Here is a 54287-nt window from a genome sequence, read left to right as displayed (position 1 = left end):
CGCCCAGGCCGACGTCGGCGTCGCCATGAACACCGGCACGTCGGCCGCCAAGGAGGCCGGCAACATGGTCGACCTCGACTCCAACCCCACCAAGCTGATCGAGATCGTCGAGATCGGCAAGCAACTCCTCATCACCCGCGGCGCCTTGACGACCTTCTCGATCGCCAACGACGTCGCCAAGTACTTCGCGATCATCCCCGCGATGTTCGCCGGGGTCTACCCCAGCCTCAAGCACCTCAACATCATGGGCCTGCACAGCCCGCAGTCCGCGATCACCTCGGCGATCGTCTTCAACGCGCTGATCATCGTCGCCCTCATCCCGCTCGCTCTGCGCGGCGTGCGCTACAAGCCGTCCAGCGCCTCCGCGCTGCTGCGCCGCAACCTCGGCGTGTACGGGGTGGGCGGGCTCGTCCTGCCCTTCCTCGGCATCAAACTCCTCGACCTCGTCGTGCAGTTCTTCTACTGAAAGGTTCCTCCACCAGGCGGTACCCGGTAGGAAAGGAGTGCCCCATGCGGACCCCGCCGCTCGCCTTCATCCGCCTCCATCTGACCGCGCTGCGCCTGGTGCTGGTCCTCACCGCGGTCTGCGGCCTGGCCTACCCGCTGCTGATCACCGGGTTCTCCCAACTCGTGCTCTCCGGGCAGGCCAACGGCTCGCAGGTTCGGCAGGACGGCCAGGTCGTCGGGTCGAGCCTGCTCGGGCAGGCCTTCGACCTGCCGAAGAAGAACCCGGCCGACCAGAAGGAACAGCCGGTGCCGGATCCGAAGTGGTTCCAGCCCCGCCCGTCGGCGGCCGGCGCCGGTTACGACCCGACCGCCTCCGGCGCCTCCGACCTCGGGCCGAACGACCTGGGGCTGACGAAGGCGATCCAGGACCGGCGCGCCGCCGTGGCGGCCTTCGACGGCGTCGACCCGGCCCGGGTGCCGCCGGACGCCGTCACCGCGAGCGGCTCGGGCCTCGACCCGCACATCTCCCCGGCCTACGCTTATGAGCAGGTCGACCGGGTCGCGAAGGCGCGCGGACTCGACCCTGCGGCCGTCCGCCGGCTGGTCGAGCTACACCGGCAGGGGCGTGCCCTGGGCTTCCTCGGCGGGCCGCGGGTCAACGTGGTCACCCTCAACCTCGCGCTCGCGCGGCTCGGCTGAGCGGCGGATCGGATCGGCCGAGCGTGAAGGGAGACCGTCCGGTGGCGCAGCACGACGCGCCGCAGGCGTCGACGGGACAGCAGCCCGGCCGCGGGCGCTTCAAGGTGTACCTCGGTGCCGCGCCGGGCGTGGGCAAGACCTTCCGCATGCTGGAGGAGGGTGCGCGGCGCAGGGCCCGCGGCACGGACGTGGTGGTGGGCCTGGTGGAGTGCCATGGCCGGCAGCGCACCGAGGGCATGCTCGCCGGCCTGGAGGTGGTCCCGCGCACCCGCCGAACCTACCGGGGCGCCGAGCTGACCGAGCTCGACCTCGACGCGGTGCTCGCCCGCGCGCCCCAGGTGGTGCTGATCGACGAGCTGGCCCACACCAACGTGCCCGGCGGCCGCCATCCCAAGCGCTGGCAGGACGTCGAGGAGCTGCTCGACGCGGGCATCGAGGTCATCACCACCGTGAACATCCAGCACCTGGAGTCGCTGAACGACGTGGTGCGGAAGATCACCGGCGTGGTGCAGCACGAGACCGTGCCCGACGAGGCGGTCCGGCGGGCCGACCAGATCGAGCTGGTGGACATGCCGCCCGAGGGGCTGCAGCGCCGGATGGTGCACGGCAACGTCTACGCGCCCGAGAAGGTGGACGCGGCGCTCTCCCACTACTTCCGCATCGGGAACCTCACCGCCCTGCGCCAGCTCGCGCTGCTCTGGCTGGCCGGGCGGGTCGACGAGCGGCTGCATGCCTACCGGGAGGAGCACGGGATCCACGAGGTGTGGGAGACGAGGGAGCGGGTCGTGGTCGCCCTGACCGGCGGGCCCGAGGGCGAGACGCTGATCCGCCGGCCGCCCGCATCGCCGCCCGCACCGGGGGAGGGGACCTCCTCGCCGTGCACGTGGTGCGCGAGGACGGCCTCTCCGATGAGGGATCCCAACTTCTCCGCCGCCAGCAGGAGTTGGTGGAGAGCCTAGGCGGGACCCTGCACCGGGTGGTCGGCGAGGACGTACCCCGGGCGCTGCTGGGCTTCGCCCGGGAGCACGACGCCACCCAGCTCGTCCTCGGTACCAGCCGCCGCGGTCGGCTCAGCCGCTTCCTCGCCGGTCCGGGCATCGGCGAGACCACCGTCGGCCTGTCCGGGGACATCGACGTCCACATGGTCACCCACGAGGCCGCCGCGCGCGGCCGCCACCACGGCGCGCAAGGATCGCGTTAACGGGACGGCCGGGCGCTTGCGTACGGCGCGCGGGCTGCTACACCGGAAGGCAGGAGGTGTGTCATGCCCCGATCCTCCCGGTTCGTCGGTCGCTTGCGGCGCCTGATGGCGGGGCCGTACTCGATGGTGGCGGCCGTCGTGATCCCGCTCGCGGTGAGCTTGGTACTGCTGCCGGCGCGCGGTCACCTGGCCAACACCAACGTCGCTCTGCTGCTGGTCGTCGTAGTGGTCGCGGTGGCCGCCGTGGGGCACCGGCTGGCCGGTGCCGTCGCGGCGCTGAGTGCCGCCGCGTGGTTCGACTTCTTCTTCACCCGCCCCTACGAGCGGTTCAGCATCAGCGACTCGTCCGACCTCACGACGGCGGTCCTGCTGCTCGCGGTCGGCCTCGCCGTGTCCCAACTCGCGTCCCGTGCACGGCGGTTCGAGGTCATCGCGGTCACCGATACCGGATACCTCGCGCGGATCCACCACGCTGCCGTGCTGGCCCGCTCGAAGCCCGCGCCGGCCGTGGTGGACCACGTCCGGGCCGAACTGGTCGACCTCCTCGTCCTGCGGGCGTGCCGGTTCGAGGACGGCTCCCTGCTCGGCCACCCGCCGCGCCTGGAGCACGACGGCTCGATCGTCGTCGGCCGCAAGCCGTGGCCGACCGAGGACCTGGGCATGCCCGCCGAGGACGTGGAGCTGAGGGTGTTCGCGCACGGCAGGTACGTCGGCCGCTTCATTCTCACACCCGTCCCCGGCAGCATCCCCGACCGCCAGGCCCTCCTCGTCGCCGTCACCCTCGCCGACCAGGCCGGGGCGGCCCTGGAGACCGCCACGGGCCACGTGACGGCGGCGTGAGCCGGCGCCCGGCCTGGTCAAGGGCCGGGCGCGCCACCAGGGGCTGCCGGCGTCCTTCGTCCCGGAGGCGCAGCCTCCCGGTGCGCCCGGTGCGGCGCCACCGGCCGGTCCGTGGGCGGCCGTTGTTCAGCGGGACTTCTTCCGCCTCGTCCAGCCCAGTGCGTAGGAGATCACCGAGGCCGTGAAGGCCGCCCCGCCGAGGATGCTCGCGTCATTGCGGGTGGAGTCCCACTCCGTGATGAGCGTGATCAGCGCCGCGAGAGCCAGGAGCCCGATGACGATGACGAGGCCAACTCGCGTCACCGGGCCCGTGCTTGACTCCTTCATCGAATTCGGCAGGGGTTCACCTACTTATCCGAAGGGGTTGCAGACGAAGCCGCCTGCTCCGATGGTGCCGAGCCAGTAGATGATGGTCCACCCGTCCCGGTGCTGGCAGACCTGGATCCCGCCGGCGATGACGCCGAGTGCGGCGGCGACGGCTCCGGCGTACGGGCCGCCGCCCAGCGCGGCCACCAGGCCGGCCACTCCGGCGCCGACCCAGAAGCCGCCCTCGACCTTGTTCGTGAGCCAGGAGTCCAGGCCCACCTCGATGCCGTACCAGTGTGTCTTGATGTAGCCGTCGTGGCCGCGCCAGGTGCTGTGCGGCACCGGGTGGCCGGTCGACTGCCCGACCTGGTCCAGGAGGGCGTCGGTCGGAACCGCCACGCCGTCGGGCGACATCTCGAGCTTCCCGCTCTTGATGTTGCCGTTGACCTGCGCCAGGTAGGACCGGAGCTGTTCGAGCTGCGCCTGCGGCACCTGCTTCAGGACCGAGGCCGGGGCGTCGAGCGAGTACCCGGACGCCGAGAAGGTCACGTAGCCGTTCAGTACGTGCAACGGGCTGGACGACGGGGCGAGTTCCCCGCCGGCCAGGCGGGCGCCGGCCGTGTGCGGCGCCGAGGGTCCGGCCTGGACCGGCTGCGGCTTCGCGGTGCCGGTCGCGGCCGACGCCGAGGGCGAGGCCGTCAGCAGGAGGCTGGTGGCCGCGAGCATCGCCACGCCGCCCAGAGAGGCACGCCTCATAACGTTCTTCACTATTCCCCCATGTTCATGTGACACCGATCCGTGATCGGCGCGGATCAATGCTCACACCAGTCACAGCAGTTGGGGTAGTCAGGGACTCGTCAATGTTTCGGTCGCCGTTGCGGAAGCCCGCTCGCGCCCCGTTGTCCGTCGCCTCAGGCAGCGTCTCGGCGAAGTGGCGGGCGGCGAGGCCGGCGGCCTCGCCGACGGTGGAGTCCCGGTCGTAGAAGTCGAACTGGTCGCCCGAGGTCCAGGCGAGGGTCTTCGGCCCGCCGAGGTCGGCGTGGAACTTCTCCGTGCCCTGCGGGGTAGCCGCGTCGCGGCTGGTGACTATCAGGGTGGGCGCGGTGATCCGGGACGCCGCCGGATGGGGGTCGAAGGTGAGCCACTGCGGCCAGGACATCACCGCGAACCGGTTGTCCCAGGCCGGAACGGCGCCGCGGGTGGCGTCCAGGTGGTAGTCGAAGGGCCCGAACATGGCGGCCCGCGGGTCCATGGTGCTCACGGCCGGTACGTAGTCGACCGGTTGACCCAGCTCGTACCGGTCCCGCGGGGCGAGCCCGAGGTCCGTCTTCTGCCGGACGCCCTCCGCACCGCCGTAGACGTCGCGGACCAGCGCGGCGTCGTGGAGCCACGGCGCGACCAGTGCCAGAAGTTGGCGATGTCCCGGGTGGTCGGCTCGGTGGCCCGTCAGGGTTCCATCATGACGTTGTCGGCCGCTCAGGGTCGGTTTCCGGCTCGAACCCCTGGTCCGCGGTGCGGGCTTCGTCCAGGTCGCGGCCGGGGATCTGCCCTGGATCTGCTACATCCAGGGTGTGAAGCCGACCGGGGCAGCCGTGAGTCCGTGATCGCGTCCATATGCGTTCCGTCAAAGCAAGCACACTGAGGGTTCGCGGCGCACCCATGGTGGGCTAGCGTTCGATCAGCGGGCATGTTTCGTACGGGTTAACTGGGTGCCCGCTCCTCGCCGTTGACAGGGGGCTCATCGTGACCACCTCAGGTCTCTGCGCACCAGCCGCCATCCCCGCTCAGCCGCCCACCGCACCCACCGCCGCCGAGGCGGCCGAGCTGGTGCGCCAACTCGCCGCCGAGGGACACCTCTCGGCCGAATCCGCCGAGCAGCGGGTCCGCGAGATGGCCGCGGAACTGGCCGCGACGGGTACCTACCGGCAGAGCTCGCAGGAGCTCCTGCTCGGCACTCGGATCGCCTGGCGCAACAATCCCCAGTGCATCGGCAAGTTCTACTGGAAAGGGCTTGAGGTCCGGGACTGCCGCGAGGTGGCGGCGGACGGCGGTGACGAGAGCGGGCTCTTCGAGGCGCTCGTGGAGCACCTGCGGCTGGCCTGGAACGGCGGGAAGGTACGGCTGCTGCTGAGCGTCTTCCCGCAAAGCCTGCCCGACCGGCCGGGCCCCCGGGTATGGAACCCCCAGCTCATCCGCTACGCCGGTTACCGGCAGCACGACGGGTCGGTGCTGGGCGATCCCGACAGCGTCGCCCTCACCGAGGCCGTGCAACGGCTCGGTTGGCGCGGTCAGGGCACCGAGTACGACGTCCTGCCGCTGGTCATCCAGTGGCCGGGCCGCGAACCCCGGTTCTTCGACCTGCCCTCGGACGCCGTACCCGAGGTGCGGATCAGCCACCCCGACCACCCGTGGTTCGAGCAACTGGGCCTGCGCTGGCACGCGTTCCCCACGATCTCCGACCAGAACCTCGAACTGGGCGGACTGCGCTACCCGTTGGCGCCGTTCAGTGCCTGGTACACCTGCACCGAGATCGGCGCCCGCAACCTTTCCGACACCAATCGCTACAACAAGCTGCCCGAGGTCGCCCGCGGGATGGGCCTGGACACCGGCCGCGACCGCACCCTGTGGCGCGACCGCGCGCTGCTCGAACTCACCGCGGCCGTACTGCACTCCTACGACCAGGCCGGAGTGTCCATCATCGACCACCACTTCGCCACCAAGCAGTTCGTGCGGCACGAGGAGCGCGAGCAGAAGAACGGCCGCAGCTGCCCGGCCGACTGGTCCGCCATCGTCCCGGCCACCAGCGGGTCGACCACGCCGGTCTGGCAGCGCCGCTACGAACCCACCCGGGAGCGCCCCAACTTCTTCCCGCAGCAGGCGCCCTGGCCACCCAGCGGCACCGAGGACTGAGCGAATGCCGCTCAGCTCGTTCGCCTCGTACGTGGTACCGGCCGCAGCGGTGCTCAACGTGTGCGGCAGCGGCGTCTACGCGCTGCGCACGCTGCGTGGCTCGGTCCGGCCCAACCCCGTCACCTGGCTGCTCTGGACACTCGCGCCCGGTGTGGCGTTCGCGGCCCAAGTCGCCCACCACGCCGGGCTGTCCGCAATCACCACGCTCAGTGTGGGGCTCGGTCCGCTGCTGGTCTGTCTCTGCGCCCTCAGCCGCCCGGAGTTGCGCTCCACCCGCCCACCGCCCGCTGAACTCTGCTGCGCGGGGCTCTGCGTGGGCGCGCTGGTCGGGTGGTGGCTCACCGCGGATCCGGACACCGCGCTCGCGCTGAGCATCCTGGCCGACGGGTGCGCCGCCCTCCCGACTGTGGTGAAGTGCTACCGGTACCCGGAGACCGAGGAGCGCACGGCCTACACCCTGATGGCAGTCAGCGCGGCGGTGACCCTGCTCACCCTGTCCGCCTGGACGTTCGCCGCAGCCGGCTTCTCGTGCTACCTGGTGGCGCTCTATGCCACGCTGCTGGTCCTGCTGCGTGGCCGCTCGGCCCGGCCCGGCCTTGATGCGCTCCAGCCCTGAGACGGCCTCCGAGCGTCAGCGCGCCGCCAGCAACCGCGCCGGGCCCTCCACCCTCGCCAGCCGCCAGGAGCGTGGGCGGGCCCGGCCCTGCGGATCGGCGTCCTGGATCCGTAGCCCGTCCCCGTCCCCGTTCAACTCCGGTGCCAGCTGCCCCCCGACGCGATTCGGCAGGGTGGAGCGGACGATCTCCCACCGGCCGGCGCGCACCCGGCCGATCGACACCTCGCAGTCCAGCAGCGCGGCCGCCTCGGCACGAGTCCCGCACCCGCTGACCTGCTCGGCGAGCGACAGCGGAAGCAACGGCGACAACGGAAGCAACGGCGACAACGGAAGCGACAGCGACTGCGCGGGCAGCGGCACGGACCGGTCCCGCGCGTAGGCGAACCACGAGCCCGCCCGGACCAGCACCCCCGCGCACCCCTGCGCCGGGTCCTCGAGCAGCGCGGCCGCCGGGGCCTCGGACGGCCGCTCAACGGCTACCCAGTGCTCCAGGTAGTCCTCGTGCAGGCCCTCCTCGACCAGCACCTCACCCTCCCAGCGCAGGGTGCCGGCGTCGGCCAGCGGCGCCGGCGGGTGCAGATCGATCCGGCGCACCCAGCCGAACGCGTCGCCCTGCTGAGCGAAGGTGCCGGCAAATCCCTTCTGCTCGCACAGGGCCAGCAGTTGCGGCCGGTCCAGGGTCGACAGAGCCGCCCTGCCGACCAGCTCGACCAGCCCGGGTGGCTGACGCAGGTCCCCGAAGAGCGAGGGCCCCTGGATCCAGCTGACAGCTGTGGCCCGGTCCGTGGAGCCGTCCACCTCGCGGACGAGCGTGCGCCGCCAGACGCCGTGCAGATCCTCGACCATCGGGCGGTCCTGGGCCATCAGCATCTCCTCGTCTCTGCGGCGCGGGGGCTGCCGACCGGCTGCGCGGTGACTACTACGCACTTGCCAAGAGCCTGGGCGGAGGTCTCGCCAAAACCTCGGTCACGCTCTTCCGGGCATCCTGCTACCGGGGCGTGTTCTTGATGGGTGCTCTGCCGGATGTGTTCGTGGAGGGCACCTCGGTGGAGGACTGGCAGGCGGTGTTCGACCTGGTCCGGTCGAGTGGTAGTCAGAGCAGGGTGCCGGGATCGACGGGCCCTGCCGTGATGTGCAGGCTGCGGATTCGCGGTGCCGCCTCGTCGCTCTGGTCGAGGTGGAAGATGTGCGTGAACGGGGCCCGCACGACGTTGTCGGGATCGGTCTTCTTGGCGATGGTCGCCTCGCCCCGAAGGATCAGCACGTCCCTGACGGTCCAGGTCTCGATCACCTCGTGCGTGGTGGTGAGCGGGGCGTCGATCTTCACGAAGAAGTCCTTGATGGCCTCGACTCCGTGTACGCGGGCCGTACCGAAGACCATCTCGGTGTCCTGGTCGAGGTTCGTGGCGAACGCGGTCGCGAATTCGAGGGTGTCGATCTCGTGCATGAAGGCGTGGACCCATCCGGGGGCTTCGCCGCGGTCGGTGGTGGTGGCGGTCATGCTGGTCAGATCCTTTCCAGCACGGGGAGTTCGGCGAGGAAGGCGTCGATCTCGGCGTTGACGGCCTGCGGGTTCTCGCGGGCGGCGAGGTGGCCGGTGTGCGGCAGCACTGTGAAGGTGGCGGTGGGGATCGCGTCGGCCATCCGGCGCACGGCGTGCACGGGGAACTGACTGTCCTCCTCGCCGGCGATCACGAGGACCGGGACGTGCTTGATCGTGGCGAGCAGGCGGTGTTCGTCGCGGCGGCCGATCAGGATGCTGCGCAGCGCCCAGGCGACCGACTTGGGGTCGTTGGTGAGTACGAACTTCAGGAACTCGACGAACTCCGGGCGTTCGGCCTCGGCGGTCGGCCCGGCGAAGGCGCCGCGGGCCGCTTTCAGGGCCAGTTGCGGCATCTTCGAGTTCAGGGACAGGTACCCGGCCAGCGCGGTGGCCCAGATGCTCTCGAAGGTCGTGGGGAGCGAGGCGGTGCAGTTGATGCCGACCGTCCCTGCCGAGCGGTCCGGGTGGTAGGCGGGGAAGACGCCGGCCAGCATGCCGCCCCAGCTGTTGCCGATGAGCACCGCCTTGTCGATGCACAGCGCGTCCTGGATCTCGACGAGCACGTCGGCGCACTGCTTGAGGTCGATGATCCGCCGCAGGGCGTCGGACTTGCCGTGTCCGGGGCTGTCGATGAGCAGCACGCGGTGGGTGGGGGCGAAGTGCTCGTACTGGTGGCGCCACATGGTGCCGTCCATCATCAGGCTCGGCCAGAAGATCAGGGGCGGGCTGTCCGCCTTGCCGCCGTCGCGCACGTTGATCAAGCCGAGGGAGGTGGGGATGAGCCGTTCGGTGACGCCGTCGAGCCAGGTCGTGGTCATGGCGATTCCTCTCTGACGGGGATCGTTCTCCACTCTCGTGCTAGGAGCATATTGCAACTAGTTCTCTTCTGCAACCAGTGGGACCAGGTTCGAGGCCAGGATCGGCCGGTGGCAGACGCTGCACGCCAGGTAGGGCTCGGTCTCCTCGCCGCAGACGGTGTGCAACAGCGGCCGACGCGGGCCGGTGCCGGCGGTCTGCGGATCCGGTCCGTGCTCCTCGGCCCAGCGGGTGATCGCCACGATCGCCGGCACGACCAGCTCGCGAGCGGCGTCCGAGAGCTCGTACTCGAACCACTGCTTGTCCTCGCGGTACGCCCGCCGCGTGAGCAGGCCCAGCTCGGTGAGGGCGTTCAGACGCGCGGTCAGGATGTTCGTCGAGATGCCGAGCGCGCGCTTCAGTTCGCCGAACCGCGCGGTGCCGAAGAAGACCTCGCGCAGGATCTGATAGTTCCAGCGCTCCGAGATCGTCGCCAGAAACGTCTGGCCGTGCTGGAACACGACGGGGTGCGAGTCGTTCGCCACGGGGCCACCTAGATTGCAGTTCGACACTAGTTTCATCATGCTACTGAACTTGATTGAGTGATGTCGGTGCCGTTCGCCTGACAGTTGGGTGCCGGCACCGATAGCCCTGGAGTGTGAGGTACGCGCAGGGCGGCGGGCTGACCGACGCCGAGAGGGCCACGCGGGAGCGGTTACGGCGCCGGGCTGTCGAGCGTTCGAGGGTGGTCGGAAGAACGGTGTCCACGCTCCGCGAAAACTGGTTCTGGATCACTTTCCGTGCGAGAGCCACGGAGTGTCACCGGAACCGCGATCATGACCGGGCGAGCCGTGTCTGCTCTGCTGCAATCGCCCACCACGCCTACTGGCAGGCGTCCTTGGCAATCGAGCGATGATCGATCGCGGCGACGGACCCGCGAGGGCGGTTTGCCGTCGAGGGGCTGAGTAGTGCCCCACGCGCTGGGCCGGGAATTGACGGTTCGTCACTCACTACTACTGGTTTCTCTGGTAGGTCTGACCAAAACGGTCAAAACCTGACAGGGTGCGCATGCCTCACGCCTTCGAATTTGCGTTAGAGCGCACTCCAACCCCTAGGTTCCGAACCATGCGATACGTCAAACTCGGAACGACCGGTCTGGAAGTCTCCGCCATCACTCTCGGCTGCATGAGCTTCGGCGAGCCGGACCGGGGCGGCGAGCCCTGGTCGCTGGGCGCGGACGCCAGCCGGGACATCATCAAGCAGGCCCTCGAGGGCGGCATCAACTTCCTCGACACGGCCAATGGGTACAGCGCCGGAAGCAGCGAGGAGATCGTCGGTCAGGCGGTCAAGGACTTCACCCGGCGCGAGGAGGTCGTTCTCGCCACGAAGGTCTGGATGCGGATGCACCCCGGACCGAACGGCGCGGGGCTGTCCCGCAAGGCGATCTTCGCCGAGCTCGACGCCTCCCTGAAGCGGTTGGGGACCGACTACATCGACCTGTACCAGATCCACCGCTGGGACTACGACACCCCGATCGAGGAGACCCTCGAGGCGCTGCACGACGCGGTCAAGTCCGGGAAGGTCCGCTACATCGGAGCCTCTTCCATGTACGCCTGGCAGTTCGCCAAGGCCCTCTACCTGGCTGACCTGAACGGCTGGACCCGGTTCGTGTCGATGCAGGACCACTACAACCTCATCCACCGAGAAGCGGAGCGGGAGATGTTCCCGCTCTGCGCAGACCAGGGCATCGGCGTGATCCCGTGGAGTCCGCTGGCGCGGGGCAGGCTGACGCGGGTCCGGGACACCGCCACGGCGCGTGCCGAGACCGACGAGGGCGGCAAGATCCTCTACCGCGACGGGGACCAGGCAGTGGCCGAGCGTGTCCACGAGATCGCGGGCAGGCGGGGTCTGTCCCCGGCCCAGGTCGCCCTGGCCTGGGTCATGCGCAACCCGGTGGTGACCTCGCCCATCGTCGGGGTCACCAAGCCGGCCCAACTGGCCGACGCGGTCGCCGCGGTGGACGTCGAACTCGACGATGACGAGGCCGCCTACCTGGAGGAGCCCTACCAGCCGCACGAGGCCGCCTACCTGGAGGAGTCCTTCTACAAGTCGCGCCCTGCGGCGGGCTCCCGGTAGTCCGGGCTACCGCCGGGCCTTCGACGAGTCCTTGGCCTCGGCCTTCTCGGGCCCGGCGGTGCCTGCGGGCGGTCGCGCGCACCTGCATGATCTGCCCGCTGCGCGGCCGCGCAGCGCACCAGGGCGCCCCGCTCACCGGGCCTGGGGGCCGGGCGGGCGGGGCGCCCTGGGTGGCCGACCCTAGCCGACCGGGCAGGCAGCAGTGCCACTGTCCGCCATTGCGCTCGCCCGCCAGCTACAGCGCTCGGTGAGGGCCCCGGACCCGTCCGAGTTCGAGTCGGTGCTGGAGGTGCGCGGCGAGGTGCTGCACGATCGCTACCGGGTGCCGTCGCTGGAGAGCTCCAGTGTTTCGACGCGCTGGCGGCCCTGTTGCTGACGATCCGGGACGGTACGGGACAGATCCCGCACAGCTACTTCGAGTGGACCGGGGGCAGCCCGGTCGGCCGCTTCCTGCGGTTCTTCCTGTTCGGCCAGGGCGAGGTCGCCCCGGTCACCCGGGAGGTGCTGCGCGAGGCGGAGCCGGACGGCTCCCGGCGCCCGCGGGTCCACGTCGGGTAGGGCCTGACTTCGGAAAAGGGCGGAGCATGGACGTGGAAGCGGAGGAGGTGGCCAGGCGGCGGTGACCGGGAAGCTGCGGGTGTTCCTGGGGGCGGCGCCGGGGGTGGGGAAGACGTACGCCATGCTCCGGGAGGGCCGGCGGCTGCGCGGCGAGGGGCTGGACGTGGTGGTCGGCCTGGTGGAGACGTACGGGCGGCGGGCTACGGAGGAGCAGCTGGGGGACCTGCCGGCGCTGCCCCGGCAGGCGGTGTCGTACCGGGGCATGGAGCTGACCGAGCTGGACGTGGACGCCCTGCTGGCGCGCCGCCCGTCGCTTGCGCTGGTGGACGAGCTCGCCCACACGAATGTGCCCGGCGGGCGGAACGAGAAGCGCTGGCAGGACGTGCGGGAGCTGCTGGAGGCCGGGATCGACGTGGCGACGACGCTCAACATCCAGCACCTGGAGAGCCTCAACGACGTCGTCGAGCAGATCACGGGTGTTGCGCAGCGCGAGACGATCCCCGACGAGGTGGTCCGGGCCGCCGACCGGGTGGAGCTGGTCGACCTGAGCCCGCAGGCGCTGCGCGCGCGCATGGCGCAGGGCGAGATCTACCCGCCGGACCGGATCGACGTGGCGCTGGACCACTACTTCCGGGCCGGCAACCTGGGCGCCCTGCGGGAGCTGGCACTGCTCTGGCTCGCGGACCGGGTGGAGGAGGAGCTGGCCGACTACCGGGCCCGGCACGGTATCCGGGCGCCCTGGGAGACCAAGGAACGGATCATGGTCGCGCTGAACGGTGCCCCCCAGGGCGAGCACCTGATCCGCCGGGGCGCCCGCACCGCGACCCGGGTGCACGGGGACCTGATCGGCGTGCACGTCCGGCTGGACGACGGCACGGCCGAGCGGGAGCCGCCAGGCCTGGCCGCCCAGCGGGCGCTGCTGCGGGAGCTGCACGGCACCTTCGTCGAGGTGAGCGGCGGCGATGTGGCCCGGACGCTGGTGGACTTCGCCCGGACGGAGAGCGCCACCCAGATCCTGCTCGGACCGACGAGTCGCAGCCGGCTGCGCGAGCTGCTCTCCGGCTCGGTGATCAACCAGGTGATCCGGCTGGCAGGCCCGATCGACGTACGTGTGCTGCCGCCGCCCGAGCCGGGACTGCTGGCGGTGCCGCCCGCGCCCCGGCGCCGTCGCCCGGCGCTGGTCCCGGCCGGGCGGCGCCGGTCGGCGTGGCTGCTCGGGCCGGTCGGGGCGATCGCGCTGGCCTGGGCACTGTCGCCGCTGCGCGACTCGCTCGGTCTGTCCGGCGCGTTGCTGTGCCTGCTGCTGGTGGTGGCGGGGACGGCCCGGACGGGTGGCCTGCTCCCGGCGGCGGGCAGTACGGCGGCCGGGGCGCTGGCGGCGGATTTCTTCTTCACCACGCCGTGGCACAGCCTGACGGTGGAGCGGGGCGCGGACGTCGCGGCGCTGGTGGTGTTCCTGGCGGTGGCCGGGGTGATCTCCCATCTGATCGACGGTCTGGCGCGGCGTTCGCAGCAGGCGGGCCGCGCGCGGGCGGAGGCGGCGGTGCTGGCCCGGCTGGCGGGGGAGACGGTGGAGTCCGGGCCGCGGGTCCTGCCCGAACTGGTGGCGGAACTGCGGCAGGTGTTCGGTCTGGACGGTGCCGCGGTGTTGGTGCGGACGGGCGGGCTCTGGCAGCCGGCGGCCTCGGCCGGGGCGACGGTGCCGCAGCGGCCCGACGAGGCGTCCTTCTCCGTCGACCTCGGCGAGGACGCGGTGCTGGTCCTGCGCGGCACCCCGCTCACGGAGGAGGACACCCGGCTGCTCGGCCCGTACGTCACGCAGTTGAGGCTGGCCCGGGAGTGGGAGCGGCTGGCCGCGCAGGCGTCGGCGGCGGACGTGCTCGCGCACACCGACGCGCTGCACACCGCGCTGCTGGAGGCGGTCGAGCAGGATCTGCGCGCGCCGCTGGCGGCGGTACGTCGGGAAGCCGAGCGGCTTCCGGACCCGGCCGAGGAGCGGATCGGTGCGGAGGTGGAGCGGATGGAGCGGCTGGTCGCCAACCTGCTGGACCTGAGCCGGCTGCGGGCCGGGGTGATGCCGGTGGTGCTGCGGCCGACTGCGGTGGGCGAGGTGGTCCGGGCGGCTGCGGACGGGGTGGCCGGGGTCCGGATCGACCTGGGATCGGGTCTGCCACGGGTGCTCGTCGATCCCGGGCTGCTGGAGCGGGTGCTGGTGGATGTCCTGACCTATGGGAGGACAGGATCGGGGCCGGTGGTGATCGACGCCGGCCCGGTGGCCGGGCGGGTGGACGTCCGGGTCACCGTGCGCGGTGACGAGGCCGTTGCCCGGGAGGTGCCGGGACTCGCGGTGGCGCGCGGCTTCGTGGAGGCGATGAACGGCGAACTGGTCGTCGAGGAGGCGCCGGGTGGCGGCACCGCCTTCGTGATCAGCCTGGCTCGCGCGGTGGGCTGATGTCGTGCCGTCGAGCAGGGGGCCCGGCGGTCCGGGGCGTCAGGATCGCGTTGCGATGTCGGGCGATGGCGTCAGGATTCCGTCAAGGCGGAGCGGAGCGGCTGCGGGCGAAAGGTTGGCTGGCATCGAACGAACTCGCGGTGAAGGGGTAGGTCCGACTGTGCGCATGTACTCCGCCCGCCCCGGCAGCCGCCGCTACCGTCCCGTCCTGGACCGCCTGCCGGTCTCGGTGTCCGGCACCGTGGCCCTGGTCGCCGGCGGCGTGCTCGCGCTCGGCCTCGGCCGGCTGGGCGAGCTCCATGCCGGCTGGTTCCCGTACCTCGCGTACATCGGCCTGGCCGCGCTGGCCGGAGGCTTCTCCCGGCCCCTGGCCGCGCCGGTGGTCGGGATGTCCGCCTGGCTGTGCTGCAACGCCTTCGTCGAGCACCGCCATGCCGAACTCGGCTGGTCCGGACCGGGGGTCGAGAGCGGACATTACGCCTTGTTCACCGCTGCCGCCCTGCTGCTTTCACTGCCTGCCGGGCTGCCGCGCAGGGCGATCCGGGTCGAGCGCCTTCCGCTCGGCAACCGACCCGAGCGCCACTTCGGCTGACGCTGCCTCCGCTCCGCCGCCCCCGCTGTCGCTCCGAAGGCGGCGGGCCGCAGTGGTGCCATCCCGGGCCTCGAAGGATTCCTGACGCCTTGTCGGGCGCCACGGTCAGCGGGGAAGGGGTGTGTCGAGCACGTTGCGGATGCGCGTGGCGACGTGCAGATTGAGGCGGGTCTCGACGTTGCCGAGGTCGTGTCCGGTGATCTCGCGGATGCGCTGGAGGCGGTAGCGGACGGTGCTGCGGTGAATGAGGAGCGCCTCGGAGGTCGCGTCGTAGCTGCCGCCGCTCTCCAGATAGTGCGAGAGCGTCGTCACCAGCTCGGTGTGGTGGCGGGCGTCGTAGTGCAGCAGCCGACCCAGCCATTCGTGGACGAAGCGGTCGGCTTCCCGTTCGCCGTCGCCGGTGCCCATCATGCGGCACAGGCCCAGCTCCTCGAAACCGGTACTGCCGTACGGATCCCGGGACCGGCGGCGGACGGTGAGGGCGCGGACGGCCTCGTTGTAGGAGTGCGGCAGATCGGTGAAGACGTCGCAGTGGCCGCCGACCCCGATCGCGCCGGTCGCGGTGCCGAGTTCGTCCGAGACGGCCCGGTGCAGCTCGCGTCCCGGATCGCGCCGGTCCTCACGGGCGATCAGGACAACGGTGGTCTCGCCGCGAGAGCCGCCGAGCACCTCCCACCGCAGCCGCCCGGCCGCGCGCGCCACCGCGTCGCCGAGCGCGGCCCTCTCGGCCGTCCCGGCCCATTCCAGTACGGCGACCCTGTGCCGGCGACGCAGGTCGTGGCCTAGGGACGCCGCCTGGGCGAAGACGTCGTCGGTCGCTTCACCTGAGATCAGCCGGTCGACCAGGTCGCGCCTCAGGTGGGGTTCCAGCTCAGCCAACCTGCGCTCGTGGGAGAGCTGGGGAGCCAGCACCAGAGCGGCCTGCTCGAGCGTCGAGGTGTCCGCTTGCCCCGCCCGCCGGTCCGGATCGACCAGCGCGACCGCGCCGAGCAGGTCCCCGGCCATCTCGATGGGGGCGACCAGCCGGTTCCGGTCCCGTACGGCGCCGGGCCGGCGCCGCGCGCGGTCCATCAGGGCGTCCCGGCGCCGGCTCTCCGGCCCCGCGCCCGGTCCGCCGGGGGGCTTTCTCGGGGGTTGGCACCAGCCGGGACCCGCCCAGGCCCGCGGGTTGCCGAAGCGGTCCTCGGTGAGGGCAGCGAATCCCGTGTGGTCGCACAGGACCTGCAGGACTCCTGCCTCGCCCCTGCCGGAGACGGCGGCGCGGGAAAGCGCGTCGTGGACGGCGATCTGCGAGGCCAGGGCGGAGATGATTGCGCCGAGGCCGGCGGTGGGTGCGCTGCCCCCCGTCACCGGCACGTCCCCTCCGATCCCCGGCACGTTCTCCGGCCCGGCGTGGTCTGACCCTCCCCGGCGCCCGGTGAAGCGCACGAGGGCGATCCCGGTCTGCTGCGCGAGCAGATCGGTCAGGGCGGTCTCCTCGACGGAGGGAGTGGTCATGGACCGGACGACGAGATAGCCGAGGCAGTGGTCCCGGTACCGCAGCGCGATGGCCCTTACCCACGGCCCGCCCGGCTCGTGCAGGTGCCGGCTGCGGCCGTCCAGAGCGTCGATCCGCCGGTCGAGCCGGTCAGCGGCCGCCTTCTCGGCGACGGCTGCTTCCGCTGGGGCTTCGCCGGTGGGGTCCGTTGCCGGCTCCCGCGCCGCCGCGCTCCCCGGCAGGCCCACGGCGGAGGCAGCCGCTCGGCGTGGCGGGCAGCGCCGCGCCAGGCCGTGGTGCACGGCATACGCGGCTTCGGCGGTGAAAGGGCCGGTGGCGACGATCGCCGCCATGGCACCCCACAGCACCTCGCGCTCGTCGTCGCCGTCGAGCATGACCGTCACCAGCCGTAGCAGTGCGTGTCGCGCGGCCCCCGGCTCGGGGAGAATATGCGCGGGTCCGGCGGTCGCAGGGGGAACAGCGTTCATCGCAGCGCCCTTCGCGGCTCGACAGCGGCTTCCCGTCCTCCACGCTACGCCGCTCGGCGCGGGGTCCCACCTGCCGGCTGTGCCGCCTTCCTGTCCTGGCGGACCGGTACGGCGGCGCGGTTTGGCCCTGGCGGGACGAGGAAGCGCGCGGCGGGCCGCGCGAGGCTGCGAGAGGTGCGGTCCCGGCAGCCCGCCGGTACGGTCCCGCGTCGCGACGGAGGAGCTTCCCATGGCGAAGGCAGTAGGCATCGACCTCGGTACCACCAACTCCGTCATCGCGGCCTGGGAGGGCGGTGAGCCCTCCGTCGTCCCGAACGCCGAGGGGAACAGGACCACCCCGTCGGTCGTCGCCTTCTCCGAGAGTGGTGACCGGCTGGTCGGGCAGCTCGCGCGCCGGCAGTCGATCCTCAACCCCAAGGGCACCATCACCTCGGCCAAGCGGTTCATCGGCCGTCGCTACGACGAGGTCTCCGACGAGGCCAAGGCGGTCTCCTTCGATGTGGTCGAGGGACCGGGCGGGGTGGCCCGCTTCGAGGTGAACGGCAAGCAGTACGCGCCGGAGGAGATCAGTGCGCAGGTGCTGCGGAAGTTGGCCGACGACGCCGGAAAGGCGCTCGGCGAGCGGGTCACGGAGGCGGTCATCACCGTACCCGCGTACTTCAACGACGCGCAGCGCCAGGCCACCAAGGACGCCGGGAAGATCGCCGGCCTCGACGTCCTGCGGATCATCAACGAGCCGACCGCCGCCGCGCTGGCCTACGGGCTGGACAAGAAGGGCCACGAGACCGTCATGGTCTTCGACCTCGGCGGCGGCACCTTCGACATCAGCATCCTGGACATCGGCGACGGCGTGGTCGAGGTCCGCGCCACCGCGGGCGACTCGCACCTGGGCGGCGACGACTTCGACCGCCGGGTGGTGGACCATCTGGCCGACGGATTCCAGAAGACCGAGGGCATCGACCTGCGCAAGGACCCGCAGGCGCTGCAGCGCCTGTTCGAGGCGGCCGAGAAGGCGAAGACCGAACTGAGCTCGGTCACCCAGACCCAGGTGAGCCTGCCCTTCGTCACGGCGGACGCCTCCGGGCCCAAGCACCTCACCGAGACGCTTCGCCGCTCCACCTTCGAGCAGATCACCGCCGACCTGGTGGAGCGCTGCCTCGACCCGGTCAAGCGGGCGATGAGCGACGCCAGGATCACCGACAACGACATCGACGAGGTCATCCTCGTCGGCGGCTCGACCCGTATCCCCGCCGTGCAGGCGCTGGTACGGCGGCTGACCGGCGGCAAGGACCCGAACATGAGCGTCAACCCGGACGAGGTCGTGGCGCTGGGCGCTGCCACCCAGGCCGGCGTGCTCAAGGGCGAGGTCAAGGATGTCCTGCTGCTGGACGTCACCCCGCTGTCGCTGGGCGTGGAGACCGCGGGCGGCGTCATGACCAAGATCATCGAGCGGAACGCGACCATCCCGGCCCGCCGCTCGGAGATCTTCTCCACCGCCGAGGACAACCAGCCGGCCGTGGACATCGTGGTGCTCCAGGGCGAACGCGAGATCGCCGCCGACAACCGGGTGCTCGGCCGGTTCCGGCTGGAGAACCTCAGGCCCGCCCGCCGCGGCGAGACCCAGATCGAGGTCACCTTCGACATCGACGCCAACGGCATCCTCAAGGTCAGCGCCAAGGACAAGGACACCGGAGCCGAGCAGGGCATCACCATCAGTGAAGGCTCCAACCTCGACCCGTCCGAGGTCGAGCGGATGATCCAGGAAGCCGAGGCCAACCGCAGCTCCGACCTGGCCATGCGCGAGGCCATCGACGCCCGCAACGAGCTGGACGCCGCCGCCTACCAGGTCGAGCGCCGGCTGCACGAGCTGGAGGACGCCGTACCGGAGCACGAGCGGGCCCGCGCCCGGATGCTCATCGAGGAGGCGCGGGCCGCTGACAAGCAGGACGCGCCGCTGGACCGGGTCCGGGGCCTCCTGTCCGAGCTCCAGCAGATCCACGCGGCGCTGGCCTCCCACGCCGCCGGAGTCGGACAGCCGGGCGGCGAGCCCGGCGCGGGGCCCGGCGGCGGACCTCAGGGCGACGACGACGTCATCGACGCCGACTTCGACAAGAGCTGAGGCGCCGACATGTCGGATCAGGAACAGGGCCGCCGCTCCGTGGCCCGCGATCCCGAGGGCCGGCCCCCGCCCGAGTCCGCGCAGCCGGCCGCGGCCGAACCCCAGGCCCACGACGCCGGGGAAGGGGCACGGATGCCCGATGAGGCGCGACAGGAGCCGCCCGAGGAGCAGGGCGCCCGGATCGCGGAGCTGGAGGACAACTGGCGGCGTGCCCTCGCCGACCTCGACAACCTCCGCAAGCGGTACGCCCGCGAACTCCCCCGAGAGCTGGAGGCCGAGCGGGCCAGGGTGGCCTCCGCATGGCTCCCCGTCGTCGACAACCTCGACCTGGCCCTGGAGCACGCGGACTCGGACTCCGGGGCGATCGTCAGCGGTGTGAAGGCGGTGCGCGACCAGGCCGTCGAGGTGCTGCGAAGCCTCGGTTACCCCCGCTACGAGGAGACCGGCGTCCCCTTCCACCCCGAGCAGCACGAGGTGGTGTCCGTGGTGGATGAGCCGGGCACCGCTCCGGGCACCGTCGTGCGGGTGCTGCGGGCCGGCTACGGCGAAGCCGGCCGCCAGCTGCGACCGGCCGCGGTAGTGGTCAGCCGCACGCAGGAGTGAGGCCGCCATGGCAGCCGACTACTACGAGGTGCTGGGCGTCCCCCGCACCGCCGACGCCGCCGAGATCCAGCAGGCGTTCCGTACCCTGGCCCGCCGTTACCACCCGGACGTGAACCGCGATCCGGCGGCCGAGGAGCGCTTCAAGCAGATCAACGAGGCGTACAGCGTGCTGTCCGACCCCGACACCCGGTCCCGCTACGACCGCTTCGGCCCGGACTTCCGGCAGATTCCGGGGGACTACGACGAGCGGGTCGCGGCCGGCCACGGTTTCGGCGGCGGAGCCGGCGCGTACCGCGGCAGTCCCTTCGGAGGCACCCGAGGCGCCGACCGGGCAGGCGCCCGGACCTGGACGCAGACCGACTTCGACACCTCCGGCGTGGACTTCGAGGACCTCTTCGGAGGCATGTTCGGCGGCCGGGCCGGCCGCGCCGGGCGGGGCAGCCCGATCCCCGGCGCGGACCAGGAGGCCGAACTCACGCTCAGCCTGGAGGAGGCGTACCGCGGAGGGAAGCGGAGGATCACCCTGGGCGGCCCCGGCGGGGAGCGCGGCTACGAGGTCAGCATCCCGGCCGGGGTGGTCGACGGGCAGCGCATCCGGCTCGCGGGCGAGGGCGGCCGAGGCCGGGGCCCGGGCTCCTCCGGGGACCTCTACCTCCTGGTCCGCATCGCCCCCCATCCCCGCTACCGGCTCGACGGGCGCGACATCCACGTCGATCTGCCCGTCAGCGCCTGGGAGGCCGCCCTCGGCGCGACGGTGCCGGTCTCCGGTCCGGGCGGGACGGTCAAGGTGCACGTGCCGCCGGGTACCTCCACCGGCCGCCGGTTGCGGCTGCGCGGCGAGGGGATGCCGCATCCCAAGGGTTCCCCCGGTGACCTCTACGCCGAGATCAAGGTGATGGTGCCGCCTTCGCCCGGCCCGCGCGAACGAGAGCTGTTCGAGGAACTGGCCGCCGTCTCCTCCTTCGACCCGAGGAAGCAGACATGAGAGCCGACCACCGTCATCCCGCCGACGGCGCCGGACAGGCCGGCACCGGGGCCGCCTACCCCCTGGTGCGGGTCTACCGGACCAGCCCCTACCAGCTCACCATGGCCGACGTGGCCCTCCACAGCGGACTGCCCCCCGACCTGGTACGCCGCTTCGTGGCCCTCGGGCTGGTGGACACCGAGCGTGACGCCCGGGGCCGGCTGTGGTTCCGGGCCGACGCGCCGTCGGCCATCGCCCGCGTTCAGCGGCTGCGGGCCGGACTGTGCCTCAACTACGCGGCCGTTGGCGTCGTCATGGACCTGCTCGACCGTATCGATCGCCTGGAGACCGCGCTGCGGCGCAGCGAACGAGCCGCCAAGGAGCCCACGACATGGACATGAACCGCCTCACCCAGAAGTCCCAGGAAGCGCTCCAGGCAGCGCAGAGCGTCGCTGTACGGATGGGCCAGACCGAGGTCGACGGGGAGCACCTGCTGCTGGCCCTGCTCGATCAGCAGGACGGCCTGACCACCCGTCTGCTGGCCGATGCCGGCGCCGACCCGGCCGCCCTTCGGGACGGCGTCGAGTCCGATCTCGCCAAGCGCCCGCGCACGACCGGTCCGGGCGCCGCCCCGGGCCGGGTGATGGTGACCCAGCGGCTGGCCCGACTACTCGACACCGCGGAGCAGGAGGCCAAGCGGCTCAAGGACGAGTACGTCTCCACCGAGCACCTGGTGCTGGCCCTTCTGGACGAGGGTCCGACCACCGCGGCCGGCCGGCGGCTCGGCGAACAAGGCGTCAGTAAGGACTCCTTCCTCGCGGCCCTGACCAGGGTGCGCGGGAACCAGCGGGTCACCTCCGCCAATCCTGAGGAAGCATACGAGGCCCTGGAGAAGTACGGGCGCGACCTCGTCGTCGAGGCCCGCGTCGGCCGCCTCGACCCGGTGATCGGCCGGGACGCCGAGATCCGCCGGGTGATCCAGATCCTCAGCCGGAAGACCAAGAACAACCCCGTGCTGATCGGTGAGCCCGGCGTCGGCAAGACCGCCATCGTCGAGGGCCTTGCGCAGCGGATCGTGCGTGGTGACGTGCCCGAAGGGCTGCGGGACAAGACGGTGTTCTCGCTCGACATGAGTTCGCTGGTGGCCGGAGCCAAATACCGCGGTGAGTTCGAGGAGAGGCTGAAGGCCGTACTGGCCGAGGTCAAGGGCGCCGAGGGCCGGATCCTGGTCTTCGTGGACGAGTTGCACACCGTCGTCGGGGCCGGCGCCGCCGAGGGTGCCATGGACGCGGGCAACATGCTCAAGCCGATGCTGGCCCGCGGCGAGCTGCACATGATCGGCGCCACCACGCTGGACGAGTACCGCAAGCACATCGAGTCCGACGCCGCCCTGGAGCGCCGCTTCCAGACCGTGCTGGTGGAGGAGCCGACCGTCGAGGACGCGATCTCCATCCTGCGCGGCATCCGCGAGCGGCTGGAGATCTTCCACGGCGTCAAGATCCAGGACAACGCTCTGGTCGCCGCGGCCACCCTCAGCCACCGGTACATCAGCGACCGCTTCCTCCCGGACAAGGCCATCGACCTGGTCGACGAGGCCTGCGCACGGCTGCGCACCGAGATCGACTCGATGCCCGCGGAGCTCGACGAACTCTCCCGCCGGGCCACCCGGTTGGAGATCGAGGAGGCCGCTCTGGACCAGGAGACCGACCCCGCCAGCCGGGCCCGGCTGGAGCACCTGCGCCGTGAACTGGCGGACCTGCGCAGCGAGGTGGACGCCAAACACGCCCAGTGGGAGGCCGAGCGCCAGGCCATCCGCAAGGTCCAGGAACTGCGCAAGGAGCTGGAAGCCGCCCGGCAGGAGGCCGAGCAGGCCGAGCGCGCCTACGATCTCAACCGGGCCGCCCAGCTCCGCTACGGAACCGTCGCCGAACTGGAGCGCCGCCTGGGCGCCGAGGAGGAACAACTCGCCAGCAAACAGGGCGAGAGCCGGCTGCTGCGCGAGGTGGTCACCGCCGACGAGATCGCCGAGATCGTCTCCGCGTGGACCGGCATCCCCGTCACCCGTCTCCAGGAGGGCGAGCGCCAGAAGCTGCTCAGGCTGGACGAGATCCTGCGCGAGCGGGTGGTCGGGCAGGACGAGGCCGTCCAGCTCGTCGCCGACGCGGTGATCCGGGCCCGCTCCGGAGTGCGCGACCCGCGCCGGCCGATCGGCTCCTTCATCTTCCTCGGCCCCACCGGCGTGGGCAAGACCGAGCTGGCCAAGACCCTGGCCGCCGCGCTGTTCGACAGCGAGACCAACCTGATCCGCCTCGACATGAGCGAGTACCAGGAGCGGCACACCGTCAGCCGGCTGGTCGGCGCGCCCCCCGGATATGTCGGCTACGACGAGGGCGGCCAGCTCACCGAGGCAGTGCGCCGCAAGCCGTACGCGGTCGTCCTGTTCGACGAGATCGAGAAGGCGCACGCCGACGTCTTCAACACGCTGCTCCAGGTACTGGACGACGGCCGGATCACCGACTCCCAGGGCCGTACCGTCGACTTCCGCAACACCGTCGTCATCATGACCTCCAACCTGGGCTCCCAGTACCTCCTCCAGGAGGCCACCCAGGCCGGCGAGATCAAGCCCGAAGCGCGGGCGCTGGTGATGGCCGAGCTCAACGGCCACTTCCGTCCCGAGTTCCTCAACCGCGTCGACGACATCGTCCTCTTCCACCCGCTCGGCATCGCACAGATCGAGCGCATCGTCGACCTGCTCCTCGAAGAGCTCCGCGACCGCCTCTCCGAGCAGCGCATCACCCTCGTCCTCACCGAGCCGGCCCGCCGACTGATTGCGGGCGAGGGCTACGACCCGGTCTACGGGGCCAGGCCGCTGCGCCGCTTCATCTCGCACGAGGTCGAGACCAGGATCGGCCGCGCGCTGCTCAGTGGTGAGGCACGCGAAGGCGTGACCATCCTGGTCGACGCCGAGGGCGACGAACTGACCGTCACCCTCCAGGACGAACCGCAGGAGCCGTGATGAGTACTCCTCCAGAAGGCCGCGCCGGCCGCAGCGGCGGCACCGGCGCCGCCGAGCCCTCGGTGTGGACGGTCGCCTGCGTCAACTGCGGCCGGACCAACCGCGTACCCGCCGCGGCGGCGGGCAGCCCACGCTGCGGCAACTGCCGGGCCCCGCTGCCGTGGATCGCCGAAGCGGACGATGCCGACTTCGGGGAGGTCGCCGGGCAGGCGGACCTGCCCGTGCTCGTCGACCTCTGGGCCACCTGGTGCGGCCCCTGCCGCATGGTGAGCCCCGCCCTCGAACAGGTCGCCAAGGACCTGGCCGGCCGGATCAAGCTCGTGAAGGTCGACATCGACACGTCGCCCTACCTGGCGCGGCGCTTCGAAGTCCAAGCCGTACCCACCCTGCTGATCCTCGACCACGGCCGGCCCGTCGCCCGCCAGACCGGCGCCGCACCCGCGAACGCGCTGCGCCAATGGGTGGACGAGTCACTGTCGGCGTCCCACGGACCAGCCGATCCCTCCTCGGGGAGGCCGCGATGACCACTCTGCCCGACCCGCACCTGTCCATGGTCCGGCCCGTCACGCCCAGAACACCGCAGGGCTGCGAGGACTGCCTGCGACTGGGGGCTCCGTGGGTGCATCTGCGCCTGTGCCTGACGTGTGGCCACGTCGGCTGCTGCGACTCCTCGCCGATGCGGCACGCCCGTGCTCACGCGGCGAGCGACGGGCACCCGGTTGTGCGGTCGTTCGAGCCCGGTGAGGACTGGCGGTGGTGTTTCGCGCACGAGGCGATGGTCTGAGCCCGGCGGGCTCACCCGGCCGCGCTTCTTGCGGCGTTGTTGCCTCTGCGTGTGTCTCCGCCGCTGTTTCCACCGCTGTTTCCACGGCTGCTTCCGCCGAGAGGAGTGAACCGTGACCGCCGCCCATGCCTCGGACGTCGCCGACGTCCATGGCGCCTATCCGCGGCTGACGGACGACCAGATCGCGATCCTGAGAACCTGCGGACAGGTACGGTCGGTCCGCGAGGGGGAACAGCTCTTCCGGGCGGGCGAACCCAGCGAGGAGTTCTTTGTCGTCCTCAGGGGCACGGTGGCCGTGGTCGAAGGCCACGGCGACCAGGAGCGCGTCGTCCAGTTGCACCCTCCGCGCAGCTTCCTCGGCGAACTCGGCCTACTGGAAGGCCAGAGCGCCTTCCTCAGTGCGGTGGTGCGCACACCCGGCGAGGTGCTGGCAGTCGGTTCGGCCGCTCTGCGCGACCTGCTCAGCGGTGAGCCCGCGCTCGGCGACGTGATACTGCGGGCCTACCTGCTGCGCCGTACGATGCTGGCCGGCGCGGGCACGGGCTTCCGTATCATCGGCTCCGCCTTCTCTCCCGACACCCGGCGGCTGCTGGAGTTCGCCGCCCGCAACCGCCTCCCGCACCGCTGGGCCGATCTGGAGAAGGACACCGAGGCCGAGGCACTGCTGACGCGTCTTGGTGTCGCTCCGCAGGAAACCCCGGTCGTCGTCTGGCACGACTACCGGGTACTGCGCAATCCTTCCAACGTCGAACTCGCCCAGGTGATCGGGCTGCGGACCGAGACCGCCGCAAAGTCCGTCTGCGACCTGATGGTGGTCGGCGCGGGACCCGGGGGCTTGGCCGCCGCGGTGTACGGAGCCTCCGAGGGGCTCTCCACGGTCGTCCTGGAGGCAGTGGCGACCGGAGGCCAGGCCGGTACATCCTCCCGGATCGAGAACTACCTCGGCTTCCCCGCCGGGATCTCCGGCATGGAGCTCGCCGAACGCGCCGTCGTGCAGGCCAACCGGTTCGGCGCCCGGATCTCCGTCCCCGCCGAGGCCATCGGCCTGGAACAGCGCGACGGGACCAACGTGGTGCGCCTCACCGACGGCAGCACGGTCGCCGCCAAGAACGTGGTGGTGGCCACCGGCGCCCGCTACCGGCGGCTGACCGCCCCCGGCGTCGAACGTTTCGAGGGGCTCGGCGTCCACTACGCCGCCACCCTCTGGGAGGCACGGAGCTGCCGTCTCGACCCGGTGGCCGTCGTCGGCGGCGGCAACTCCGCCGGTCAGGCAGCCCTGTTCATGGCGCGTGAGTCGCCCGGCGTCCATCTGCTGGTCCGAGGCGGGGACCTCGACCACAGCATGTCCCGCTACCTGATCGACCGGATCGAGCGGCACCCCCGGATCCATGTCCAGCTGCATACCGAGGTCCGGGAGGTCACCGGCGAGGACCGGGTCGAATCCGTCGTCGTCGAGGACAACCGCACCCGCGAGCAGCAGGTACTGGCAGCCCGTGCCCTGTTCGTCTTCATCGGCGCGCGCCCCGGAACGTCCTGGCTCGCCGACGCCGTCACCCTGGACCCGCGCGGCTTCGTTCCGACCGGGCAGGACGTGGTCCATCTGACAGCGGACCTCTGGAAGCCGCTCGCCCGCGACCCGCTCGCACTGGAGACCGGTCTGCCGGGAGTCTTCGCCGTCGGCGACGTCCGCAGCGGCTCGGTCAAGCGGGTGGCCTCCGCGGTCGGCGAGGGGGCCATGGCCGTCCGCCTGGCGCACGAGCACCTCGGGGAGGTGGGACCACCCTCTGTCCGATGACCTCAGCCCACCGACCTCAGCCCACCGACCCCAGCCCATTCACCGCCGCGAAAGGTGAAATGCCATGCCCGTCATGGGAGTTCCCAAGTTCGAACGCTTCTTCCGCGCAGCCGCCGGCCTCGACGTCAACAAGAACGACCTCAAGCGCTACAACGACTTCGTGGACGCCAAGCTCTACGACCTCTTCCTCATCGGCACGGCCGCCGCCAAGGCCAACGGCCGGGACATCATCAAGCCACCGGACCTCCCGGTCACCAAAGGTCTGCAAGAGAGCATCCACGCCTTCAAGAAGCTGGAGGAGGGCATCGAACTGCGCCCGCTGCTCGACCAGCTCGCCGCCCGCCCCACCCTCGGCATGGACGCGGCCGAGGACACCCAGCAGATGCTGCCCGACCTGGCCGGCGGCCTCAGCGTCGCCCTCGCCCGCGCCCTCAAAACCATTGCCCGCGACACCCGCCGACCCTCCACGGCTCAGTGGGACGAGGCGTTCGAACTCTTCGATCTGCTGATCTGATCGCGGGCATCCAACCACCCGTCGGCCGGTGCCACCCAGGAGACGTGGTCACCCCGCCCGATGTCGACCCGGCGGGCGCCCAGGCCCGGCCAGCGGGCCACGTCGTTTGGGGAGGCCGAGTTCGGCGGTGCGTTTGCGGAGCTGACCGAGGACCCACTGGGGTCGCAGGGGCGAGCCGTCCGGTCGGGTGAAGACGAGGCCTTCGAACCGGCCGTCGGGGCGCGTGGCCCTCTGGAGTGCGGCCCGCGGTTGCGTCCGCCACCTGGCTCCAGTCGCGGTCGGTGATGACGGCGACCGGCGGGAGGAAGCTGCCCCGGTGCGCGGGATCGCCCCAGGACCGAACCCATGGGGCGGGACAGGGACTGCGGCCGCCTCAGCGCGCCGCGAAGCGGGCCATTCGCGCCACGCCGGTTTCCTCGTGGTCCTGTCGGCGGGGGTCACGTCAGCAGCGCGCGGCGGACGGCGGTCGGGGCCTGGCCGCGCCAGCGGTGGACGGCGCGGCGCAGCGCGCGGACGTCGCTGTACCCGACCTTGGCGGCGATCGACTGCAGGCTGAGGTCGGTGTCCTGGAACAGTCGCATGGCGCGCTGCTCCCTGACCGACTACGCGGAGGTAGGCCCGCGCACCCGCCTCCAGGAAGAAGGCGTCCCCGGTGCCCCACAGCACCAGCGCGGGCGGCTGGTGCTGCCGCAGCCACCGCTGCCAGTCGGGGTACAGGTCGACGTCGGAGTGGTAGTCGAGGGCGAGCGCGACCTGCGCCTCCTTGCGCCCCGGCAGGTCGAGGAAGTGCTGGTCGAGGGTCCAGCCGTCGGGGGCGACCAGTGCGGGATCCGTGGTGCCGCCCTCGTACTGGCCTGGTCGAAGAGGGCGAGCAGGCCGTGGGCGAGGAAGAGCGCGGGCGGGGTGATGCCGGTGTTGATCAGCAGGATCACGATGGACACGAGGTCGTCCTCGTCGAGCGGTTCCTCGCCCTCGCGGGTGCCGTGGACGAGGGCGGAGATCAGGTCCTCGGTGGGTTCGGCGCGGCGGCGGCCGATCAGCCCCTTGACGTAGTCGACGATGCCGACCAGGCCGTCCACCACCCCGCTGCCGTCGCCGTAGGCGAGGTCGCGGATCCAGTCGCAGACCCGGGTCCGGTCCTCGGCCTCCACCCCGACCAGCTCGCAGATCACGCGGGTGCTGAGCGGGTAGGCGAACGCGGCCAGCCGGTCGCGGTCGGCGAGTTCGGCGAGCAGCTCGGCGGCGGTGCGTTCGACGAACTCGCGCAGGGCGGCGATCCGCCGGGCGGTGAAGGCGCGGGTGAGCGGGGCCCGGCGGCGGGCGTGCTCCTCGCCGTCGAACAGGGCGAAGTGGCCGGAGAGGTACTTGGCGTATTCGGCGGGGAAGGCGTCGAAGGCGGCGGCGAGCAGTTCGTCCTGCGGGTCGCTCTCGGCCCGGACGGTGGCGATGCTCGTGCGGTCCCGGATCAGGCGCGGTTCGGTGAGCGCGGCCTTGACGTCGGCGTAGCGGGTGACCAGCCGGACCGGGGTCTCCAGTCCGGGCAGCACGACCTGGGGCAGCTCGGCCTGCTCGCGGAAGGCGGCGTAGGCGCCGACCGGGTCCTGGACCTGCTCGGGGGTCAGGTGCAGGGGGGTGGTGGTCATGACGGGCCTCTTTCCGGTGGGTGGGGGCTTCCTTCTCAGGGCGGCCTCGGTGGCTCCCCTCGGTGGTCATGAGTGTGCGGGGGCACGCTCTCAGCACGGTTTCAGAGCGGTTTCAGGGCCGGCGGGCCACCTGGCCGGCCGGCTGGCCAGGTGTGAATTGAACGCGTTCAATTAGTCGGCTAGGCTCGAAGCGGAAAGTGAGGGGGAACTTATGAAGATCGTCATCCCCGGCGGCTCCGGCGCGCTCGGCAGCCTGCTCGACCGCAGCCTGAGGGCAGCCGGCCACCAGGTCGTGGTGCTCAGCCGACGGCCCGCCGGGCCCCGCCAGGTCGGCTGGGACGGCCGCGGCCAGGGGGCCTGGACAGCGGAGATCGACGGCAGCGACGTCGTCGTCAACCTCGCCGGGCGCAGCGTCAACTGCCGCTACACCGCGGAGAACCAGCGGGCCATGATGGACTCCCGGGTGCACTCCGCCCGGGCGGTCGGCCAGGCGATCGCCGCCGCCCGCAGACCGCCCGCCGTCTGGCTGCAGATGAGCACCGCCACCGTCTACGCCCACCGGCACGACGCGCCCAACGACGAACTGGACGGCCGGATCGGCGGCGACGAGCCCGACGCCCCGGCCGCCTGGCGGTACAGCGTCGACATCGCCCGGGCCTGGGAGCGCGCCCAGACGGACGCCGACACCCCGCACACCCGCCGCCTGGCGCTGCGCACCGCCGTCGTCCTCGGCCCCGAACGCGGCGGCGCCCTCGACTCGCTGTCCTGGCTGGCCCGGCTCGGTGTCGGCGGGCCGATCGCGGGCGGCGCGCAGTACGTGTCCTGGATCCACGAGCGGGACTTCGCCCGCGCCGTCGAGTTCCTGATCGAGCACGACGAGCTGAGCGGCCCGGTCAACCTCGCGGCCCCTAACCCGCTGCCGCAACGGGAGTTCATGCGTGACCTGCGGGCGTGCTGGGGCATGCCGCTGGCCCTGCCCGCGACCCGCTGGATGGCCGAGCTGGGGGCGTTCGCGCTCCGCTCGGAGAGCGAGCTGCTGCTGAAGAGCCGCCGGGTCGTGCCCGGCCGGCTGCGGGCGGCGGGCTTCGCCTTCGAGCACCCGGACTGGCCTGCGGCGGCGCGTGACCTGGTGCGCAGGCTGCGCGGGCGGTAGCGCCCGTACGGGCCTGGCGCTCGCCCCGGCCCGGCGCGTGGCCGGGCCGAGGGGTCGTCACGGGGCTGTCACAGCTGGGCGCCGGAGCTTGCCTGGGCCGGAGCCGGGACGGGAGGGTGGGGGCGGTCTCGGGGGAGGGGGTTCGGGGATGCGCACGGTGCGGTTGGCGTCGCTGCAGCTGCGGAGCGATCGGGCCGGCGTCGGCTTCGTGACGGCGGCCGGTACCGGGTTCGCCCTGGCCGGCACCGAGGCCGTCGACCCTCTGGGAGCCTTCCTGGTCGCGCTCACGGTGGCCGCCGCGGCGCTGTTCGCGACGCCGTACACCTTCTGGCTGCGGGCGGACGAGCAGGGCGTCACCCTGGTCCGGTACCTGCTGCCGCGCCGCTTCGCCTGGTCCGAACTCCACGGCCTGGCGATGGAGTTCGGAGAGGAGGTGGAGAGCGGCCGCCACCACCTCACCCTGCGGCTGTGGCTGGCTGATCCGCCGGGGCGAGTCTGCGGGCCGCTCCTGGGCAAGGTCACGGTCACCGACGAGGACACGCCGGCGGGGGTCCCGCCTCGGTCCATGGCGGAGCTGTTCGCGCTCTTCGGGGAGCGCGGACTGCCCGTCGAGGAGGCGGAGTTCGCCGACGAGGTGCTCCGGGTGCGCGGCCTCCCGCCGCTGCGACCGCTGCCGGGGTGGGTCGCGCCCGCCGAGGGCGCGCCCGCACCCGAGCGGGCCTACGCGGACGCGCCGGGCATCGAGGAGGAGGCGCGCCGGGTCGAGGCGCTGCGGACGGGTGCCGAGCGGCGGGCCCGGCTGCGGCGCGAGTACCTGCTGCGCCACGCCGCGCTGAGCGACCGGGTGTTCCTGCGGGACGGCGACGGCCTGGCGCTGGCGATCGCCCTGCGGGCGGCGGGGCAGCTGGTCGAGCACGACCGGATCACGGTGGAGGGCGACCAGCGCCACTACGTGCGCCGGCAGTACCTGAACTGGCGCACCCTCAACCCGTAGCGGGCGCCGGGGCCGGCAGGTGTGCCGAAGGGCGATCGCCGTCACAGCGGCACGCAAGCTGCCACCGGGATCGCATCGGCGGCGCGGCAGCCGGGAAGGTACGAGCGTCCCCTGCCTCCGCCTGCCACCACTGCCAGCGCAACGCGGAGACCTCCGAGCGCCGCGACGACCGGGGCCCACGCCCTCCCCAGGCCGACCCCCTCGGCCTGGCAGATGACCCGGCCCGGCTTCAACGGCGTCGACGACACCCCCGACGAACCCTTCGCCGCTCCCGGCCGCCGCCCGACCTTCGTCGCCGCCGACCACTTCATCCCGCTGCGGTCCTGACCGAGCCCTGTCGCCGCAGGTCAGGATGGTCTGGCAGCTCAGTGGGCAGCAGGAGTGACATCCACGGGAGGCAGTAGCAGCAGGTGGTCCAGCACCCGGCCGAACACCAGCCGCCCGGCCGACGCCAGCAGCGGGTCGAACAGCCGGGGCAGGCCGGTGATCCGCAGCTCCTCGGCCCAGACCACCGCACTGCCCGCGCCGACCGGGCGGACCGTCAGTTCGGCGCCGCCGCGCACCACCCGGCCGCGCTTGGCCAGTCGGCACCGGGTGGGGGCCGCCAGCTCGATCAGCTCCATCGGGTCGTCGAAGCGCAGCGGCCCGAGGGCCGTGCGGGCCAGGATGACGTCCCCCTGTTGCCGCCCGGTGCCCCGCACCACGGTCACCCGGGTGAACGGCACCCGGTCGCCGTGCCGGGGCCAGGCGGTGAGCCGGGCCCAGCAGTCGGCGGGCGGCAGCGGGGTGCGGCGGGTCAGGACGAAACGGGCCATGCCGCGCAGCCTAACCGCGGGGCCGCGATGCCCCCAGCAGCGGTGCCAGCGCGGCGGGGACTGCGCGGCGGGGACGGCGTCGGCCCGCGCGCACCACCAGGGGCGGCCGGCCGGGTTCCTTCGGTGCGGATCGAGCACGGCCCGGGCAAGACCGGCGCCGCGGTGCGGTGGCGCGACGGTGCGGCGGCGCGGTGGCCCGGTGGAGTCCCACCGCCGCACCGTCGTCGACGACACGTCACCTCGGCCGGAGGGCGCCCGCGCAGCGGCCCTACCGGAGCGAGCCGATGCCGTCCGGTGTCGGCCGGCCGTGCCGGTCGGCCAGGGAGGCCGGCGCCGGCAGGTGCTCCCGGTGGTCCGGCGGGTAGAACTGCCGGGCCCAGTGCCGCATGGCGCCGATCGGTCCGTCGCCGGCGGCGAGCCGTGGCCGGGAGAGGTACTTCTTGGTGGACCAGATCGGGAAGTCGTCCGAGGTGAACTCGGTGGTGCGGCTGAAGATCGGACCGGCCAGCAGCCTGGTCGCGGTTCGGCTGACCGCCCGGGCGACCACCGGCGGCAGACCGGCCGGCTCCGCGAGGGCGAAGCGGCCGGCCTGACGCAGCTGCATCCGGGCGGGGGAGACCTGGGTGGCCATCACCAGCGAGCAGATCTGCAGGCCGAGCGAGCGGGTGTGGATGTCGGTGTGCAGCGCCGCGAGGCCGTAGCCGTCCACCTCGACCTCCACCTCGCGCATCCCGACCAGCGGGAACTTCTCCCGCACCAGCATCGAGATGTGGAAGTGCGGCCCGTCGAACTCGACCGGGGACGCCAACTCGCCCTGTGGCCAGCCGTGCAGGGTGATGAAGTGGCCGAGGTCGAAGGAGTTCTCCATGACGTCCTGGGCGTAGCCGGGCATCTCGACGGAGGCGTGGCGCAGCGGCTGGTCCGCCAGCACGTGCCAGGCGGGGATCTCCCAGTCCGGCTCCCGGCCGTCGTGGTGGCGCCAGACGAAGACCGCCTCGTTCACCTCGCGCACCGGCAGGTGGGAGAGCCCGGCCTTCGGCGGCGGGGTGTTCCAGCCGGTTCGCACGCAGTGGCCGTCGGGGTCGAAGGCGAACCGGTGGAAGGGGCAGACCAGGTCGCGGCCCTGGACTTCGGCGAGCCCGAGGTGGGCGCCCAGATGCGGACAGTACGGGCGAACGGCGCGCAGCCGGCCGTCCGGCAGCCGGTACAGCACCACGTCCTCCCCGGCCAGTTGGCGGGTGAGCACCGTGCCGGGCCTGAGCTCGGCGGAGAACGCGAGCGCGGCCCAGCCGTCGGGGTACGGCAGGGCGGGCGGTAGCGCGACGTCGGCCGGAGTCGGGCGGGAGCTGACGGGATGGACGTGCTGGTGGGACACGCGGTTGAGCCCTCCTGTTGGTCTGGCCGGCGCCGCCCCTCCCAGGCGCTTGGCGTCCGAACAGAGTGGATTTCAGATGCTAGTCATGGATTGGGGCCTTTCGCGTGGTCAACGGCTCTGCGGCGGTAAAGGTCTGATGATCAGCTGGGCACCCGCGATCGGGTCAAAGCTTGGTAAAGTCCGGTTCGGACCCTAGATGTGCCATTGCACATGTCACATCATGCTCCCCATGAGAAAAGCCATCGCCCTCCTCGCGGCCGCCGCAGCCGTGGCCACCCTCGGCGGGATCGTCGGCCCGGCCTCCGCCACCGAGCCCGACGGCCCCGATCTGGCCGACACCGGCCAGGGCAAGCTCGCCTGGAGTTCCTGCAACGACGCCAAGACCCCGGCGCTCCAGTGCGCGATGCTCGACGTGCCGGTGGACTACGCCGACCCGCACGGCCGCAAGATCAAGATCAAGCTCAACCGGCTGCCCGCCACCGCCCCCAAGGACAAGCAGCAGGGCCCGATCCTGCTCAACCCCGGCGGCCCCGGCGACTCCGGGCTCTGGATGCCCGCCTACATCTCCGGAAGCATCCCGGCGGACGTCGCCTCCACCTACGACTGGATCGGCTTCGACCCGCGCGGCACCAACGGCAGCGACCCCCATGTCATCTGCGACGCCCACTACTTCGATGCCGAACGCCCCGACTACCAGCTGAGCCAGGGCACTTCGAAGGCCTGGCTGAAGAAGGCGGCCGGCTACGCGGCCGACTGCGCGGCCGACTGGTCCTGGCTGCTGCCGCACATGACCACCGTCGACAACGCCCGCGACCTGGACAGCATCCGCCGGGCCCTCGGCGTGCCGAAGATCAACTACTACGGCGGCTCCTGGGGCACCTCGCTCGGCTCCACCTACGGCCAGCTCTTCCCCTCGCACGTGCGCCGGATGGTGCTGGACAGCATCGTCGGCCCGAGCATCAGCTGGTACGACCACAACGTGCTGCAGGACCAGGAACACCAGCGCCGCTTCGACGCCTTCACCGCCTGGGCCGCCAAGGCGGACTCCGTCTACCACCTCGGCACCGACCCGCAGGCCGTGGCGAAGGCCTACCAGCAGGTCGAGGACGCGCTGCGCAAGGACCCGGTCGACGCCGCCCCGGCACCCGGGAAGATCGGCCCCGCCGAGTTCGAGGACACCTTCTACGGCGGCGGCTACAACTTCCTGCGCTGGCCCCGGATGGCCACCGTGCTCTCCGGCTACCTCACCCAGCACGACACCCGGCCGCTGAACATCGCCTACAACAAGTACGCGGCCCCCGGCGCCGACGACGGCGCCTTCCCCGCCTACAACGCCGCCCAGTGCACCGAGAACGCCTGGCCGCGCGACTGGGAGTACTGGAAGAAGGACCAGGCCAAGGTCAACGCCGGCGCACCCTTCTACGCCTACAACAACATGTGGTACAACGCCGCCTGCATGTTCTGGCCCTACCAGGGCAACCCGGCGGGCCGGCTGAAGATCACCGGCAAGAACCTGCCTCCGGTCCTGCTCTTCCAGTCCACCGAGGACGCCGCCACCCCCTACCAGGGCGGCCTCGCCATGCACGACGCCCTGCCGAGCTCCAAGCTCGTCGTCCAGAACGGCGGCAGCTTCCACGAGATCCTCTTCCACGGCAACGCCTGCCTGGACGACACCTTCACCGCCTACCTGCGCGACGGCAGCCTGCCCCAGGGCAAGGGACGCATCGCCAAGACCTGCGCCCCCGAGGACGACCCGGCACCGGCGTACATCACCCCGCCGCCCGCCGCCAAGGCGCTCACGGCCGGATCGGCCGCCCAGGCCGCCGAGGCCGCCCCGCTCGCGCCCACCGACCCCGAGGCCGTCCGGGGGGTGCTCCGCTAGCACGTGCCCCGGCGTCGCCCCGCAGGCGGCGGTTCGAAGACGGACCCTAGGAACCCGGTGACCGGGTGACGGCACTGAGCGGCGCAGCCAGCGACTCCAGGCTGCGCCGCTCCGCCCGTACGCCGATCACCGCCTCCACCAGGCCGGCGGCCGTCATCAGCGCCGCGCCGATGCAGAAGGCGAGCGTGGTGTCGGAGACCTCGCCGCTGCTCACCAGGCCGTTGAAGAGCAGCGGGCCGCTGATGCCGCCGACCGCCGTGCCGACGGCGTAGAAGAAGGCGATGGACAGGGCCCTGGTCTCCAGCGGGAAGATCTCGCTGACCGTCAGGTAGGCCGCGCTGGCCCCGGCCGAGGCGAGGAACAGCACGGCCGTCCAGCAGCCCGTCATGGAGGCGGCGGAGAGCGAGCCGCGCTCGAAGAGGGCGGCGGTGGCGAACAGCAGGACGCCGGAACCGATGTACGTGCCGGCGATCATCGGCTTGCGGCCCAGCGAGTCGAAGAGGTGGCCGAGGAGCAGCGGGCCGAGGAAGTTGCCGACGGCGATCACCGCGAAGTAGTACCCGGTGTTGCCCTCCGGTACGGCGAAGTAGGTGGTCAGGATGGTCGCGTAACCGAAGGTCACCGCGTTGTAGAGGAAGGCCTGGCCGATGAAGAGCGCCAGGCCGAGCGCGGTGCGGCGCGGGTAGCGGGCGATCACCGTGCGCAGGATCGCGCCGAAGCCGAGCGGCTCGCGCTCGCGGATCAGGATCGGCTCCCCGGTGACCGGCGGCAGCGGCCGTCCGGTCTCCCGTTCGATCGCCTCCTCCGCCTCGGCCACCACCTGTTCGGCCTCCTCCGCCCGGCCGTGGGTGAACAGCCAGCGCGGGCTCTCCGGGACGTGCCGGCGCACCAGCAGGATCACCAGCCCCAGCACCACGCCGATGCCGAAGGCGAGCCGCCAGCCGAGGTCGGTGGCGAACAGCGAGGTGTTGAGCAGGGCGATCGAGGCGAAGGCGCCGACCGCGGCACCGATCCAGAAGCTGCCGTTGATGATCAGGTCGACCCGGCCGCGCACCCGGGCCGGGATCAGCTCGTCGATCGCCGAGTTGATCGCCGCGTACTCACCGCCGATCCCGAAGCCGGTGAAGAAGCGGCAGAGGAAGAAGAACCAGGCCGTCCAGGACAGCGAGGTGACGGCGGTGGCGGCCAGGTACACGGCGAGGGTGACCATGAACAGTTTCTTGCGGCCGAGCCGGTCGGTCAGCCAGCCGAAGAACAGTGCTCCGGTGCAGGCGCCCGCCACGTAGACGGCGGCGGCGACGGTGGTCACCTGGCTGGTGGTGATCGAGATGCCGCTGCCGTCCTGGGCGAGGCGACCCGCCATGTTGCCGACGATCGTCACCTCCAGGCCGTCCAGGATCCAGACGGTGCCCAGGCCGATCACGATCCGCCAGTGCCAGTGGGACCACGGCAGCCGGTCCAGCCGGGCGGGTACATCGGTGGCGATCACCCCCGGTGGCGCCTGCGGGCGGTGGGACGGGGTCGACTTCGACGGGTCGGTCATGACGGGCCTCCTTCGCCGGGTGGCGTCCCGGTCGTCACGCTCGGTGAACGGTGGCGATTCCTCCGTCATGATGCCCCGGCGGCGGCCGGGGCGCCGCCCGGGCGGGGTCAATGGGAGTGGCAGAGCACGCCGACGGCGACCACGAACGGGAAGGCCGTCAGGACGGCGGCGAGGCCGGTGCGGACCGGCCCGCCGCGCTTCCAGCCCGCGAGCAGCAGCACTGCGCCGGCCGGCAGGAAGGCGACCAGGAACGGCAGGACCAGCAGGAGGAACGGTATCGAGACCACGATCTCCAGGCCGAGCAGGATCCCGCCGACGGTCTGGCAGGTCCGGCGGAACGCGCGCGGGTCGCGGTAGGACAGCGGCAGCACGGTCAGCGCGAGCAGCAGGAGCCAGATCGCGACGATCTCCCCGTTGACGTCGCGGCCCGCTACCGCCCAGGGCGGCAGCCAGCTGGCCCCGGCCAGCGCGACGAGCTGCCACGGGCGGTCGGCGCGGAGCGAACACGGACGGTCGTTCATGAGGTCCCCCGGAGATGACGGTGAACGTGGGTGGAATCGCGGGGCTGCGATCAGCGTGGCGCGTTCAGCGTGGGGCGGTGAGGGCGGTGCGACCGGCGTGGTGCGGTGGGGGCGGTGCGATCGGCGTGGTGCGGTGGGGGCGGTGCGATCGGCGTGGTGCGGTGGGGGCGGTGCGATCGGCGTGGTGCGGTCAGGGCGGCGGGAAGAGCGTCGCGAACGCGGTCGCGGCGGGGATGACGAGCAGGAGCGCGGCGAGGGTCGCCCGGGTCAGGCCGCCGCGCTTCCAGCCCGCGAGCAGCAGGAGGCCGCCGGCCGGGAACAGGATGACGGAGAACGGCGGCGGGAGCGGGAGGTACGGGGCGGCAAGTGTGACCTGGGTGCTGAGCACCACCCCGCCCACGGCCAGGCAGGTGTGGCGGAAGGTCAGCGGGTCCGCGATCCCGAGGGGCAGCGCGGTGAGTGCCAGGGACAGGCCCCAGAGAGTGAGGATCCACCAGGCCGCGGTCGTGCCCATCAGTGTCCAGGGCTGCAGCCAGGTGACCGACGCGAACAGGGCGATCGGCCAGGGCCGATCGGTTCGGAAGGCGAAGAGGCGTCCTGTCATCCGGTCCCCCCGGGAGCTTTGAACGAGTTCAAACTGAACATGTTCAAAGCTACCCGCGGTGGCGGGCCGTCGGCAAGTCCGGTGCGCCCCGGGCCGCCCGACGGCGCCGGGCGGGCGCATGCGCGAGCATCGCTCGGGTGTGTGTGCGGCGGCTATGGTTCGTCGGCTCGGGGCCGTTGAATCGATGGCACGACGGCTGAACCGCCGGGCCGGCCGCTGAGCCGCTGGGGCCGGCGCGCCCTTCCGGTGCCCATCTGCCGCGTGTGGGTGGGCACTTCGCAGGTCCCGGCCGGCCGATGGTCCGGTCGGCGCCGAACCAGCCGCTCCCGGAGGCCCGTTGAGCCGCCCGGTGCGCCCGGGTGTGCGCCGGTGCGCCGGTCTGGTGCCTGCGCTCAATTCACTTGGTGAGACACCGAGTTGGCGCTTTCCGGTGGCGTGGTGGAGCATGGGCGGAGCCCGGACTGTTGCGGCGCGCTTGCGCCTGGCCGGGGCAGCACGCGTACGGCGAGAGGAGGCGGTTCCCGTGGGTTCGGTGGCACGTCCGTTTCTGGTCCGGGGGAGGGCGGTTCCGCTGGCCAGGTACCTGGCGGAGGAGGACATCGAGGGCCTGGTGGCATGCTCGTGCATCGGCAACGAGGTCACCATCGACCTCTCCGACACCCGGATCCTGGTGAGCCTGGCCGATGTCGGCGGCAGGGTGGGGCTCACCTTCCACATGGTCCAGGACGGCCCGGCCAAGGCCCGTTCCTGGACGCGCCGACTGCCGAGCGACACGGAGCCGAGGGAGCTCGCGGCGCGCATCGCCCGGGACGTCCGGACCTTGGAGCGCGAACTGGCCCCGCTGCGGCGGCGCCCTCCGGAGGTGCCGCACCAGCGCCGACCGCTCACCTGACACTAGGGTGTGGGCGTGAACCATGATCACGCCCACCAGGACTCCCTATTCGCCGACGGACGGAACGTGCTCTGGGAGCTGGAGGGGTACGGAGCGGACGACCGCCAGCACTCCTCCCGACTGCTCGGTCGGGAGGAGTACCTGCGGGTCCGCCACCTGTTCGCGGCCGAACTCGGCGACGACGACTGGATGATGGCGGGCTCGTACCCCGTCCCGCCGCAGCTGTGGGGGCCGTTGCAGGAGCTGCTCGGGCCGCTGGGCTTCGAGGACGGCCAGGACTACTTCCTCGGCGCCCGCCAGAACCTGGCCTTCGGGGAGTACGGGAACGGGAACTAGCGGTACGGCGGCGGATCTGTCCCCGCGGTCGTCTGTGGGCGGGCAGTCGGGGGTGCGGGGGGTCATCGGGTTTCGAGGATGTCCCTCAGGACGTCGAGGTTCTTCGCGACCGCGTGTTTGACCCGGGGGCCGGCGAGCGCGGCGACGGCCTTGAGGGCTCCGGAGGCGGTGAGGTGGACGGTGTTGACCAGTCGGGTGGTGTGCTGGTCGAGCGGGGTCAGCCGGTAGGTGGTGGTGCCGGTGAGCGGGCCGAAGTCGCCTTCCGCGGTCAGCAGGCTCGGGGGGTCGTACTCGGAGATGCGGAAGTGTTCCTCGGCCGGGCGGGGGAGCGTGCGGGTCTGGCGGTAGGTCGATCCGACGCCGATCGGTCCCGGGGAGGTCCGCTCGATGGTGTCGAGCGCGTAGTTCCAGCGGGGGAGGTTCTCGGGCCGCGCGAGGTAGGCGAAGACCTCGTCGGCGGGCGCGTGGATGGTCAGGGTGTTCTCGAACTGCATGGTCGTTCCTTCGCCGGGCGCGCGGTCGACGGCTCCCGTGCGGTCGTGGCGTCAGTCGAGGCCGAGGCGCTTGTTGAGGGCCTTGCCCGAGGGCAGGGGGTCGATGAAGTTGTGCAGGAAGGCGAGCATGGCGTCGGTGTCCAGGCCCTCGCAGGCGGCATCCATCGAGGCGTAGAGGAACGCTTCGATGCCGGCTACCTCGGTGGCCAGGCGTTCGCCCTCGGGGGTGAGGCTGAGGTGGAGGTAGCGGCGGTCCTCGGCGTCGGTGCGGCGCTCGACCAGCCCGGCCGCGACGACGCGGTCGACCAGCCGGCTGGGGTTGGTGCCGCTCTCGCACACCAGGAGCTGTCCGAGCCCGCTCAGGCTCAAGGTGCCGTGCTGCTGGAGCAGGCGCAGCACCTCGGCCTGCGAGGGGGTGATGCCGTGGGGTTTGAGGGCCTGGATCAGCAGCCGGTTGCCTTCGCGCTGGGCCGCCAGGATCGCGAACCGCAGGTGTTCGGCCTTACGCACCCGTGACCGTCCGGGATCCGGGCAGGGCGGTGGCGAGGAAGTCCTCGACCGCGGCGGCGTAGGTGGCGGGGTGGGAGAAGCGGAACATGTGGCCGGTGCGCGGCAGCACGACCTCCCGGGCGTCGGGGATGCCCGTGAGCATGATCGTGGAGGCGTTCTCGCCGATCAGCACGTCGTGCGAGGGGGACAGGATCAGGGTCGGGACCTGGACCCGGCCGAGCGCGTCGACGTAGTCGGCGGTGAGACTGGCCTGCACGCGCGCGCCGAAGGAGGCGGCCGGGGTGTTGGCGAGGAACAGGTCGCGGCTGCGCGCTTCGCTCCAGGGCACCTGTCCCTCGCCGTCGAACGGGGAGGCGAGGCGGTGGGCGTGGGCTCGCAGTGTCAGCTGGGTGTAGAGCGGGCCGCGGGCCTTGCCGATCACCCGCATCAGGGCCTTCCACGGCTTGGAGTCGACCGGGTTGGCCGCGAAGCCGCCGGACAGGACCAGGGCGCGCAGGCCCTTCGGGCGGCGGGTGGCGAGCGCGAGCGCGATGTTGGCGCCGAACGAGTCGCCGACCAGCACGTAGTCGTCGAGGTCGGCGACCGCGTCCTGGACGTGGTCGGCGTAGCGCTCGATGTCGTCGACACCCTCGGGCAGGCGCAGCGTGCGCTGGGGAGCCTGGCCGTAGGGGGCGAGCTGCTCGGCGCTCCACGGAGCGCCGGAGAAGCAGGGGATGAAGACCAGGGTCGGAATCTTCTCTGAAGTGTTCATATCGGACACATTACACGGCACATGTGTCGTGACACAAGTTATCCGGGTCACACGGGGGGATCCGCCTCGCGCGCCCGTCGGCCCCCGACGCGGTGTCGCGAATCGAACGGGGGCGGGGCAGGACTCCCGGGGCGAGGACCCGGAGTGCCGGGCGGCAGGCGGCGGGCGGCGGGTTCACGCCTCCGCGATGTCCTCTTCGGTGGTGTGCGGGTCGCCCGGCGGGCGCGTGCCGGGGGCCGCGTGCCGGGGGCCGGGGCGCGGGTGAAGGCGTAGTGGCCGAGGAAGCGATGTGGTCGAACGGGGTGGGTGGGAGGCGGACGCGTTCCGACACTCCCCGGGGCCCAACCTCCCCGGCGGGCGGCTCCGGCGCCCCGGGCTCGACGGCGGTCCGCTGCCGGGTCCGGGGCGGCGCCCTGACCGTCCGGTGCCGGCGGTTCGGGTGCCGGCCGCCTCGGGCGTCCTGGCCGGGGTCTCGTGAGGCCGCGCCCAGCCCCGATCGGCCGGGCCGGGGTTCGCTAGCGGGTCACCAGCCAGGACAGGCTGCCGGTCAGTTCGCTCCGCAGAGCAGGGTCCGCCACCGCCGGGGTCGGGTCGGTGGCGACGGCGCTGAGCAGGTGCGGCCGGGAGCGCGGGCCGGTGAGGTGGAGAGCGCCGAGGTCGAGGGCGGTGCGTCCGCGCAGGCGGGGCTGCTCGCGTCCGTCCAGGTACCAGCGCAGTTCGGTGCCGGGCACCGGCAGGTCGACGATGAGCTGCTCGGCGGCCGTGAGCCAACTGCCGGTGGGGGTGGGGCTGGTGAGCGGGGTGGCGTGGCGGTAGAAACCGGCGATCATGGCCTCCCGCCCGGGCAGGTTGAACTCGCGTCCGAGCGAGCGCATGATCGAGTTCTCGGTCGGCCGGTACAGCCCTGTCGGGTAGTAGCCGCCACCCTCGTAGCCGCCGACCGTCCCGCCGTCGGGCGAGGCCTGGCCGAGCCAGCGGGCCCACTTGGTGCCCTGGTCGCGCATCCGGTCGGCGGTCAGCGTGCTGAGGTTGGCCTCGGGCGGTTCGGCGCCCTGGTACGTGCCCTGGCCGTCGTAGGCGTACTCGTCGGCCAGCTTGCCCAGCGAGTGCCCGGTCTCGTGCACGGCGATCTGGCCGGACTTCGCGTTGCCGCCCGCGACGGTGGCGATGCCCTCGTAGCCGAGCGGGGACTTGATGTCGTTGTAGCCCGCGCCGCCGTACTTGGTGCTGTTGGCCACCACGATCACCAGGTCCGCCTGGGGGGCCTTGGCGGCGTAGCGGTCGACGGCCTTCTCGTCCAGGCAGAGCAGCCGTTCCACGCCGTCGCACCAGAAGTAGGAGCCGAGCGCGGTGTGCCGGACGGTGGCCCGGTCCGGGTCGCCGGTGACGCCGGACTCGGGTGAGACGGCGGACACCGCCCAGACGTTGAACAGCCGTTGGTAGTCGGCGTACGGCTCGACGGCGGTGATCTCGCGCCACTTCTCGGCGGCGTCGGTGCGGAACTTGCCCTGCTCCTGGGCGGAGTAGCCGTCGCCGATGACCACCACGTCGAGCTTGGTGGCCGGGTCGCCGTTGCGGACCAGGGCGGTGACCTCACCGTCGCCGTCGGCGCCCGGTGCGGTGAGGCCGGCGGGCGGGGCGGCCAGGTAGGGGGAGGCGGCGGGGGCGGTGGCGCGGGAGATGGAGCCGTCCTCGGCGAAGGCCTCCACCTGGTGCCGGGGTCCGCCCGCCGCCGGGGCGCTCGAGCCGTCCGTGGCCGGGGCGCTCCAGGCGGGGGCGGCGCCGAGGAGGGCCGCGGCGAGGGCGGCGGTCAGCAGGGCGGATGCGGTTCTGGTCCTGGCGTGGGTGGTCCTGACGCGCAGGTTCCTGAGGCGTGTGTTCCTGACGTGCATGGAGGTCCTCCCGGTGGGTGGCGGGTGTGGGGAGGTTCCTTCCCTTGTTCGGGACCTGACAATCGCTCACCGGCCGGTTACCGCCCCTGGAGCGCCTCCGCCAGGGCCAGGGCCTGCTCCTCGGTGATGCCGAGCGCGAGCGGCACCTGCCGGGGGCTGTAGTCCGACGTGCAGAGCGGGATCGGGCTCTCCGGAGTGAGGACCCACCGAGGCTCGTGCCGTGCCGGATCGCCCAGCAGCCGGGCGGCGAACTCCCCGGCGGTGTCCGGGCGGAGCCCGACCGCCACCAGTGCCTCGGCCACCGTGAGCCGGGCCTCCGCCAGGGGCGTGTCCGCGTCGCCGAGCGCCGGGAGGAGGAGCAACAGCCGCTGCGCCCGGTCCCGGAGGCCCTCGGCGCCCGGATCGCCCTCGCTCCGCGCGAGGTTGACCAGCTCCGGCCAGGAGAGTCCCGGGGCGGAGCCGTGCGGGCCGAACTGCCCGAGGAAGCCGAACCGGCCCCAGTCGGGGTGTTCGACGAAGAAGTCGATGAGGCTCTCGTCCTCGAAGCTCTGGTACGTCACGCAGGCGGTGTGCCCGTGCCGGAACGGCGCCCGGAACAGCAGCGGGGGCGCCTCTGCGTCGAACAGCCGCGCCATCATGGCGTCGTAGGCCTCCTGCGGCACGCCGTAGGCCTCCGGCTCGTCCACGTCGTGGCTCAGGATGAGGAGGAGGTGGGCGAACCAGAAGGCGGGGTCGGCGGCCAGCTCCTCGCTCGGGACCGGCTCGGCCTCCTCGTACTCGTCGTACGTTTCGTCGTTCCCGGTGGCAGCGGTGACATCGGTGACATCGGTGACATCGCTGTCTTCGGTGACATCGGCGATTTCGGTGTCCTCGGTGCCGTGGGGTTCGGACGGGTACGGTGCGGCGGTCATGCGGGGAGCGTAGTGCGGGGGTCGGACAGGGCCGGCGGGCGGGGGTGCGCGGTTCGGGTGGCCCGGTCTGGTGGCGCGGTCCGGTGGCGCGGTGCGGCCGGGCTCAGAACTCCTTGAAGGCGCTGTGGCTGATGGCCGCCGCGATCAGCCAGCAGGCGACGGCGATGGGCAGGGTGACCAGCAGCGGCCACTGGAGACTGATCAGCAGTAGGGAGCCGAACGCGGTGAGGAGCGTCGCGCCGGCGGAGTACCCCAGGGAGATGAAGAGCATGAACTCCAGGTCCCCGAACAGGCCGCCGATGATCATGATCATCCCGACCCCGATCAGTCCGCTGAACTCGAAGATCGTCAGGTACGGGGTGTTCTCGGGCCGGGACCGGTGCCCCTGGAAGCTGAGCTCGAACACCTTGCCGTGGAGGATCCTCAACTCCACGGTGGTGCCGGCGTCGACGTCCTCGTAGAAGGCCTTGCCGACGGCGTAGCGGCCGGTGGGCGCCGTCTCGCGGGACACCGTCAGCATGTAGTCGGTCGAGTCGGAGCCGGCCTCCTCCTCCTTCTTCGTCACCCGGCCGCTCTCCAGCGTCACGCAGTCCGCGCCCGGCTTCGCGTCCGCGGCGCAGGTCGGGGTGGCGCGGTACGCACGGGTCTGCTCGAAGGTGTCGGTGAACCGGACGAAGCCGAGGATTGTGAGGGCGAGGCCGAGCACGGCGAGTGCGGCGGGGAGGGCGGCCCGGAGCAGCCCGCCGAGGCCGGGGCGCGGCTTCGGGCTCGGTGGCCGGGGCCGGGGCCGGGACGTCGACTTCGGCTGCGCGTCCTGGAGGGGGACGGAGTCCTCAGGCATCGTCACCGTCCGGCGTCGTCAGTGCCGTCAGTGCCGTCACTGCCGTCGGTGTCGTCCGTGCCATCCGCGCGTTCATCGGCATCTCCCCACCGGCCGTACCGTTGCTGCTCGCTCCGCCCGTACCCAGTCGTCCGCAGATCGTTCCTGTCCGTTGGGTGCAGACCGGATCATGCCAGGGAACGGCGGAGCGCGCGAGGAATTGCCGCTGGCCGGAGCGGACTTGTCAGGCGGCGATAGATTGACGGGCATGACGACGACACCTGACGCGATGAGCCCGGTCTCCCGTACCGCCCTGGGCGTCGCACGGGTACGGGCCCACGAGAGCGCCCGGCCCGACCCGCTGTTCACCGACCCGTACGCGGCCGGGTTCGTCGAGGCCGCCGGGATGCCCACCGGAGCCCCCGACCGGCGGCCGGCCAGCGGGCTCGCCGCGGGGCTCGTCGTGCACATCAGGCTGCGGACCCGCTTCTACGACGACCGGCTGCCGGCCGCCGGCGCCGACCAGGTGGTGCTGCTGGCCGCCGGGCTGGACACCCGGGCCTACCGACTGGACTGGGCCGCCGGCACCCGGCTGTTTGAACTGGACCTGCCGCCGGTGCTGGAGTTCAAGCAGCGGGTGCTCGACTCCGCCGACGCGGTGCCGACGTGTGAGCGCGACGCCCTGCCCGGCGACCTGCTGGACCCGGGCTGGCCGCGCCGGCTGGTCGAGGCCGGCTTCGACCCGCAACGCCCCACCGTCTGGCTGGCCGAGGGGTTGGTGGTCTACCTGAGCGCAGAGCAGGCGGCCGGGCTGCTCACGGCCGTCGGCTCGCTGTCCGCCCCCGGCAGCCGGCTGCTGATGGAGCGGGGCCGGGACGTCTCCCGGACCCCGCGCGATCCCGCGCTGGCCCATGTCATCGAGCTGTGGCAGGGCGGGCTGGGCCCCGACACCGACCAGTGGCTCAACGCCCATGGCTGGGATGCCCGGACGACCTCCCTTGCCGAGGTCGGGAACGGCTACGGACGCCCGCTGCCGGAGGGCGCCGGCCTGGAAAGCGGCTTCATCGAGGCGGTGCGCACGGCTACCGGCTGAGCCGGGGGCTCACCAGCGGGCGTGACGGACGCTCAGCCGTCCCAGCCCGACGCCCCCGGAGATCCGGATGACCGGCCCGCCGGGTCGCGCGGGCCGGCGGGGCCGGTAGCGCGGTGCCTTCCGGCCGGTCCGCAGACCCCCGAGGTCGACCACCGCGTCCCGGGGGACGATGATCGCGGCGCCGCCGGTGCCGAGGTACAGCTCGATGTCGACCACCGGATGGGCGATGACCGCCCGGGAGAGGTCCAGGCGTACCCGGCCGAGCGCGGAGGCGACGGTGAGGGTCCGGGGGACCTCCCAGACGCCGCGCCGGTGGATCCGCCCGCCGGGGGCGGCGCCGGTGATGGTGGCCGTGGCGGGCGGGGGCGGCTCGGGGAGCCCGGTGAGCGACCCGGTGAGTTCGTCGTGGGTGGCGGCGGTGAGCGCCCGGTGCAGGCGGTCGTCCAACTCCTCGTGTGGGAACTGCCCTTGGCCGTACGCCTCCCGCAGTCGTCGTACGGCGGTGTCGCGGTCCTCGGCGGCGATGGGCGGGGGTTCGTCGGTCCCAGCCGCCATCACTCCACCCCTCGACTGAGTACGTTGTACGCGGTCATGGCGGCCAAGCTAGATTACTGGGTACCGTGTACGCAAGCAGAAGGACCGACGGTGACCGAAGCCGAGTACGTGAACATCTGGATGCGGCCCGAGCGCCCCGCCCGCGGGCCCAAACCCGCCTACAGTCGCGCCCGGATCACCGAGGCCGCCGTCCGGATCGCCGACACCGAAGGCCTGGAAGCCGCCACGATGCGGCGGATCGCCGCCGAGATCGGCGCCGGTGCGATGTCGCTCTACCGGTACGTCCCCGGCCGCGACGAGCTGATCCAGCTGATGGCCGACCGGCTGATGGGCGAGATCGACGTCGAGGGCATGCCCTCCGGTGACTGGCGCGCCGACCTCACCCGCTACGCCCACGGACTGCGCGCCATGTGGCTGCGGCACCCGTGGATCGCCACCGTGCACCGCGCGGTGCCCGGCTTCGGACCCAACCAACTGCGGCTGATCGAAGGGGTGATGGGAGTCCTCGACGCCCACCTCCCGATCGACGAGAACCTCGGCCTGATCGCCCTCCTCAACGGCTACGTCGAGAGCGACGCACGCGACGAGGTCAGCTGGACCGAGGAGGTCCGCCGCAGCGGTCTGAGCGAGGCCGAGTGGCTGGCCCGCAGCTACCCGTACGTCCAACAACTGCTGGAGAGCGGGCAGTACCCGATCTTCGGCAGGATCGCGATGGAGGCGCGCCAGCCGCGGCTGAGCCGCGACGAGCAGTTCGGCCACGGGCTGGAGCGGGTCCTCGGCTGCGTGGCCGCCGCCCTCGCGCCGGGCGAGCGCCGCAGCCCCGGTGGCGGCGCGTAGGGCGAAGGTGACCAGCCGGGGCACGCGCGTCATGCCGGCGAGTATGGCCCGGGCGTGCCGGGCCGACTGTGACCGGCGGTTGCGGCGCGGGCCTCGCGTCGGCCTGCGCCCCGACGGTGGGACGAGAAGGCGCGGGGCCTCACAACCGCCGGACGCGCAGCACGGCCGTCAGCATCGGCAGGGTAAAGCCGTCGTCCGCGGTCTCGGGCCGGCTCGCGAGGAACGCCCGGATCCGGCCCAGCGCGGCGGCCCGCTCCTCGTCCGGCATCACCAGCATCCCAGCGCGGGTGGCGAGGGTCGCGACCAGGGAGTTCGCGGTGCGCGGCTGCCCGTGCGGGAACACCTCCTGCTCCGGTGAACCGAACCGGGTCTCCCCGCCGTCCCTCGGGAGGTGCGCGACGGCCGTCTCGACGCGCCAACTGCCCGGGGTGTCACGCGGCCCGACCGCCGCCGGCCCGCTCACCCGCGCCAGCCCGGCGACCCACCCCACCCGGTCGTCCAGGACGTTCCACAACCCCGCCAGGACCCCGCCGGGCGTCAGCACCCGGGCGATCTCGGGCCCCGCGACCGCCATGTCGAACCAGTGCATGGCATTGCCGGCCAGCACGGCGTCGACGGACCCGTCCGGCAGCGGAATCGCCTCGGCACTGCCCGACAGCGCCCGGACCTCCGGCAACGCCCGGCGCAGCTCGCCCAGCATCGCCGGGTCCGGCTCCACGGCGACGACATCGACCCCCAGCGCGAGCAGTGTGGCCGTCAACTTGCCCGTCCCGGCGCCGAGATCGAGCACCCGGGGACGGCGTGAGGCGCCGACGCCGGGCGCGGCGTCCAGCGCCCACTGCACGGCGGAGTGCGCGTAGTCCGGGCGGTGCTCGGCGTAGGCGGCCGCCGCCGCGCCGAAGGAGGATGAGTGGAGGTGCCGCTGGTCTTGATCCATTCGGTCACGCTACCGGCGCCCGCGGCGGGTCGGGCGGCGTTTGCCTCACTTCCCCGACTTCCGTGGCCGGCCTGCGGCTGCGGGGATGAGGAGGGTGGGCGGGCCAGGCTCCGGGGTCGCTCTCGGCGACCCCCGGCTCGGTGACCGCCGGACTCGACCGGTTCGCCGAACTGCTCACTGTGCCCGGACTGCAGGGTGGCTTGTTTCCCAGCTCGCCCGCGTCGGGCGCCTGTTGCCCGTCGCCGGGCCGCGTGGTGTCGTGACCCGGGCCCCGGGGGTGCCTTCCAGGCGGCTGAGCCCTGCTTCCCGGAGCCGTGGACGGAGGGGCCTCTGGATGAACGCTGCTTCAACGTTCATGGTTGAACCTGGCTGGTGCGCACGGTCGTTCGTAGCATGACGGGTAACCGACAACGGAAGGGTTCCCATGAACGGCAGGATCGTGACCTGGCTCGGCGCCCCCGCAGTGGCCGTGGGGCTGCTGCCCGGCGCAGCTCCGGCGCAAGCCGACACCGGTGTGCGGATCGACGGCGCGACCGTCGCCGGCGGCACCTCCAGGACGGTGAACGTCACCCTCGCGTACTCCTGCGACGCCGGCGGCTTCGTCAGGTCCGCGACCGTGATCGCCGAGGACCGGCGCTCGGGTGCCCTCGGCACCGCCCGGTTCGCGCCGAGTTGCACGGGCGCGACGGTGACGGCGGTCGTCCCGGTCACGACGCTGAACCAGAACGGCTATGCCGCGGGCGACCCGGCGGCCGTGCACGCCTCGCTGCTCGACGGGGACGACACCGAGGTGCTCGGGACCATCGCCCAACTCACCCTCGGCAACGGCTAGGAGGCCAGGGCCGGTCCTGCCGGTGGGCAACAGGCGCTGGGGCTGCCGACAGGACCATCGGCAGGCGATCGACGGGATTCCGTCAGCGAGCGCAGTGCCGGTGTCCAGGCGTCCAGGCGTTTAGGCATCCGGGCCTTCAGGACTCCGGGATTCCGGAGGACTCCAGGACGATGTGGGACCTCGTGGTCGCGGCCGGACCAGGATGACAGGGGGCAGGTCGACCCGCGGCGGGACAGGTCGACTGCGGCCGCGGTCTGCCACGCAGCGTGACCGATGAGCCGATGGTCGTCACGAGGCCCGGTGCAGGTCAGAGCCTCGGGTCAGAGCCTCGGTGCGGGCCGGAGTCCCGCTGTGGGGCGTGCGGATGCGTGGACGGGGTAACCGACATGCATGGCAGTCTTCCGTAAAGCGGGCCGCTTCAAGTGGCCGGGCCGTTCGGATCCCAAGGGTTCGGGGGCTGATCCGGCGCGACCCGACACCGTCCTTGCCGATGATCCCGCCGCCCGGGCCGGTCCCGGTCCGGGGACGGAGGCGGGCCTGGCCGAGGGCCTGAGCGAGCTGGTCGAGGGGGCCGAGCGGCCGGTCGGGGCCTGGCACGTCGCCGAGTACCACGTCGAGCGTGGCCGGGGCCGGGCGCTGGTGGCGGGCGTGGCTCGGCGGCTGGGCGGCGGTGGCCGGGTGGCGGCCAGGGGAGCGGTGCTCGGGGGTAAGGCGCTCACCGAGCAGTTGATGCGGACGGCGCCGCGGATCCCCGTCCGCGATCTGGCTACCCTCCGTGCCCAGCACCCGGACGCGGCTGACCCCGAGCACCTGGCCGATCTGCTGGTCGCCGGGGCCACCCGGGCCGCCGCCGCGCTCGGCGCGGGCGTCGGTGCGGCGGCCATGCTGCCGGTGCCGCCCGCGATGGCGGTGGAGATCGCGGCCGAGACGCTCGCGGTGGCGGCCGTGGAGGTGAAGCTGATCGCCGAACTGCACGAGGTCTACGGCGTCCCGGCGCAGGGCAGTGCGACCCAGCGGGCCGGGGCCTACCTGGGAGCCTGGGCGAACCGCCGGGGAATCGACGCCATGCTGCTGACCCGCCCGGCCGGCTTCGCGGCGCTCGCGCTGGGCGCGGAGGTACGCCAGCAGGTTCGCCGCCGGCTCGCCCGCAGCTGGATGCGCCGGTTGCCGTCCGTGACCCCGCTGCTCCTGGGCGCGGGCGTCGGCGCGACGGTCAACCGGCGGGACACCCGGCGGCTGGCCGGGCAGGTCCGCGACGACCTGTGCTCGCGCCGGCCGACGAACGGCGGCTACTGGGCTGCGGCCGGGCCGGTGATCGAGGGCGAGGTCGCTCCGTAGTCGCCTTCGAGCGGACGGCGTCGCGGCCGCCCGCCGGGGCGGTACGCCGCCTCCGGCGCGGCGGCCGGGTGGGTGCGTGGGCGCGGCGCAGTCAGCCGGAGGGCGTGATCGGCGAGCACATGCCGAGCCACTGCTCGGCGCCCCAGGCCGCGAACCGTTCCACCTCGGTGAACCCCAGCTTTGCCGCGAGCCGCATCGAACTGACGTTGGCGGTCTGGGTGGTGAGCACGACCGGTTCGCCCGGAAGGGCGCCGGCGAGCCAGCCGAGTGCCGCCGTGCACGCCTCGGCGGCGTACCCGAATCCCCAGGCCTGCGGCAGGAACAGATAGCCGAGATCGACCTTCCCCGCAACAGCCGGGCGGCGGTGCCCCGTCGCCCTCCTGAGCAGCACCTGACCGATCATCGACCCGTCGCGATCAACCACGAAGCTCCCGGGCCACCGCTCGGGCACTCTCGGCATCTCGCGCTCCAACTCGTGGCGGGGTCGGGAGCCGCCGAGGAAGGTGTGCACCTCCGGCGAGGCGTACAGCCCGACGAACGCCGCGCGGTCCCGGGCCTCGGGCTCACGGAGCACGAGCCTCTCGGTCTTGATCGGCTCCGGTGGCCAGGCGACGGGTCCGAGATCGTCCATCCGCGCACGGTAACAGGTGGTCAGGTCGCGCGAACGGGGAACGTCCGGCCTCACCGTGGAGCCAAATCGTGAGCAGCACCCGGGAAGGGGCACCACCGTGCTGCCGCGCCGGATGGTGGTTGGTGTTTCGGAGTTGATTGGTTGTGTGAGTGCGGGTGGGTTCCGGGGCCCTGCAGTCCCCGACCCCGTCCCCGTCCTCACCCGAGCGCAAGGAGTACGCACATGACGGTTACCGCCCGGCGGGGAAGCACCGTGATGTTCACCGGTGACTCGGTGACCGACTGCCGGCGCCTGCCGAGCGAGGACGGCCTGGGGTCCGGCCACCCGGTTGCTCGTCGCGGGCCGGTGGGGCCTGTGCCATCCGTGGCGCTCGGTGGCCTGGCTGAACACTGTTCGGGCGGGTCGCAGGGTGAGCCCGGTCACGCCGTGCTCGCGCGGGCCTGGTTGTGCCTGGTCGGTTGAGCGGGCCGGGGCTGTCGGGTTCGGGGGTGGGTGTTCAGTCCTCGCCGATCTGGAGCAGGACGGTGAAGTGCCGGGGGCCGGACAGGTTGGTCAGCCGGCGGGCCTCGCCGCCCGGCAGGCCGGCCACCCGCCGGGCGATGCGGCGGGTGGCGGCGAGGTCGCGCAGCGGGTGTCCGGGGCGGACGAGGTCGTCGGGCAGGAGGGCCATCAGTTCCACGGCCCGCCCGGTGTCGACGAGCACTAGGGCGGCCGGCACGCCCGCGACCGCGCCGGGACCGTCTGCGCCCCTGGCCCGGGCGGGCGTGCCGTCGTCCTGTGCGGGCAGCGCGAGCGCGTGGACCTCTTCGGCCACCTCGCGGCACGACCGGCCGGCCCGGAGCGGGCGTAGACGCCGTGCCCGCGGGCCGGAGAGCCCGTCAGGCGGCGCAGTTCCCGGACGGTGTCCACGGCGGCGTCCTGCCACGCCGTTCCCCGGGCTGGTGTGCCGTGTTCTGCCGCCGGGTGGTGACCGCGGGGGATCACTGGGGCACTGCACTGCACTGCACTGCACTGCACTGTGGGGTGTGTGTTAGCTGAGGGTGGTGAGGGCGGTTTCGTAGTTCGGTTCGTTGGTGATGTCGGTGACGAGTTCGGTGTGGAGGACGGTGTCGTTTTCGTCGAGGACGATGACGGCGCGGGCGGTGAGGCCGGCGAGGGGGCCGTTGTTGATGGAGACGCCGTAGGTGTGGTGGAAGTCGCGTCCGCGGAGGGTGGAGAGGGTTTTGACGTTGTCGAGGCCTTCGGCACCGCAGAATCGTGCCTGGGCGAAGGGCAGGTCTGCGGAGATGCACAGGACGACGGTGTTTTCGAGTGCGCTGGCTTTGGTGTTGAAGGTGCGCACTGATGTCGCGCAGGTCGGGGTGTCGATGCTGGGGAAGATGTTGAGGATCTTGCGTTGTCCGGCGAAGTCGTTGAGGGAGGTGTCGGTGAGGTCTTCGCCGACGAGCGTGAAGGGCGGGGCCTGGGTGCCGGTGGCGGGCACTGTGCCGCCGATCTCGACAGGGCTTCCCTTGAGGGTGACCTGAGTCATGAATGGCCTCCTGGCAGTGGTGTACGACGGGTGGCAACGTCGTTGATCCTACTGCCCGTGTGCCGGTGTCCTTGTGGGGTGACCGAGGGGCGGACATTCCCGGTCCCTGGCTGCTGGGGTGTGGGGGCGGCAGGGGTGTGGCGGTCCCTGGGCTGCGGGCCGGTGCCCGGTGTTCGGCCCTGAAGAGTGCCCTGTAGGGCGGGGTTGGGTGGATGGGTGGTTTGTGGTCGTGGGGCCGTCGCCGTCGCCGTCGGCTTTGTCGCGGCGGCCTCGGGGGCGTGGCGTGGGCCGGGTGCCGGCGGGTGCGCGGGTGTTGGGCAGGTCCTGCCCGTGCCTGACGCTCTGGAGGACATGGCGGCGGGTGCTGTGGACTCGCGGGCGGCCTGGCGGGTGGGTCAGGTGTAGCGGTCGAACAGGGCTTGGAGGTAGTCCTCCAGGCGTGCGGTCAGCAGGGCCGGGGTCAGGTCGGTGCGGCCCAGTTCGCGCCAGGGGACGGCGACTTTCTCCGCGTCGGGGGCGAAGGCGAGGGCGTCCAGCAGCCGCCAGTACAGGTGGTCGGGGCCGGTCGCGGTCAGGGTGGCGCCGGTCCGTTCGTAGGCGTCGGCGAAGGCCATGCCCGTCTCGGTGCCGTGCAGCAGGGCCAGGGCGGTGGAGCAGTGGGCGACGTCCAAGTCGGCCGGGCCCCAGGAGGTCTCGACCCAGTCGAGGACTCCGCTGACCGTGAGAGAGGCGCCGTTGCCGGTGAACAGCACGTTGCCGGGGTGGAAGTCGCGGTGCAGGAAACAGGCGCGGTGGGCCGGCGCGGCGCGCCCGATCACCGCCACCGCCCGCTCCCACAGTGCCGGGCGCGCGCTGTCGGCGGGCACCCGCACGTGCTCGGGGGAGGTCCATGCCTGCCAGGTCCGCGGGCGCAGTCCCTCGGGTACGGCCAGGGCGTGGACGGCGGCCAGCTGGCGGGCCAGCAGCGCCACGCGTGGCGCCACCTCGCCGTCCTCCTCCACCCGTACCCGTCCGGGCAGGTGACTCATCAGCAGCGACGGGTGCTCGCACCACTGGCCCCGGGCGTCCACCGCGCGCAGCCGCGCGGCCGGGATGCCGCCGCCGGCCAGCAGGTCCAGTACACCGGCTTCGCGTTCCAGCAGCCCCGGGGCGTGGCGGCGGTAGAACGGCTTGACGAAGGAGCGCAGCACCAGCGCGTACCCGCCACCACCACCGCCACTGTTGACGGTGCCGTCGGGTTCGATGTCCAGGCGGCGCATCCGCGAGGTCCAGCCGCCCTTGAGCGCCTCGACCCGCGTGATCCGTTCGCCGGGCGCGAGAACGCCCTCGACCCACCGGCGTGTGCCGGCCCACCCCCGGGCGTCGTCCTCGATCATGGACGACCACCCTACGCCCGGCCCCTCCCGCCTGTCCCCGCCGGCCCCACCCGCCGGGCCCCGCTGAGCCTGCGGCGTCACCCCAACTCCGGTACGGCAGAGGCCCGCCACCCCTTATTCGACATCCATCGCAATGTGACAGCGGGCAGCCCCCGGGCTTGGCTGGAACCCGTACCGAACCGCACCCGCACCCGGGGGGTTCGTCATGTCGAGGAAGGTCGTTTTCGCTGTTACCGGTGCACGTGAGGTTCTTGCGGCCCGTCAGGTTTCCCTGTCGGACCCGGCCCTGGTGAGCTGCGTTTCAGGGTCGAGGCGCTTGGCCTCGACCGCGCGGAGGCCCTCTTTCGTGGCCGGTTCCTACCTGGAGTTGCCCGAACTGCCCGCCATTCCCGGCTGCGAGGCTGTGGGTGTCGTGGAGGCCGTCGGTTCCGGTGTCACTCGCTTCACTCCCGGGGTACGGGTGGTCACCGTCACCGCCTTTGACCAGAACGACTACGGTGTCTGCGCCACCCACGCCCTTGTCCCCGCCCGCGCTGTCGTCCGCCGCCCCGCCCACTTGACCCCTGTGCAGGGCGCCGCTCTGTGGATGCCCTGCCTGACCGCCTACGGCGCCCTCGCCGGGGACGGCCATCTGCGTCCCGGCGACCATGTCCTGCTCACGGCCGCGGCCTCCGGCGTGCGCCTGGCCGCGATCCGCACCGCCCGGCGCCTCGGCGCCCTGCCCATCGCGACCACCCGCACCCCGGCCAAGACCGCCACGCTCCTGGACGCCGGCGCCGCCCATGTCATCGTCACCGGCCAGGACGGCGAACAGGACCTGCCCGCCCGCGTCCTGGACCTCACCGACGGGCACGGGGTGCGCACCGTCCTGGACCCCGTCGCCGGACCGGGCGTACGCGCCCTGGAACGCACCGTCGCCCCCGGCGGACGCCTGGTCCTCTACGGACGCCTGGACCTGCGCGAGACCCCCATGCCCGGCCAGGACGCCTTCGCCCCCTGACCAGCCGGTTCTTCAACATGCACGACGTCACCCGTGACGGCGAACGGCTGCGCCGCGGGCATGCCTTCGTGACCGCGGGCGTGGCGGGCGGCTCGTTCCGGCCGTTGTCGGCCGGGTCTTCGAGGGTCTGGATTCCGCTGCCCGGGCTTACCGCTGCCTGGAGGGC

General features: G+C 72.3%; 55 protein-coding genes and 2 pseudogenes (1 of these 57 running past the window's edge). 30 read left to right on the top strand and 27 right to left on the bottom strand.

Features of this window, described 5'->3' with window-relative positions:
- From kdpB to ACZ3YL_RS35625, 4 genes and pseudogenes are all read left to right on the top strand, one after another.
- On the top strand, positions 1–466 hold the 3' end of the coding sequence (gene kdpB, locus ACZ3YL_RS35640; protein WP_465661591.1) for a potassium-transporting ATPase subunit KdpB. It extends 1580 nt beyond the left edge of the window; the window shows 466 of its 2046 coding nt (coding positions 1581–2046); its start codon lies off the left edge, out of view; it ends in the stop codon at positions 464–466.
- A gap of 44 nt (positions 467–510) precedes the next feature.
- Positions 511–1146: a K(+)-transporting ATPase subunit C gene (gene kdpC / locus ACZ3YL_RS35635; protein ID WP_465661568.1), complete on the top strand. Its 636-nt coding sequence runs from the start codon at positions 511–513 to the stop codon at positions 1144–1146.
- A 41-nt stretch (positions 1147–1187) separates the two neighbouring features.
- Positions 1188–2320: pseudogene (locus tag ACZ3YL_RS35630) on the top strand (universal stress protein); the annotation flags it as partial.
- 90 nt (positions 2321–2410) lie between these two features.
- Complete coding sequence (locus ACZ3YL_RS35625) at positions 2411–3187, top strand: DUF4118 domain-containing protein (protein ID WP_465661566.1); 777 nt, start codon at positions 2411–2413, stop codon at positions 3185–3187.
- A 126-nt stretch (positions 3188–3313) separates the two neighbouring features.
- Here ACZ3YL_RS35625 and ACZ3YL_RS35620 read toward each other — a convergent pair whose 3' ends face one another.
- Genes ACZ3YL_RS35620 through ACZ3YL_RS35610 form a run of 3 tightly spaced genes read right to left on the bottom strand, consistent with a single transcriptional unit; the run spans position 3314 to position 4754 of the window.
- Entirely contained in the window at positions 3314–3490 is a 177-nt protein-coding gene (locus ACZ3YL_RS35620; protein ID WP_465661564.1) for a hypothetical protein, read from the bottom strand.
- Between the two features lie 48 nt (positions 3491–3538).
- Entirely contained in the window at positions 3539–4249 is a 711-nt protein-coding gene (locus tag ACZ3YL_RS35615) for a hypothetical protein (RefSeq protein WP_465661562.1), read from the bottom strand.
- A gap of 25 nt (positions 4250–4274) precedes the next feature.
- Positions 4275–4754 carry a hypothetical protein gene (locus ACZ3YL_RS35610; RefSeq protein WP_465661560.1) on the bottom strand — a complete coding sequence of 160 codons (480 nt, stop codon included), beginning with the start codon at positions 4752–4754 and terminating at the stop codon, positions 4275–4277.
- A gap of 482 nt (positions 4755–5236) precedes the next feature.
- Between ACZ3YL_RS35610 and ACZ3YL_RS35605 the strand changes: the two genes are divergently transcribed.
- Together ACZ3YL_RS35605 and ACZ3YL_RS35600 are read left to right on the top strand one after the other, a co-directional pair.
- On the top strand, positions 5237–6403 hold the full coding sequence (locus ACZ3YL_RS35605; protein WP_465661558.1) for a nitric oxide synthase oxygenase: 1167 nt from the start codon (positions 5237–5239) through the stop codon (positions 6401–6403).
- A gap of 4 nt (positions 6404–6407) precedes the next feature.
- Positions 6408–7019, top strand: a complete 612-nt coding sequence (locus tag ACZ3YL_RS35600) for a hypothetical protein (protein WP_188304710.1) — start codon at positions 6408–6410, stop codon at positions 7017–7019.
- Between the two features lie 15 nt (positions 7020–7034).
- On the opposite strand, the gene ACZ3YL_RS35595 is transcribed toward ACZ3YL_RS35600, so the two are convergent.
- The 4 genes from ACZ3YL_RS35595 to ACZ3YL_RS35580 all read right to left on the bottom strand — a co-directional run bounded on the left by ACZ3YL_RS35595 (position 7035) and on the right by ACZ3YL_RS35580 (position 9902).
- Entirely contained in the window at positions 7035–7883 is an 849-nt protein-coding gene (locus ACZ3YL_RS35595) for a hypothetical protein (protein ID WP_465661555.1), read from the bottom strand.
- Positions 7884–8112: 229 nt separating this feature from the next.
- Positions 8113–8520 (bottom strand): nuclear transport factor 2 family protein, encoded by a 408-nt coding sequence (locus tag ACZ3YL_RS35590; RefSeq protein ID WP_465661553.1) that lies wholly within the window; start codon positions 8518–8520, stop codon positions 8113–8115.
- 5 nt (positions 8521–8525) lie between these two features.
- Positions 8526–9380: an alpha/beta fold hydrolase gene (locus ACZ3YL_RS35585; RefSeq protein ID WP_465661551.1), complete on the bottom strand. Its 855-nt coding sequence runs from the start codon at positions 9378–9380 to the stop codon at positions 8526–8528.
- Positions 9381–9437: 57 nt separating this feature from the next.
- Entirely contained in the window at positions 9438–9902 is a 465-nt protein-coding gene (locus ACZ3YL_RS35580) for a winged helix-turn-helix transcriptional regulator (protein WP_317621042.1), read from the bottom strand.
- 580 nt (positions 9903–10482) lie between these two features.
- Between ACZ3YL_RS35580 and ACZ3YL_RS35575 the strand changes: the two genes are divergently transcribed.
- The 4 genes and pseudogenes from ACZ3YL_RS35575 to ACZ3YL_RS35560 all read left to right on the top strand — a co-directional run bounded on the left by ACZ3YL_RS35575 (position 10483) and on the right by ACZ3YL_RS35560 (position 15095).
- Positions 10483–11493 carry an aldo/keto reductase gene (locus ACZ3YL_RS35575; RefSeq protein WP_465661549.1) on the top strand — a complete coding sequence of 337 codons (1011 nt, stop codon included), beginning with the start codon at positions 10483–10485 and terminating at the stop codon, positions 11491–11493.
- A gap of 247 nt (positions 11494–11740) precedes the next feature.
- Positions 11741–12051 (top strand): annotated as a pseudogene (locus ACZ3YL_RS35570) (amino acid transporter); the annotation flags it as partial.
- A gap of 61 nt (positions 12052–12112) precedes the next feature.
- Positions 12113–14503, top strand: coding sequence for a sensor histidine kinase (locus ACZ3YL_RS35565; RefSeq protein ID WP_465661547.1), 2391 nt, complete (start codon positions 12113–12115; stop codon positions 14501–14503).
- Positions 14504–14663: 160 nt separating this feature from the next.
- Positions 14664–15095 carry a hypothetical protein gene (locus ACZ3YL_RS35560; RefSeq protein WP_188304560.1) on the top strand — a complete coding sequence of 144 codons (432 nt, stop codon included), beginning with the start codon at positions 14664–14666 and terminating at the stop codon, positions 15093–15095.
- 105 nt (positions 15096–15200) lie between these two features.
- On the opposite strand, the gene ACZ3YL_RS35555 is transcribed toward ACZ3YL_RS35560, so the two are convergent.
- On the bottom strand, positions 15201–16967 hold the full coding sequence (locus ACZ3YL_RS35555) for a helix-turn-helix domain-containing protein (RefSeq protein WP_465661544.1): 1767 nt from the start codon (positions 16965–16967) through the stop codon (positions 15201–15203).
- Between the two features lie 322 nt (positions 16968–17289).
- Between ACZ3YL_RS35555 and dnaK the strand changes: the two genes are divergently transcribed.
- The 9 genes from dnaK to ACZ3YL_RS35510 all read left to right on the top strand — a co-directional run bounded on the left by dnaK (position 17290) and on the right by ACZ3YL_RS35510 (position 26855).
- On the top strand, positions 17290–19179 hold the full coding sequence (gene dnaK / locus ACZ3YL_RS35550) for a molecular chaperone DnaK (protein WP_465661542.1): 1890 nt from the start codon (positions 17290–17292) through the stop codon (positions 19177–19179).
- A 9-nt stretch (positions 19180–19188) separates the two neighbouring features.
- Entirely contained in the window at positions 19189–19782 is a 594-nt protein-coding gene (locus ACZ3YL_RS35545) for a nucleotide exchange factor GrpE (RefSeq protein WP_188304563.1), read from the top strand.
- Positions 19783–19789: 7 nt separating this feature from the next.
- Positions 19790–20767, top strand: coding sequence for a DnaJ C-terminal domain-containing protein (locus ACZ3YL_RS35540; protein WP_465661540.1), 978 nt, complete (start codon positions 19790–19792; stop codon positions 20765–20767).
- On the top strand, positions 20764–21147 hold the full coding sequence (locus ACZ3YL_RS35535; protein ID WP_188304565.1) for a chaperone modulator CbpM: 384 nt from the start codon (positions 20764–20766) through the stop codon (positions 21145–21147). Before ACZ3YL_RS35540 ends, ACZ3YL_RS35535 begins: the two co-directional genes overlap by 4 nt.
- Entirely contained in the window at positions 21138–23762 is a 2625-nt protein-coding gene (gene clpB, locus ACZ3YL_RS35530) for an ATP-dependent chaperone ClpB (protein WP_188304566.1), read from the top strand. Before ACZ3YL_RS35535 ends, clpB begins: the two co-directional genes overlap by 10 nt.
- The gene (gene trxA / locus ACZ3YL_RS35525) at positions 23762–24286 is read left to right on the top strand and encodes a thioredoxin (RefSeq protein ID WP_465661537.1); all 525 of its coding nucleotides are present in this window, start codon (positions 23762–23764) and stop codon (positions 24284–24286) included. Before clpB ends, trxA begins: the two co-directional genes overlap by 1 nt.
- Positions 24283–24546, top strand: coding sequence for a UBP-type zinc finger domain-containing protein (locus ACZ3YL_RS35520; protein WP_188304568.1), 264 nt, complete (start codon positions 24283–24285; stop codon positions 24544–24546). Before trxA ends, ACZ3YL_RS35520 begins: the two co-directional genes overlap by 4 nt.
- Positions 24547–24658: 112 nt before the next feature.
- Positions 24659–26341 (top strand): FAD-dependent oxidoreductase, encoded by a 1683-nt coding sequence (locus tag ACZ3YL_RS35515; RefSeq protein ID WP_465661534.1) that lies wholly within the window; start codon positions 24659–24661, stop codon positions 26339–26341.
- A 73-nt stretch (positions 26342–26414) separates the two neighbouring features.
- Positions 26415–26855, top strand: coding sequence for a DUF1931 family protein (locus ACZ3YL_RS35510; protein WP_223242179.1), 441 nt, complete (start codon positions 26415–26417; stop codon positions 26853–26855).
- 437 nt (positions 26856–27292) lie between these two features.
- Here the strand turns inward: ACZ3YL_RS35510 and ACZ3YL_RS35505 are convergent, their stop codons facing one another.
- A complete protein-coding gene (locus ACZ3YL_RS35505) occupies positions 27293–27436 on the bottom strand; it encodes a helix-turn-helix domain-containing protein (protein WP_465661532.1) in 144 nt (47 codons plus the stop codon).
- A 21-nt stretch (positions 27437–27457) separates the two neighbouring features.
- The gene (locus tag ACZ3YL_RS35500; RefSeq protein WP_465661530.1) at positions 27458–28498 is read right to left on the bottom strand and encodes a cytochrome P450 family protein; all 1041 of its coding nucleotides are present in this window, start codon (positions 28496–28498) and stop codon (positions 27458–27460) included.
- Positions 28499–28709: 211 nt separating this feature from the next.
- Between ACZ3YL_RS35500 and ACZ3YL_RS35495 the strand changes: the two genes are divergently transcribed.
- On the top strand, positions 28710–29651 hold the full coding sequence (locus ACZ3YL_RS35495) for a TIGR01777 family oxidoreductase (protein WP_465661528.1): 942 nt from the start codon (positions 28710–28712) through the stop codon (positions 29649–29651).
- Positions 29652–29799: 148 nt separating this feature from the next.
- Positions 29800–30645, top strand: a complete 846-nt coding sequence (locus tag ACZ3YL_RS35490; RefSeq protein ID WP_465661526.1) for a hypothetical protein — start codon at positions 29800–29802, stop codon at positions 30643–30645.
- Between the two features lie 365 nt (positions 30646–31010).
- On the opposite strand, the gene ACZ3YL_RS35485 is transcribed toward ACZ3YL_RS35490, so the two are convergent.
- Positions 31011–31460 (bottom strand): SRPBCC family protein, encoded by a 450-nt coding sequence (locus ACZ3YL_RS35485; protein ID WP_188304574.1) that lies wholly within the window; start codon positions 31458–31460, stop codon positions 31011–31013.
- Positions 31461–31728: 268 nt separating this feature from the next.
- Positions 31729–32835: a Rieske 2Fe-2S domain-containing protein gene (locus ACZ3YL_RS35480; RefSeq protein WP_465661523.1), complete on the bottom strand. Its 1107-nt coding sequence runs from the start codon at positions 32833–32835 to the stop codon at positions 31729–31731.
- A gap of 229 nt (positions 32836–33064) precedes the next feature.
- On the opposite strand from ACZ3YL_RS35480, the gene ACZ3YL_RS35475 reads away from it, so the two are divergent.
- Positions 33065–34717: an alpha/beta hydrolase gene (locus ACZ3YL_RS35475; RefSeq protein WP_188303413.1), complete on the top strand. Its 1653-nt coding sequence runs from the start codon at positions 33065–33067 to the stop codon at positions 34715–34717.
- 46 nt (positions 34718–34763) lie between these two features.
- Here ACZ3YL_RS35475 and ACZ3YL_RS35470 read toward each other — a convergent pair whose 3' ends face one another.
- From ACZ3YL_RS35470 to ACZ3YL_RS35460, 3 genes are all read right to left on the bottom strand, one after another.
- Positions 34764–36260: an MFS transporter gene (locus ACZ3YL_RS35470; RefSeq protein WP_188303414.1), complete on the bottom strand. Its 1497-nt coding sequence runs from the start codon at positions 36258–36260 to the stop codon at positions 34764–34766.
- A gap of 107 nt (positions 36261–36367) precedes the next feature.
- Positions 36368–36781, bottom strand: coding sequence for a hypothetical protein (locus ACZ3YL_RS35465; protein WP_188303415.1), 414 nt, complete (start codon positions 36779–36781; stop codon positions 36368–36370).
- A 190-nt stretch (positions 36782–36971) separates the two neighbouring features.
- A complete protein-coding gene (locus ACZ3YL_RS35460) occupies positions 36972–37385 on the bottom strand; it encodes a hypothetical protein (protein ID WP_188303416.1) in 414 nt (137 codons plus the stop codon).
- A gap of 532 nt (positions 37386–37917) precedes the next feature.
- Between ACZ3YL_RS35460 and ACZ3YL_RS35455 the strand changes: the two genes are divergently transcribed.
- The gene (locus ACZ3YL_RS35455) at positions 37918–38277 is read left to right on the top strand and encodes a hypothetical protein (RefSeq protein ID WP_188303417.1); all 360 of its coding nucleotides are present in this window, start codon (positions 37918–37920) and stop codon (positions 38275–38277) included.
- Positions 38278–38292: 15 nt separating this feature from the next.
- Positions 38293–38613 carry a hypothetical protein gene (locus ACZ3YL_RS35450; RefSeq protein ID WP_188303418.1) on the top strand — a complete coding sequence of 107 codons (321 nt, stop codon included), beginning with the start codon at positions 38293–38295 and terminating at the stop codon, positions 38611–38613.
- Positions 38614–38675: 62 nt separating this feature from the next.
- Here the strand turns inward: ACZ3YL_RS35450 and ACZ3YL_RS35445 are convergent, their stop codons facing one another.
- From ACZ3YL_RS35445 to ACZ3YL_RS35420, 6 genes are all read right to left on the bottom strand, one after another.
- The gene (locus tag ACZ3YL_RS35445) at positions 38676–39107 is read right to left on the bottom strand and encodes an SRPBCC family protein (protein ID WP_465661519.1); all 432 of its coding nucleotides are present in this window, start codon (positions 39105–39107) and stop codon (positions 38676–38678) included.
- Positions 39108–39158: 51 nt separating this feature from the next.
- Complete coding sequence (locus ACZ3YL_RS35440) at positions 39159–39617, bottom strand: MarR family winged helix-turn-helix transcriptional regulator (RefSeq protein ID WP_465661517.1); 459 nt, start codon at positions 39615–39617, stop codon at positions 39159–39161.
- Positions 39610–40368 (bottom strand): alpha/beta fold hydrolase, encoded by a 759-nt coding sequence (locus ACZ3YL_RS35435; RefSeq protein WP_188303421.1) that lies wholly within the window; start codon positions 40366–40368, stop codon positions 39610–39612. The genes ACZ3YL_RS35440 and ACZ3YL_RS35435 overlap by 8 nt, the downstream gene beginning before the upstream one ends.
- A 515-nt stretch (positions 40369–40883) precedes the next feature.
- On the bottom strand, positions 40884–42260 hold the full coding sequence (locus ACZ3YL_RS35430; protein ID WP_465661515.1) for a M64 family metallopeptidase: 1377 nt from the start codon (positions 42258–42260) through the stop codon (positions 40884–40886).
- Positions 42261–42337: 77 nt separating this feature from the next.
- Entirely contained in the window at positions 42338–43171 is an 834-nt protein-coding gene (locus ACZ3YL_RS35425) for a hypothetical protein (RefSeq protein WP_465661513.1), read from the bottom strand.
- A 103-nt stretch (positions 43172–43274) separates the two neighbouring features.
- Complete coding sequence (locus tag ACZ3YL_RS35420) at positions 43275–44012, bottom strand: hypothetical protein (RefSeq protein WP_465661511.1); 738 nt, start codon at positions 44010–44012, stop codon at positions 43275–43277.
- 247 nt (positions 44013–44259) lie between these two features.
- On the opposite strand from ACZ3YL_RS35420, the gene ACZ3YL_RS35415 reads away from it, so the two are divergent.
- Positions 44260–45084 (top strand): SAM-dependent methyltransferase, encoded by an 825-nt coding sequence (locus tag ACZ3YL_RS35415; RefSeq protein WP_465661509.1) that lies wholly within the window; start codon positions 44260–44262, stop codon positions 45082–45084.
- 9 nt (positions 45085–45093) lie between these two features.
- On the opposite strand, the gene ACZ3YL_RS35410 is transcribed toward ACZ3YL_RS35415, so the two are convergent.
- Positions 45094–45639, bottom strand: coding sequence for a DUF1707 SHOCT-like domain-containing protein (locus ACZ3YL_RS35410; protein ID WP_188303426.1), 546 nt, complete (start codon positions 45637–45639; stop codon positions 45094–45096).
- 90 nt (positions 45640–45729) lie between these two features.
- Here ACZ3YL_RS35410 and ACZ3YL_RS35405 point away from each other — a divergent pair, with 90 nt between their 5' ends.
- A complete protein-coding gene (locus tag ACZ3YL_RS35405) occupies positions 45730–46476 on the top strand; it encodes a TetR/AcrR family transcriptional regulator (RefSeq protein ID WP_465661507.1) in 747 nt (248 codons plus the stop codon).
- 139 nt (positions 46477–46615) lie between these two features.
- Here ACZ3YL_RS35405 and ACZ3YL_RS35400 read toward each other — a convergent pair whose 3' ends face one another.
- Positions 46616–47413 (bottom strand): class I SAM-dependent methyltransferase, encoded by a 798-nt coding sequence (locus ACZ3YL_RS35400; RefSeq protein WP_465661505.1) that lies wholly within the window; start codon positions 47411–47413, stop codon positions 46616–46618.
- 424 nt (positions 47414–47837) lie between these two features.
- Here ACZ3YL_RS35400 and ACZ3YL_RS35395 point away from each other — a divergent pair, with 424 nt between their 5' ends.
- Both ACZ3YL_RS35395 and ACZ3YL_RS35390 read left to right on the top strand, forming a co-directional pair.
- Positions 47838–48245: a hypothetical protein gene (locus ACZ3YL_RS35395; RefSeq protein ID WP_465661503.1), complete on the top strand. Its 408-nt coding sequence runs from the start codon at positions 47838–47840 to the stop codon at positions 48243–48245.
- Between the two features lie 390 nt (positions 48246–48635).
- A complete protein-coding gene (locus ACZ3YL_RS35390) occupies positions 48636–49583 on the top strand; it encodes a hypothetical protein (RefSeq protein WP_223241899.1) in 948 nt (315 codons plus the stop codon).
- A 91-nt stretch (positions 49584–49674) separates the two neighbouring features.
- Here ACZ3YL_RS35390 and ACZ3YL_RS35385 read toward each other — a convergent pair whose 3' ends face one another.
- Positions 49675–50214 (bottom strand): GNAT family N-acetyltransferase, encoded by a 540-nt coding sequence (locus ACZ3YL_RS35385; protein ID WP_465661500.1) that lies wholly within the window; start codon positions 50212–50214, stop codon positions 49675–49677.
- Positions 50215–50436: 222 nt separating this feature from the next.
- Here ACZ3YL_RS35385 and ACZ3YL_RS35380 point away from each other — a divergent pair, with 222 nt between their 5' ends.
- Positions 50437–50676, top strand: a complete 240-nt coding sequence (locus ACZ3YL_RS35380; protein ID WP_465661498.1) for a hypothetical protein — start codon at positions 50437–50439, stop codon at positions 50674–50676.
- Between the two features lie 34 nt (positions 50677–50710).
- On the opposite strand, the gene ACZ3YL_RS35375 is transcribed toward ACZ3YL_RS35380, so the two are convergent.
- The 3 genes from ACZ3YL_RS35375 to ACZ3YL_RS35365 form a co-directional block, all read right to left on the bottom strand.
- Positions 50711–51028 carry a hypothetical protein gene (locus tag ACZ3YL_RS35375; RefSeq protein WP_465661496.1) on the bottom strand — a complete coding sequence of 106 codons (318 nt, stop codon included), beginning with the start codon at positions 51026–51028 and terminating at the stop codon, positions 50711–50713.
- 216 nt (positions 51029–51244) lie between these two features.
- The gene (gene tpx / locus ACZ3YL_RS35370; protein WP_188303432.1) at positions 51245–51745 is read right to left on the bottom strand and encodes a thiol peroxidase; all 501 of its coding nucleotides are present in this window, start codon (positions 51743–51745) and stop codon (positions 51245–51247) included.
- 395 nt (positions 51746–52140) lie between these two features.
- A complete protein-coding gene (locus ACZ3YL_RS35365; protein ID WP_465661494.1) occupies positions 52141–53121 on the bottom strand; it encodes a phosphotransferase family protein in 981 nt (326 codons plus the stop codon).
- 346 nt (positions 53122–53467) lie between these two features.
- Between ACZ3YL_RS35365 and ACZ3YL_RS35360 the strand changes: the two genes are divergently transcribed.
- Positions 53468–54121 carry a zinc-binding dehydrogenase gene (locus ACZ3YL_RS35360; RefSeq protein WP_465661492.1) on the top strand — a complete coding sequence of 218 codons (654 nt, stop codon included), beginning with the start codon at positions 53468–53470 and terminating at the stop codon, positions 54119–54121.
- Positions 54122–54287: the final 166 nt, after the last annotated feature.

The organism is Kitasatospora sp. NPDC023176 (genome assembly GCF_055560495.1).
This window is presented reverse-complemented; position numbering and strand designations above follow the sequence as displayed.

Excerpts from the sequence above, each read along its gene's own strand:
- ACZ3YL_RS35400 (WP_465661505.1), bottom strand. The coding sequence starts at position 47,413 with ATGGATCAAGACCAGCGGCACCTCCACTCATCCTCCTTCGGCGCGGCG.
- ACZ3YL_RS35435 (WP_188303421.1), bottom strand. The coding sequence starts at position 40,368 with ATGAACACTTCAGAGAAGATTCCGACCCTGGTCTTCATCCCCTGCTTC.
- ACZ3YL_RS35540 (WP_465661540.1), top strand. The coding sequence starts at position 19,790 with ATGGCAGCCGACTACTACGAGGTGCTGGGCGTCCCCCGCACCGCCGAC.
- ACZ3YL_RS35590 (WP_465661553.1), bottom strand. The coding sequence starts at position 8,520 with ATGACCGCCACCACCACCGACCGCGGCGAAGCCCCCGGATGGGTCCAC.
- ACZ3YL_RS35380 (WP_465661498.1), top strand. The coding sequence starts at position 50,437 with ATGACGGTTACCGCCCGGCGGGGAAGCACCGTGATGTTCACCGGTGAC.
- ACZ3YL_RS35410 (WP_188303426.1), bottom strand. The coding sequence starts at position 45,639 with ATGGCGGCTGGGACCGACGAACCCCCGCCCATCGCCGCCGAGGACCGC.
- ACZ3YL_RS35485 (WP_188304574.1), bottom strand. The coding sequence starts at position 31,460 with ATGGCCCGTTTCGTCCTGACCCGCCGCACCCCGCTGCCGCCCGCCGAC.
- ACZ3YL_RS35520 (WP_188304568.1), top strand. The coding sequence starts at position 24,283 with ATGACCACTCTGCCCGACCCGCACCTGTCCATGGTCCGGCCCGTCACG.
- ACZ3YL_RS35395 (WP_465661503.1), top strand. The coding sequence starts at position 47,838 with ATGAACGGCAGGATCGTGACCTGGCTCGGCGCCCCCGCAGTGGCCGTG.
- ACZ3YL_RS35490 (WP_465661526.1), top strand. The coding sequence starts at position 29,800 with ATGCGCACGGTGCGGTTGGCGTCGCTGCAGCTGCGGAGCGATCGGGCC.
- dnaK (WP_465661542.1), top strand. The coding sequence starts at position 17,290 with ATGGCGAAGGCAGTAGGCATCGACCTCGGTACCACCAACTCCGTCATC.
- ACZ3YL_RS35475 (WP_188303413.1), top strand. The coding sequence starts at position 33,065 with ATGAGAAAAGCCATCGCCCTCCTCGCGGCCGCCGCAGCCGTGGCCACC.
- ACZ3YL_RS35365 (WP_465661494.1), bottom strand. The coding sequence starts at position 53,121 with ATGATCGAGGACGACGCCCGGGGGTGGGCCGGCACACGCCGGTGGGTC.
- ACZ3YL_RS35470 (WP_188303414.1), bottom strand. The coding sequence starts at position 36,260 with ATGACCGACCCGTCGAAGTCGACCCCGTCCCACCGCCCGCAGGCGCCA.
- ACZ3YL_RS35420 (WP_465661511.1), bottom strand. The coding sequence starts at position 44,012 with ATGCCTGAGGACTCCGTCCCCCTCCAGGACGCGCAGCCGAAGTCGACG.
- ACZ3YL_RS35415 (WP_465661509.1), top strand. The coding sequence starts at position 44,260 with ATGACGACGACACCTGACGCGATGAGCCCGGTCTCCCGTACCGCCCTG.
- ACZ3YL_RS35535 (WP_188304565.1), top strand. The coding sequence starts at position 20,764 with ATGAGAGCCGACCACCGTCATCCCGCCGACGGCGCCGGACAGGCCGGC.
- ACZ3YL_RS35425 (WP_465661513.1), bottom strand. The coding sequence starts at position 43,171 with ATGACCGCCGCACCGTACCCGTCCGAACCCCACGGCACCGAGGACACC.
- ACZ3YL_RS35390 (WP_223241899.1), top strand. The coding sequence starts at position 48,636 with ATGGCAGTCTTCCGTAAAGCGGGCCGCTTCAAGTGGCCGGGCCGTTCG.
- ACZ3YL_RS35460 (WP_188303416.1), bottom strand. The coding sequence starts at position 37,385 with ATGACAGGACGCCTCTTCGCCTTCCGAACCGATCGGCCCTGGCCGATC.
- ACZ3YL_RS35575 (WP_465661549.1), top strand. The coding sequence starts at position 10,483 with ATGCGATACGTCAAACTCGGAACGACCGGTCTGGAAGTCTCCGCCATC.
- ACZ3YL_RS35555 (WP_465661544.1), bottom strand. The coding sequence starts at position 16,967 with ATGCTCGACGGCGACGACGAGCGCGAGGTGCTGTGGGGTGCCATGGCG.
- ACZ3YL_RS35445 (WP_465661519.1), bottom strand. The coding sequence starts at position 39,107 with ATGCAGTTCGAGAACACCCTGACCATCCACGCGCCCGCCGACGAGGTC.
- ACZ3YL_RS35600 (WP_188304710.1), top strand. The coding sequence starts at position 6,408 with ATGCCGCTCAGCTCGTTCGCCTCGTACGTGGTACCGGCCGCAGCGGTG.
- ACZ3YL_RS35625 (WP_465661566.1), top strand. The coding sequence starts at position 2,411 with ATGCCCCGATCCTCCCGGTTCGTCGGTCGCTTGCGGCGCCTGATGGCG.
- ACZ3YL_RS35615 (WP_465661562.1), bottom strand. The coding sequence starts at position 4,249 with ATGAGGCGTGCCTCTCTGGGCGGCGTGGCGATGCTCGCGGCCACCAGC.
- ACZ3YL_RS35500 (WP_465661530.1), bottom strand. The coding sequence starts at position 28,498 with ATGACCACCACCCCCCTGCACCTGACCCCCGAGCAGGTCCAGGACCCG.
- kdpC (WP_465661568.1), top strand. The coding sequence starts at position 511 with ATGCGGACCCCGCCGCTCGCCTTCATCCGCCTCCATCTGACCGCGCTG.
- trxA (WP_465661537.1), top strand. The coding sequence starts at position 23,762 with ATGAGTACTCCTCCAGAAGGCCGCGCCGGCCGCAGCGGCGGCACCGGC.
- ACZ3YL_RS35545 (WP_188304563.1), top strand. The coding sequence starts at position 19,189 with ATGTCGGATCAGGAACAGGGCCGCCGCTCCGTGGCCCGCGATCCCGAG.
- ACZ3YL_RS35430 (WP_465661515.1), bottom strand. The coding sequence starts at position 42,260 with ATGCACGTCAGGAACACACGCCTCAGGAACCTGCGCGTCAGGACCACC.
- tpx (WP_188303432.1), bottom strand. The coding sequence starts at position 51,745 with ATGACTCAGGTCACCCTCAAGGGAAGCCCTGTCGAGATCGGCGGCACA.
- ACZ3YL_RS35595 (WP_465661555.1), bottom strand. The coding sequence starts at position 7,883 with ATGGCCCAGGACCGCCCGATGGTCGAGGATCTGCACGGCGTCTGGCGG.
- clpB (WP_188304566.1), top strand. The coding sequence starts at position 21,138 with ATGGACATGAACCGCCTCACCCAGAAGTCCCAGGAAGCGCTCCAGGCA.
- ACZ3YL_RS35505 (WP_465661532.1), bottom strand. The coding sequence starts at position 27,436 with ATGCGACTGTTCCAGGACACCGACCTCAGCCTGCAGTCGATCGCCGCC.
- ACZ3YL_RS35495 (WP_465661528.1), top strand. The coding sequence starts at position 28,710 with ATGAAGATCGTCATCCCCGGCGGCTCCGGCGCGCTCGGCAGCCTGCTC.
- ACZ3YL_RS35585 (WP_465661551.1), bottom strand. The coding sequence starts at position 9,380 with ATGACCACGACCTGGCTCGACGGCGTCACCGAACGGCTCATCCCCACC.
- ACZ3YL_RS35510 (WP_223242179.1), top strand. The coding sequence starts at position 26,415 with ATGGGAGTTCCCAAGTTCGAACGCTTCTTCCGCGCAGCCGCCGGCCTC.
- ACZ3YL_RS35385 (WP_465661500.1), bottom strand. The coding sequence starts at position 50,214 with ATGGACGATCTCGGACCCGTCGCCTGGCCACCGGAGCCGATCAAGACC.
- ACZ3YL_RS35465 (WP_188303415.1), bottom strand. The coding sequence starts at position 36,781 with ATGAACGACCGTCCGTGTTCGCTCCGCGCCGACCGCCCGTGGCAGCTC.